Raw genomic sequence first — 57,671 nt, 5'->3', positions numbered from 1 at the left:
AAAGAAATAAATGAGCTTTTAAATGAAAGTATGAATATTTATACTAAAGAAGTAGAACAAATTTTAACTAGACAGAGCACTTCATTAAAGATGCAAATAGGAATGAATATAGACAAGCAGTTCAAGTCTATGAAGGGAGAAATTAAAAATAGTAGTAACATAAATCTAGATGGCTTTGAAAAAAGCTTAAAGAGTCATACTAATAATGTTATGGATGTTTGTATAAGACAAAGTGAGAGACAAATTAATCAAATGGTGGATAACATTACTGATGAATTTGAAGAACTAAAGAAAAAAGGAAATTATGAAAAAATAAGTGAAAATATTAAAAAGAATATAGAAGAATTAGAAGAGAGTTATATGACTTCAGTTCAGAAAAATGTAGATTGTACTATAGAAATAGTGAATAGCTTATCTCGACTAGGGGTAGCTGATTATAAAACTATAAAGGATGATGAAATCATTGATATTTTCAAAGAAGCTTTAATTGCAGCTAAAAGCGAAATAGACATAGTTACTCCTTGGATAAATAATCATGTAATGTATAAGGAAAAAGTATATAGTCTTTTGAAAGAGGCATTAAACAGAGAGGTTAAGGTTAGAATAGTTTATGGCTTAGGTTCCAATAAGGATTTGAATATGGAAGAAATGGAAAGAGGATCAGAAAGAATAGCAGATATCATTAAAGATGATTTTAATAACTATGGTAAACTTTTTGAAATAAAGAAGGGTGATACCTGTGAAAGGGTGTTGATTTGTGATGAAAATCTTGCTCTTATTGGAAATTTCAATTTCTTATCCTTCCATGGAAAATACTCAGAAAATAAGAATTTAAAAAGTCAAGTTGTAGCAGTAATTACAGAAAAAAGAGCCATACAAAGACTTAGAAAAGAAAAAATCGGATTTTAGTTTTGCACAAAGACTGTCTCAAAATTATTTTGGGTCAGTCTTTTATTTATGTGTAATGGATGAGAAGCAACTCAGATATGGGGAACTTACTGGTGTTATTTCTATATAATGATAAGAAGAGAGAGTTTACAGTTTAGATTCTAGATTTTATCAGTAATTTTAAGAGGAGAAGTTAATATGAACATAGATTTTCATGTCCATGGATTGTTGAGTAAAAGAAAAGATTTTAATGAGAGATTTTTTAATGAGGAAATTGAATATGCAAAGCAAAATAAATTAAATGGAATAATTATGTGTGAACATTTTAATGCTATAAATTTTAAAGAAATATATAAATATCTTAAAGAAAACTATGAATACAAAGATCATAGGTATTTAGTTAAAGGAGTTTCTGTTTTTCCTGCTATGGAAGTGAGCATAAAGGATAAGGGACATGTTGTTTTAGTAGGAAGGAGAGAGGCTATATTAGAGATTCATGAAAGGCTAGAACCTTATATGAATAGAGAAAACTTAGTGGAATTTAAAGAGTTATTAGATTTAGCTGATGAGTATGGATGTTTAAAAATAGGAGCACATCCTTTTAGAAGAGGACATAAGTTATGTAATCATCCTGAAGAACTACTAAAGAGATTAGATGCTATAGATTTAAATGCTAAAGATATATTCAAAAAAGGTGAAAAAGAGGTAAGAAGAGAGTTATATGAATTATCTAGTAAAATAGGAGTTAATGTAATTACAGGTAGTGATAGTCACACTCCATTACAATTGGGTGGGATATATACTAAACTAGATAATCCATGTTATACCATAGAAGAGCTTAGATTAGCTATAACTAGTGAAGGTTATTCTATAAAAATAGAACCCTCCTTAAATTTTAGAGTATACACTTCTAAAATATTAAAAAGATATTTGATTGCTAGAACAGAGTATAACAAAGATATGGAGTTTACTATATAAATAGAGTTCTTAGGGAAGATATTAACTAGAAAGGATTAGTAGGTGAAGTTTATAATGAAAGAGTTTTAAAGAGAGAGGATTAATATGAGGTGTTTTTTGTGTAAAATTAAGAAAAAGAGGAAAAAACAAAAGAAAAGAAATAATAAATATATATCAATAGAAGAAAGATTAAAAGCTGATGAGGAAAAAGAGAAAAGAGAGGAACTGGAAGAAGAAATAAGAGAGAGAGAGGAGTTAACAAGAGAAATTCTAGAAGAATATATTTTAGATATTATAGAAGATGAAGTAGATAAAAGAGGTGGAATTGAAGGGTTAGATGGAGAAACTATAAGTGATATTTTAAGTTACTACATTGCTAATGATCCTAGATTTCAGATTAAATTACAAAAGGAATTACGAAGAAAAGGAAAAAGATAATTAGAGGGCGATATAGAAATTAATAAGCTTCTAATAGGACCAAATAACTTGGAAATAATTTCCTTTGTCCTCTTGGCTGATATACTCATATTAAATAATATAAGATAATTTAATATGAGTATATATTATAAGTTTATATAGATTTATATTAAATAGTGTATAGATCTGAGATTAGATAAATATGGGATGAATAAAAATACATAGTATGACAAGAAAATGTAGATATTATAGGAAGAAAAGTGGTAGAATAAGGTGATGATGAATTATTGGGAATAAATATGGGGGATAAGTATGGGGTTAGCTGAATTGTATTTACAGAATATGCCATGGGCTGCATGGATTGCAGATATAGATAAAAAGATTATTTTTATTAATAAAGCCTGTGAAAAAAGTTATAATTTAAAGCTAGAAGAAGTAAAAGGTAAGACCTATGAAGAAATCTTTCCGAAGAAAGTAGCAAGTATATATAATAAAAGAGTAAGAGAATGTTTAGATAAATTACAATTGTATTCTTATGATGAAACTACTGTAGAAATAGCAGAAGAGTGTTATGTATTTCCAATCACTGATGATAGCGGTAATACTAATGCTATGGGTGGGATTATTGTAAATATTGAAGAAGAAAAAAGAAGAGAAATAGAGCTTCAAAATCAAAAAAGTATTCTTAGGACTATAATAGACTCAATACCAGAGGCTATTTTTTATAAAGATAAAGATTCAAGATATATTGGTTGCAATAAAAATTTTAATGACTATTATAAGCAATTTGGAGTAGATAATGTAATTGGGAAAAATGACTTAGAAGTTTATCCAGATAAGGAAATTGCAGAAAATTTTATTAAAGTAGATAAAGAAATAATGGAGAGTAAAGAAGCAAAATATATTCAAGGGGTTACCTTAGATGAAAATGGAAATAGAATTATAGAAGAAAGTTTTAAGGCTCCTGTCATAAATAAAAAAGGTGAGGTTTTGGGAATTGTTGGGCTGGCTAGAAATATTACTAGCCAAAAAAAATTAGAGGATAGGCTTAGATATTTGAGTTATAATGATGCTCTAACAGGAATATATAACAGAACTTATTTTGAAGAAAAGATATGTGAATTAAATAATGAGGAACACCTTCCTTTAGGAATAATTATGGGTGATGTAAATGGATTAAAGCTAGTTAATGATTCATTAGGACATCTAGAAGGCGATAGGCTACTAAAAAGTATATCTAGTGTTCTTAATAAAGCTTGTAGTGATAAAGGCTTTGTTTTTAGATGGGGTGGAGATGAATTTATGATACTTCTGCCAAACTGTGATGAAAGCGGCTGTGAGAGAAGTGTTGAAAAAATAAAAAGTGAATGTAGGAAGTATAAACATAATTACATTGAACTTAGTATTGCTCTTGGTGAAGTGGTTAAGCATTCTGTAGAAGAAGACATTGATAAGTGTATTAAAGAAGTAGAAGAGAGGGTATATAGGCAAAAACTCTTAGAACATAATAGTGTTAGAAGCTCCATGATGAACTCATTAAAAAAGAGTTTGGAAGCTAAGAATATGGAAACAGAAGAGCATACTGAAAGGGTAGAATCCTATGCGTTGGAAATAGGAAAGAGATATGGATTTAAGAGCTCACAAATGGATGAATTAATGATAATAGCTAGACTTCATGATATTGGAAAAATTGCCATTGAGGAAGATATACTTTTAAAACCAGGTCCACTTACAACAAATGAATTTGAAGTGATGAAAACTCATGCAGAAAAGGGATTTAGAATAATCAATGCTTCTAGTGAAATAATGAATGTGGCAAAATGTGTTTTAACTCATCATGAAAAATGGGATGGTAGTGGATATCCTTTAGGCATTGCAGGAGAAGAAATACCGCTTATGGCAAGAATTATTGCTATTGCTGATGCCTATGATGTTATGACTCATGATAGGGTATATAGAAAGGCTATGAATAAAGAAGAGGCTATTAAAGAATTAAAGAGATGTGCAGGTACCCAATTTGATCCAGAACTAGTAGAGCTATTTTTAAAATGTTTAGATAACAATGAAGAAAAAAACAATTAAGAAATAAAGGGTTGAGAAGTAGCAAAACACCTTAATAAAGGGTGATGTTGAATAAATACTTCTTGACCTTTTTATTTTTAATTTATGTTAGATATATATCTAATTGGCATTGACAATTATCTAATATAATCATAAACTAATAATAGGAAGAAAATTTAATAATATATAAATTATGTAAGGGTGGTATAGTTATGGATTTAGCTGTAGAAAAGAAAAAAATAGGATATAAAGACATACTTATGGATAAAAATTTTTGCTTATTTATCATTGGTAATCTTATTTCAAGATTTGGGGATTCTATTGACACCATTGCCTATGGATGGATGGTATATGAAATTACAGGCAGTACTGCGTTAATGGCTTTAATTTTTGGAGTTAATGCTATTCCAACAATATTATTTCAACCTATTGCTGGTGTGTTTGTAGACTATAAAAAGAAAAAAAATGTGGTTGTCCTTTGTAATTTAGGAAGAGCCACTGTAGTAACTATCACAGCATTAATGTTTATATTTGGCATACTTAAGCCATATCATTTATTTATATTTACTTTTATAAATTCTACCTTTGAGTCCTTTGAAGGACCAGCCGCAATAGCAGCTTATCCATTAATTATTGAAAAAGAAAAGTTTGCATATGCAAGAGCTGTACAATCTACTTTATCTAGAATTGTAGAGCTAGTAGGACTTGCTGTGGCAGCTGGAATCATTGCAGTTATTGGTATTGGTGGCGGAATGATTGTTAATGCAGTTAGTTTTTTTCTCTGCGGGATATTTATGGCTATGGTCAGATATAAAGAAGAGATTTTAAAGAAACAACAGCTAAATATGAAGGGGTACTTGGGAGATTTAAAGGATGGATTTATCTATTTAAAGACTAGTAAAATTTTGATGTCAATAACCATATTTGCCGCATTAATTAATTTATTTATGATACCTTTTAACACTTTAGGAGTTGCATATGTAAATGAAGAGTTGTTAAAGGGGCCTGAAGTAGTTGCTATGATTAGCTTTAGCTTAACTGCAGGGATGCTTATTGGTGGTGCTATATATCCTAAAATAGCAGAAAAATTTAAAGGAATTAATTTATTTATAATATCGGGGGTAATCCTAGGAACTGCATATTTATCTCTAGCATTTGTACCTATGATAGGTGTTGATTTAGTCCTTTATGGAACTATCATTTTAGTAGGCTTTTTATTTGGTGCATCTGCTAGTATATTTATGATGATAGTAAATATAACTTTTATGCAAAAAACAGAACAACAATATTTGGGAAGAGCAGCAGGAATACTTAATTCATTATGCATGGCAGCTACACCAGTAGGATCGTTAGTAGTAGGGAGTCTTTGTGTATTCTTAAGCACAGCTCAACTATTCTTAATATTCGGAATAGGTATGGTGGTATTATTCCTATGTCAACGTTATAATAAAAGCATGCAGGAAATTTAAGTGACAATCTAAATATTTGATTTAGTTATTGGAACTTACTCATCTGAAGGACGAGAGAAGGAGTTTCATATGAAATATATAGTAGAGAATAACATTAATTTAATTGAGGAAGTGAAAAATACTCTTTATTTTATAGTTAATGAAGAAAAAATAGTTAACAAGCTGAAGGACAGTTTTAAAAAGTATGGCGAAGATATAGATAAATATATGAATAAGGATTTAAAAAGCTTTTTTAAATTTATCGAAAAATTTAAGACTAGAAATAAGATACCTATGGATAGACTTAAGATATTCTTTAATGATATTAGTGAAGTTCATGAAAAAACACATTGTATAGCTAGTATTTTTGTTAACAACATAACCGAGAAGGAACTAATTGAGGGACGTAGTAGAATTCGCAATTTAGATTCCATGGAACTAAAGGAACTTGCTATGAAGGAAATTCTATGTCAAGATGATTATCTTAGAGATGATTTTCCTGATAAGGATGATTTATCTAGCTTAGATGCAGAAAAAGAATTTATGCCTTATCTTATAGAAAGATGTACTTTAGACAGTGAATCTAAGTGGTGGCTTACGGTTATTTCTCAAAATCCAAAGGAGTATTTAAGCGAACTTATTGATATGATTATAAATTCTATAGATGTATTTAAGGAAGCTTTTAAGGTTATGGAAAAAGAAGTAGAAAAATTTATATATGATCTTAGAGAGTTAATTAAAGAAAACCCTAAATTTATCTCTGATTCCACAGGTATTAAAATCTTTGATCAGTGGGAAGATGATATTTATATCTTTCCAAGTATAATTAGATTTAATTCAGTATCATTTTTATCAACCATAAGCCCTGTTTTTAATAATAAAAGAAGAGAATATATGTACTTTGGATGGAAGTTTTATGAACTTTTGAGTGCTTCTGTAGGAAATGATAATGAGGAAAAAATCCTAATTGATAGATTAAAGTGTCTAAGCGATAAAAGTAAATTTAATATTATAAAGATGCTTAAGAAAAAATCTATGTTTGGGCAAGAAATTGCAGCGGCTCTTTCTCTTACTACAGCTACTGTTTCTTATCACATGAATGCTTTAATTATAGCTAAATTAGTATATATGGAAAAGGTAGATAATAAAATTTTTTATAGTGTAGATAAAGATACTATTAAGGAATTCTTAAGGGTTTTAAATAAAGAGCTGAACTAATAGCTCTTTTTTCTTTAATAATTTTACAATTTGAGATATAATTGTATAAGAAGATATTTATCTGAGTATTGTCAATATAGGTGAGTGCTATGATATAAATTAAAATTTGACATAAATAAAGTGAGAATGGAGTGTATTACATGGCAGTTTTAGTAACTGGAGGAATGGGCTATATCGGTAGTCATACTACTGTTGAGCTATTAAAAGAGGGGTATGAAGTTGTTATTGTAGATAACTTAAGTAATAGTAAAGAGTTAGTAAAGGGTAGAATTAAGGCGATTACAGGAAAAGAGCCTAAATTCTATAAATATGATGTTTTAAACAAGGAAGATATGGACAAGGTTTTTAGTGAAAATACTATAGATTCAGTAATTCATTTTGCAGGCTTTAAGGCTGTGGGAGAATCTGTGGCTAAGCCCCTAGAGTACTACCACAATAACTTAACTAGCACTTTTGTACTTTTAGAATTAATGAGAAAATATGGAGTTAAAAATTTTGTATTTAGCTCATCAGCTACTGTTTATGGAGATGCAAAAATTATTCCAATTACAGAGGAAGCACCACTATCTGCTACAAATCCATATGGAAGAACAAAGCTAATGTTAGAAGAAATTTTAAGAGATTTATATAGCTCTGATAATTCATGGAATATAGCATTACTTCGTTACTTTAATCCAGTAGGGGCCCATGAAAGTGGAACTATTGGAGAAGATCCATGTGGTATTCCAAATAATTTAATGCCTTTTATTACAAAGGTTGCTATAGGTGAGCTTAAGGAGCTTAGTGTATTTGGGGATGATTATGACACACCAGATGGTACAGGAGTTAGAGATTACATTCACGTAGTAGATTTAGCTAAAGGTCACTTAAAAGCATTAGAAAAATTAAAAACTAATTCAGGTCTTGTAACTTATAATTTAGGAACAGGAAATGGATATAGTGTTCTTGATATAGTTAAGGCATTTTCAGAGGCTAGTGGAAGAGAAATTCCTTATAAAATTACTGCAAGAAGACCTGGTGATATTGCGACCTGTTATTCAGAACCAAGAAAGGCTAATGAAGAGTTAGGCTGGACAGCTGAAAAGGGCATAAAAGAAATGTGTGAAGACTCTTGGAGATGGCAAAGCCAAAATCCAAAAGGATATGAAGAGTAAAGTGAACTTTATATAAATAAATTGAAAGTGCTTGGCAAGACATCTTACATGAAATTAGTAAGATATTTTGAAAAGCACTTTTGTTTTCATTTTATCTTATAAAGTTGGTTCTTAATTTTTCTTCCTTTTTAGGTAAGGATATTCCGGCTTTTTTACCAGTCTCTATAGATTTTAATAGCCAAGCCATATTTTTACCAAGAGTTCTCATTGTTTGCATACCTTCAAGGTCTTGTTTTACCTCTTCTGGAGTATTGCCATGAACCATATTCCAATATTGTGAAGAAACTATTGGCATGTTTGATATAGTAAAGTATTTATTTAATTGGTCAAAGGTAGCAGAGGAACCACCTCTACGACAACTTACAATAGCAGCCCCAGGTTTATATTCAAATCCACTACCTGCATAGAAAAATCTATCCAAAAATGATGTAATCATACCAGAAGCACCAGCATAGTGAACTGGAGAACCAAAGATAAATCCATCAACATCCTTAGCTTTTTCTAAAGCAATATTAACAGTATCATCATTGAAAACGCATCTTTCACTACCACTTTTATAGCAGTGACCGCATCCCATACAGCCTCTAATAGGAGCCTTGCCCACATGGAATATTTCTGATTGTATATTTTCTTTTTCTAGTTCCATTGCTATTTCACATAAAGCAGTATAAGTACATCCTTTTTCATTAGGACTACCGTTTATTAATAAGACTTTCATTTTAAAATTCCCTCCAATACAATATTATCATTAATAAATAAATTATAGCATTATTCATTTTAAAGTGTATGATTTATAAAAAGTAAATTAGATTTATTATAATTAATCTTTTTAAGATTTAAAAGAGTAAAAATGTGTAAAAGTTATAGGGATATAGTTAATAATAAGGTATAATAATTATATATTGTAAAAATATACAAAAATAATTAGTCTAAGGAGTTTAGATTATGATTAAGTTAATGGATATCGAGGGAAGAAAGTTAGAATATTTAATTAAAGGAAATAGTAAGAAAACAGTAGTAATTATGCCAGGAATGGGTGGAAGTTTTTATGAATGGATAAATATTATAGATAATATATCTTTATATACAAAAGTCATTGCAATTCATAGAGCTGGTGTTGGAAATAGTGGGCTTAATAGTGAAGGTAGTAATACAGTGACAACTGCAAAGGATTTAAATATATTATTAGATAACTTAAATATTAAAGAAAAAGTTATATTGGTAGGACACTCTTATGGCGGACTGTGTGTTCAACACTTTGCAAGAATGTATCCTGAGAAAGTTGATAGTGTAGTACTTGTTGAATCTGCTTCAATGAATAGAGAGGATGGATATGATAAGTTAGAAACTCCAATATCGGATGAAAGTACCTCAGATGAAGTTTACATAAAGTTATGGACAACATATTCTAAGTATAGTAAAGAACAATTAATAGAAGAGGTGAAACCTAAATTATCAGAAGTAGATTTTAAATTACCAATTAATATGAAAAGGGAACTTATGGAGTTTCATGTAAGACCAGAAATATATATAAATCAACTCTCTGAAATAAAAGACTTGAGAAGTAATGTAAAGTATATGAGTAAATATGGTAATTTTCCAGATTGTCCATTAATAGTACTAATTGAAGACCCAGTTTATTCTATAAATGAAATGATTGAAGAAGGAATACCTAAAATAGAAGCAGAAAGAATTGAAAGATTATCACAAGAACTCTCTAGTGGGTTAAAAGAGTTATCAAGTAAGAGTGATGTAAGAGTAGTTAAAAATAGTAATCACTGTATAAATGAAACTCAACCAGATGCAATTATAGATGCAATAAAAGAATTGCTATTTACAAGTTAGATATTATGTAGGAGGCAAAGCATTGGAATACATTTTAATTATATTAATATTATGGGTAATTTATAATATTACAGTTTACATTCCCGAAAAGATAAAAAAGCATGAAGAAAGAATGTTACAACATTTTCAGGAGATTAATTTACGGATGAATAAGCTTGAAGAAATGATAAAAAAGCAAAATAATAATATTATTTAGTGAGGAGTCTTAAATGGAGTGCTTATTAAGGGAATTAAGAAACCAAAAAATTTCTAATAGAATTTATGTTATTGGAATTGATGGATTAAGAGGAGCGGGTAAAAGCACAATAGTTAATTCATTAAAAGTGCAATTACAAAAGGAAAAGTATCATACTTATGTGTTGCATATTGATGACTTTATACATCCAAAACATATTAGATATGATGAGTCTAAAGAAGAATGGGATTGTTATTACAATATACAGTGGAGATATGATTATTTAGTGAAAGAAATTTTATCACCTGTAAAAAGAGGAGATAAAATATATAAATTAATAGAGTTATATGATAAAGAAAATGATGGATATATTAAACAACAAGTTTTAATAGAACGTGGTACTGTTTTGCTTTTAGAAGGGATATTTCTACAAAGAAAAGAGATAAGAAGGTATTTAGATTTTATAATTTATCTTGATGTACCACAAGAAGTTAGATTAAGTAGAGTTATAAAAAGAGATGGGTATATAGGTGGATTAAAGGATATAAAATGCAAATATGAAAGGCGTTACTTCCCAGCGGAAGAAAAATATATCTTAGATTATTCACCAATTGAAAATGCTGATTTGGTAGTAAAATAGGGAGGAGAGATGTATGAAGAGATCATTTATATTTTGGATTGTATTTTTTTTAGTTATAACTAATATAGTATTCATTGGTACAACTATTTGGTACAAAACTAAGCTGGATAACCAAGAATTTAAAGTGTATTCATTTCAGGGAGAAAACACAGATATAAGATTAACAGAAGGGTTAATTATTCTATTTCCTAACAAGCATATAGTTAGTGGCGGCAATATACAGTATATAGGAAGCAAAGAAGAACAAATTGAATCATATTCTGAAAGTATCTATTTAGATAAAGAAGGAGATAAAGATATAGTTTTATCAAAAGCAGTTTCAAATGGATGGGATAATAAAGGAACGTCTTTATCTGGTGAACTTTTGTTGAATAAAAGTATAGGAGAAATTAGTTCACAACAATTATTCAATAAAGAACAGTTGGGTCTTATTAAGAATAATCTTTATTTTAACCTTCAATATTCAACAGTTGATGGAAAAATAGAAAATTCCATAATTATGCTAAATGTAGAAGAATTCAATATGAGGGAAAATAAATAAGTATACACAGAAACAATGAAAATGTTTACTGTGGGCTTGGAGGAAATTTATAATGAATATGAACAACATTAAAGCTATTTTATTTGATTCGGGAAGAACCTTAAATGTACCTAGAACAGGACATTGGTTTATTACACCTAACTTTTTTAATATTATTAATGACACAAGCTTTCAATATACAGAAGATCAATTAAGTGAAGCAATGAATAAAGCCTGTGATCATATTAATAAAATGTTATTAGTAAAAACAGAAGAAGATGAATTTGCGATGTTCAAGGAGTTTTATGAAATAGTACTAAAAGAAATAAAGTATGCGAGTGTAAATGAGGAAATAATTAATTCTTTGGCAAGTGATAATGTATATAATGATCATAAATTTTATTTTTTTGATGATGTGGAACCTGGGCTACAAAGATTAAAAGATAAATATATTTTAGGGGTTGTCTCAGATACATGGCCATCCTTAGAAAGAGTATTTATTAATAAGAGTCTAAGAAAATATTTTTCTACATTTGTTATGTCATCAATTTATGGATCCTATAAAGCTGAAAAGGTACTTTTTAAAATAGCTATTGAAGAAATCGGAGTAAAACCAGAGGAAGTAATTTTTATAGATGATAGTGAATCAAATCTTGTTGCGGCAGAAGATTTTGGTATGATTCCAATTCTAATTGATAGATATGATAGGAATGATATTGAAAGTAAGTACCCTATAATTAAATCTTTAAATGATTTAAATTAGTAGAGGGTTCTATGATTAAACTAATGGCAAGATAATATTTAACTATGGAATGGGGAGCGAAGATGGAGATATTAATAGGACAACCACTACATGAAAATGGGCTTAAGCAGATTAGTAATGAAATAATAAATAATAGGGAAGTTGATATTGTACTATATCCTGAAGGGTATTTGGCTAATGAAGAATTATTAAAGGATGTTTGTAACATTGCAAAAGAATATAGAGTGATGATTATTACGTCTTATAGAATGAATAACAAAGATAGAGCAGTAATAATCAATAATCTTGGAGAGAAAATATTAGAGAGAGCTAAAACACCACCATATGATAATGAGAAATTATATAATCCTTTAGTGGTTAATTATAATAAAATGAATATTGGTTATTTACTATGTATGGAAATTTTGAAAGGTGTTAGAGATTTACAAAGAGTTAATGAAACTATAAACTTTATTGCTCATCCAATTGGTGTAGGAATGTTTAGTGATGAACAATTTCAACAGTGGATAACAGAGGCGAAAAATATTGCTAGAATCTATAAAACCATTGTAATTGGAACAAGTCATGCAGATGGTTCATATAGAAATTGTGATATATCTATTCCTATTTCCTATTGCATAGATAGTAATGGAGAAGAAATATTTATATCTAAAGCTGATACTAGAACTCGAATTGTTGATATAGATAGAAAAAAAGTTAAGACTTTTTAATATGGACATTTTTAGTACCTTTTATAGACAGTGGTTTAACATTTAATTTTATAGGAAATGAAATTTTTAAGACTAGGATAATTGTTTTTGCAATTATTAGTCATTGTTTAACTTGTACAAGTTTCTGTACTACAGTTGAAAATATAACTGAATGCAAGGAAGAAATTGGAGGGAAGTATATGGACGTTTCACATATTGTTGAAAGAATTAATGAACTTTTTAATGTAACAAGTAAGGAAATCTTTTCTAATGAATCTGGGATTACATATCATGCAGGTAAAAAAGTTAAAAAATTAGGATACTGTGTTAACCTAACCCTTGAAACTATAGAGGAAGCAAGAATTCATGGGGTTGATATGATGGTGACACACCACGATGCATGGGATGAAATATATGGATTAAAAGAGGCATGCAGAGAAAAACTAGAAGAGTATGGTATAAGTCATTACTATAATCACTTGCCACTTGATGACTGTAACTTTGGAACAAATGATAGTCTGTTAAAAAAATTGAATTTAGAAAATGTTAAAAGAACCCACCAATGGGAAGGATTATATTTTGGTAGAGTGGCAGAATATGATGAAGAAATTGAGTTTAATGAATTAGTAAAAAAAATTGAAAATCTACTTGAAGAACCAGTTAAATCTTGGAAGTTTAATGACGAAAAAGTGAAGCGGGTAGGTTTAGTCTGTGGTAATGGAGGGCCAACAGATTGCCTTAAGGAAGCAGTCGAAAATAAGTGTGATGTATACATTACAGGTGAATGTAATTTGTATACCATTCAATATGCTCAGTTTAAAGGGATAAATCTTATTATCGGTAGTCATACTTTCACCGAGTTCTTTGGAATTCAAAGTTTAGCATTGAAATTGAATGAGAATATAAAAGAAATTGAAATAGTGAGACTTAATGAAGAGCATTATGAAACAAATATAAAATAAGTAGGGGTAGGGTGTACTACATTAGATGTGTAAAGGAGGTATAAATCTATGTCAATTAGAACAAAAGTTATTGTCATTGAGCCTTATAATGAAAAATGGAAGTTAGAATTTGAAAGAATTAGGGACATGCTAAATTCTTATATTGGAGATTTGGTTTTATCAATTGAACATGTTGGAAGTACTTCAGTGGAAGGGCTCTCTGCAAAACCTATCATCGATATAGATGTGGTTATGGATAGTTATGATAATTTCCCTGAAATAAAGAAGAGGTTAGAAGAATCTGGATATCATCATGAAGGGAATTTAGGCATTGAAGATAGAGAGGCTTTTAGTTATGTGAAAAATAGATTTATGCCATATCACTTATATGTATGTCCTAAAGATGGTAAAGGATATTTAGAGCATATTGCATTAAGAAATCATCTTAGAACAAATAGAGATGCACGAGAGGATTATGCAGCACTGAAAACAAAGCTAGCTAAAGAATATAGATACGATGCTGATACTTACTGCGAGAGAAAGACAAAATTTATTCAGAAAATCTTAAATAAGACACTATACTCTAATAAGTCTTAGAGTTACTAATTATAAGAAATAGAGGATATGAAATGATAAGATTAGAACTAATTAAAAAAGAAGATTTATATAAAATTGTGGAATGGAATAGGAATAAATCTGCTAATGATCTATTGCAATGGGCTGGACCTTTATATGAGTATCCATTAACCCTTTCTCAAGTAGAAAAGTATTTCTTAGATGAGAAAAATAAGGAAGTGGTAGATACCTATATATATAAGATAATTTCCATTAGTACAGAAGAAATTATAGGAACAGTGGAGCTGCGTGAAATAGATAGAGAAAATAAGATTGCTAGGGTATGTAGATTTTTAATTGGAAAAGAAAAGAAAAGAGGTAGAGGTATAGGTGCTTTGGCATTAAAGGAAATCTTAAGAAGTGGATTTGAAGATAGGGAATTTGAGAAAATAACTCTTGGAGTTTTTGATTTTAATAAGGGTGCAGTTAGATGCTATGAAAAGGTTGGTTTTGTAATAGAAAAATTATTAAAGGATGTAAGAAAGGCTAAGGACGGTTATTGGAGCCTATATGAAATGTCAATTTTAAAATCTAAATGGACAAAAGAAAATAATTAAATGTTGTACCACTCTGCTACCAATATATTGAGATTACACAAATGTTATAAAAAGTGCCCAATGCTAATTAGCATTGGGCACTTTTTATCCGATGACTACCAGCTCTAATACTCCCATCTCTTTAAAGTTGGAGTAAAGAGCTGCTACGTCCCTGGATAACGATTTCTAAGTATCAAAAATACTGATACTAAGAAATCTGTTTATATGTATTTCTTCAATTATTACATAGATTTAAATAGAAAGATCTAACTAATTTAAATCAGTGTTATCTTCATCCTTTTCTTCAGTATTTAATAAACCAGCATCTAAATATTCACTTCCAAAGGAATGCATCATTTCTAGAATAGGTATGATTTCTTTACCAACTTCAGTTAAACTATATTCAACTTTAGGTGGGACTACAGGGTATACTTTTCTAGATATAAGCTTATCTTCTTCTAAACTTCTCAATTGTGAAGTTAGCATTTTTTGAGTTACCTTAGGTAACCTCTTTTTAATATCACTAAATCTCAAGGTACCATAACTTAAATACCATAAAATTAATAATTTCCATTTACCAGATAGAAGATTTTGTACCACCACCATGGGGCACGTAGAGTACTTAGTTCATTGATTCCTCATATGACATTCTTCATGTCTAGGAAATATGCATAGCAAATTCTTATCCATTATATTCACCGTCCTAATAGTATATTTATAATATTATAGTATAAAAAAGTAACTACATATAAAAAAGTCTATAACATACTCTGCATTATACCATGAATTTTATATATGTTAAATTTTAAATCCACTATTTACATTATTATAAGATTTTCTAATATTATTTATTAATATAATAGTATCATTTATGATACTATATCACAAAAAGTATAGTTAATGAGAATAAAGTGCCTACTTCCTAGAAAGATATTTTGTGATTATAATAAAATTAAATTAAGAGATAGAAAAAATCTAAATCATTATAAGAATGAACAAGGAGGATTTAATATGAATATAAAATTACAAGAAAAATATCAACTATATATTGATGGTCAATGGAGAGAGGCTTCTGATGGAGGCGTATTGAAAACTTACAATCCTGCTACTGGAGAATTCTTAGCTGAAATAGCAGATGCTACAGAAAAAGATGTAGATGATGCAGTTAAAGCAGCTGAAAGAGCTTTCATAACTTGGGGAAAAACAACAGTTGCTGAAAGAGCAGATGTGTTAAACAAAATTGCAGATACCATTGATGACAATGCAGAGTATTTAGCTACTATTGAAACTATGGATAACGGAAAACCAATTAGAGAAACTACAGGAGCTGATATACCTCTTGCAGCAGATCACTTTAGATATTTTGCTGGAGTTATTCGTTCAGATGAGGGTAGTTCAACAATGCTTGATGAAAATACTTTAAACATAATATTAAGAGAACCAATTGGGATTGTAGGACAAATAGTACCTTGGAACTTCCCATTCTTAATGGCTGCATGGAAGCTTGCTCCAGTATTAGCAGCAGGGGATGTTTCAGTATTTAAACCATCAAGCACAACTTCATTAAGTGTACTTGAGCTTATGAGATTAATAGAGAATATAGTTCCAAAGGGTGTAATTAATATAGTTACAGGCAGAGGATCTAAAAGTGGAGAATACCTACAACATCATAAAGGCCTTAATAAATTAGCCTTCACTGGATCAACAGAAGTAGGTAGGAAAATTGGACTTTCAGCAGCTGAAAATATCATTCCTGCAACTCTAGAACTTGGAGGTAAATCTGCTAATATATTCTTTAAAGATGCAGATTTAGATATAGCTTTAGAAGGACTTCAACTAGGAATTCTGTTTAATCAAGGACAAGTTTGCTCAGCGGGATCTAGAATTTTTGTACAAGAAGATTTTTATGATGAATTTATAGAAAAAGCAGTTAAAGCTTTTGAAAAGGTTAAGATGGGTAACCCATTAGATAATAATACTCAAATGGGAGCACAAGTAAGTGAGGCTCAACTTAATAAAATTCTTAGCTATGTAGAAATCGGTAAGAAAGAGGGAGCTAAAGTAGCTACAGGTGGAGAAAGATACACTGGAGGCGATGCTGCTAAAGGTTACTTCATGAAACCAACTCTACTTGTTGATGTTACTAATGACATGAGAGTTGCTAGAGAAGAAATCTTTGGACCTGTAGGAGTTGTTATTAAATTCAAGACAATAGATGAAGTAATTGCCATGGCAAATGATAGCGAATACGGTTTAGGTGGAGGAGTATTTACTCGAGACATTAATAAAGCTATACAAGTTGCTAGAGGTATTAGAACAGGACGTGTTTGGGTAAATACTTATAATAGTTTCCCAGCTGGAGCACCATTTGGAGGATATAAGAACTCAGGAATAGGTAGAGAAACTCATAAATCTGTCCTAGATGCTTATACTCAAATGAAGAATATTATGGTTAATTTATCTGAAAAACCAAGTGGAATGTATGTAAAATAGGTTTAATAAATATATTAAGAAGGCTATGGACTTTGATTCATAGCCTTCTTTTACCATTTCTCTTTATCCGATGACTACCAGCTCTAATACTCCTATCTTCTTAAAAATGGGAGTAAAGAGCTGCTACGTCCCTGGATAAGGATTTCTAAGCTTCAGTGGGAGTAATAACTCACCCTGAAGCAAAGAACTCTCTTTAAACTAAGGTAAAGTATGATATAATACAAAAGATAAGATTTAGCTTAATAAGTTAATAATACTTTATATAGATACTGTAGATAAGAGAGGAAGTAAAAGATGGGAAAAATATTAGTACTAGCAGAGAAACCTTCAGTAGGTAGAGACTTAGCTAAGGTTTTAAAATGCAATCAGAGTAAGGGTGCATACATAGAGGGAAGTAAGTATGTGGTAACTTGGGCACTAGGTCACTTAGTGGGACTACAAGATCCTGAGGACTATGATGCCAAATATAAAAAATGGAGCATGGAAACTTTGCCCATGATTCCAAAGCATATGAAACTTACAGTTTTAAAAAAGACCCAAAAGCAGTTTTATGAAGTAAAAAAGCAAATGCTAAGAAATGATATAGATGAGATAGTTATTGCAACAGATGCAGGAAGAGAAGGAGAGTTAGTGGCACGTTGGACAATAGAAAAGGCTGGAGTAAAAAAACCACTAAAGAGATTATGGATTTCTTCTCAGACAGATAAGGCAATTTTAGATGGATTTAAAAATTTAAAACCAGGTAAAGATTATAATAATTTATATAAGGCAGCGGTGTGTAGAGCAGAGGCAGATTGGCTTGTAGGACTTAATGTAACTCGTGCCCTTACTTGTAAATACAATGCTCAGCTTTCAGCAGGAAGAGTTCAATCTCCAACCTTAGCCATGATAGTTCAAAGGGAAGAAGATATTAAAAACTTTATTCCTAAGGATTACTATACAATTACTGCCAAGGCTAAAGAATTTTCACTACAATGGGTTGATAAGAATAATTATCAAAGCACTTTTAATGAGGAAGTAGCTAATAAAACCCTAGTTAAGGTTAGAGGTCAAGAAGCAAGTATTATAGATATAACTGAAAGCCTAAAGAAAAAGCCATCACCTGCTCTTTATGACTTAACAGAACTCCAAAGAGATGCCAACAAAATTTGGGGATATTCTGCAAAGCAGACCCTTTCTATAATGCAAAGACTTTATGAAAATCATAAGATATTAACTTATCCAAGAACGGATTCAAGATATATAACTACAGATATAGTAGCTACACTTCCAGAGAGATTAAGAGCTATATCTATAGGAGTATATAGAGCAGCAGCTACAAATATACTAAAGGGTAAGATTACTCCAAGCAAGAGCTTTGTAGATAATAGTAAGGTATCAGATCACCATGCCATAATTCCTACAGAGCAAAGTCCTAATATGTCTAACTTAAGTTCAGAGGAAAGAAATATTTATGATTTAGTAGTTAAGAGATTTTTAAGTGTTATGATGCCACCTTTTGAATATTTACAAACTAATATAGCGACAGAAATAGCTGGAGAGAAGTTTGTAGCTAAAGGAAAAGTTATAAAATCTAAAGGATGGAAAGCACTATATGATAGAGAAGATATGGAGGATTCTAGCGAAGAAGATGGGTTAAAGGATCAAGTACTTCCAAAGCTGAATATTGGAGATAAATTAAAGATAAACTCTGTAGATATAAATAAAGGTAAAACTAAGCCACCGGCAAGATTTAACGAGGGAACATTACTTTCTGCTATGGAAAATCCACATAAATATATTAATGTTTCAAAGGATGCAGCAAAGACCTTAAATGCAACTGGTGGATTAGGCACTGTAGCTACAAGAGCAGATATTATAGAAAAATTATTTAACTCATTTTCTATAGAAAAAAGAGGTAAGGAAATAGTTCCAACATCTAAGGGGAAACAACTTATAGAATTAGTTCCAAGTGATCTTAAGTCACCACTTTTAACAGCTAAGTGGGAAAGTCAGCTAGAGGATATTAGTAAAGGCAAGGAAGATGCCATGGACTTCATTGTAGAGATGAGAAGATATTCAAGAGCTCTAGTTGAAGATGTTAAAGTCAATGGTAATAAGTTTGTTCATGAAAATGTCACAGGTGCAAAATGCCCTAAGTGCGGAAAATACATGTTAGAGGTTAAGACTAAAACTGGAGTTATGAATGTGTGCCAAGATAGAGAATGTGGTCACAGAGAAGGTGTTAGTAGAACTACCAATGCTCGTTGTCCAGAATGTAAGAAAAAACTTACCATTAAAGGACACGGAGAAGGTCAAATCTATGTATGCCCAGGGGCAAACTGTAACTTTAGAGAAAAGGCATCCCAATTTAATAAGAGATTCGAAAAAGGTGGAAAAGTTGATAAGAGGGATGTTAATAACTATATGAAGAAAATGAAAAAAGAAGCAGAACAAGAAGCAGCTAATGATAATCCATTTGCAGCTCTTGGAGATCTATTCAAGAAGTAAGGAGAAATAACTATGAATGGAACTAAAAGATCAGATATAAAAATAGGCTCAAAGGTCTTAGTAGTAAAGAAGGAAGATCAACGCACTGGAAAATTGACAGAGGGAATAGTTACAAGGTTATTAACTAATTCTTCAGTACATCCAAGAGGTATTAAGGTAATGCTTGAGGGGGGAGTAGTTGGTAGAGTTCAAAAAATTAGATAGAAATGCATTAGGATAGTCATCAAATTTTTAATTTTTGAATATAATTATATTTTTAAAAGAAATTAAAACAGGTTTTAGATTTGTATTTACGAATCTAAAACCTGTTTTTTATAGGAGAAAGTGAAATAAAATTTTATTTCATCATTATAATAAATGTTGCTTTAAGATATAATTTTAAAGTACGATAATTATAGTGGTATGTAAATATATTATTATTTGCAATAGGAAAAGAGGATATGATGAGAAAATTTAAATTACTGTGCGTAACACTAATATTTTTGATAATTACAAACATAGCTATGACGATGATAGCGTTTTCAGATACTGATAGCAAGATAATTAAAGTAGGTTATTATGATTATCCTTCTTTCATTGAAAAAGATAAAGATGGACTTTTTTCAGGGTACGGAGTAGAGTATCTTGAGGAAATATCAAAATATACTAATTGGAATTATGAATATGTATATTATACATGGCCAGAACTATTAGACAAGCTATCTAAAGGAGAGATAGATTTGTTATGTGGGGCTCAGTACACCGAGGATAGAAGCAAGATATATGACTATGTAGAATATTCAAATGGAATAGAACTTACAACTATGTATGTTTCAAGTAAAAATAACAGTGTATTTTATGAAGATTTTGAAGCATTCAATGGCTTGAAAATAGGATTTTTAAAGGAAAGTTTTCAAAATACAGTCTTTGAAGGTTATGCAAAACAAAATAATTTCTCTTATGAAAAAGTATATTATGATTTTGAAGAAGAAATGATAGCGGATATGGAATTAGGTAATGTGGATGCTATAGTTTTAGGAAGCATTTCAAATCAGAATAGTGGTAGATTAGTTGCCAAATGCGATATTCACCCTTTTTATTATATAACACAAAAGGGTAATAATGATATCACTAATGAACTTAATGAAGCATTAAGGAAGATAAAACTAGATGATTTAAATTTTGATATGAAATTACGAGAAAAATATTATGGTAATAGTATTTTAAATCAACAACCATTACTTACTCCAAGAGAGGTTGACTTTATAAAAAGAAAACCGGTGTTAAAAGTGGCTTATAAAGATTATTTAAGTCCTATAGAATATAGGAATAGTAAGGGTGACTTCTCTGGAATAGTAAGAGATATGTTAGAAGAAATCTCTAGAAAAATAGGTATAGAATTTGAATATGTACAGGTAAAAAATACGGAAGAAGCTATAAAATTAATGGCAAATGGAAAAGTAGATTTAATAGCTAGTGAATCTAGTATTAAAAAAAATACACATTCTAGAGACATTATATTAACTAACCCGTATATATCCTTACCTTTAGTTATAGTTGGAAAAGGAGAAGAATATATAAAAACAGAGATTGTGGATATAGCTATACCTAATGATATGAAAATCAACAAAGAAGCTTTTGAAAATAAATTTGGACAATACAACATTGAGTATTACAATGATTATATTAGTTGTATTAATGCAGTTAAATCGGGAAAAGTAGATATAACAGTATTAGACAGCTACACAGCCAATATTGCTATTAGCAGTATAAAAGATAATAATTTAAAATCAATGAATATTGGGAATTTAAGTTATAATATATCAATTGGAGTAAATCCTAATATAGATTCATTAGTAATACCTATACTTAATAAGGCTATTAATGTTATAGATGAAAAAACTAGAGTAGATATTATTATGAAAAATGTAGTACAAGAATCTATTCCAATAAATTTAAAGGTAGTACTAGTTAAATATAGATTAGAAATTATTATTTTTATATCTTTATTAGTAATAATATCTCTTTTGATATTTTTTTATGTAAAACAACGAAGAACAAAGTATTATGAAAAAATGGCATTTACAGATCCACTTACAGGTCTATGGAATGCTAATAAGTTTAAAGTTAGAGCTAAAAAGATACTTGAGACTAATAAAGGAAAATCCTATGCGCTTATATACAGTGACATAGATAAATTTAAGTTTATAAATGATAATTTAGGATATGAAGAAGGAGATAAAATTATTTGTGCAATATCCAATAAATTATACAACTCAATGAGGGAAAATGAAATTTTTGCAAGAGTATCTGCAGATAATTTTTTAATACTTGTAGAATGCACAAATAAAAAAGAATTAATTGATAGGTTAACAAAATTTGAAAATATTTTTAGACAATTAGAAAAGGTTTTTGCAAAAAATTATAGGTTAATAGTTGTAAGTGGGATCTATATATTTAATTCTAATGATATAGAGGTTGAAGATATTATCAATAAAGCTAATATAGCACGTAAATCAGTTAAAGGTTCTCATACAAATAAAATTGCCTTTTATGATAAGTGTTTTGAAAATAAAATTATTGAGGAATTAGAAATAGAAAATAAAATGTATAAGGCTCTTATAAATAGAGAATATAAGGTTTATTATCAACCTAAATATGATTTAAATACAGAGAAAATTGTAGGTGCTGAGGCCTTAGTTAGGTGGCAGGATCCTGAGAAAGGGTTAATTCCTCCAGTGAAATTTATACCTTTGTTTGAGAAAAATGGGTTTATAGTAAATTTAGATATGTATGTTTATAAAAGTGTATTGCAGTGTTTAAGAGAAAGATTAGATAATGGAGAAAGTGTAGTTCCAATATCATTAAATGTTTCTAGATTTCATGTTAATAATCCCAATATAGTCAAGGATATTAATGAGTTAGTTAAAAGCTATAACATAGATCCTAAATTGGTAGAGTTTGAATTAACGGAAAGTGCTTTTATGAAAAATGCTGATAGGCTTATAGAAAAAATGATAGGTTTAAAAAAGGTAGGATTTAAAATCTCTGTTGATGATTTTGGATCTGGATTCTCATCATTAAATCTTTTAAAGGAGTTTCCAGCTAATACCTTAAAGATAGATAAAGCATTTTTAGATGAAACAACTAATTCACAGAGGAGTAAAGATATTGTTAAAAGTATAGTTGATATGGCGAAAAATATTAATATGGAAGTAATTTGTGAAGGGGTAGAAACGCGAGAACAGGCTGAATTCTTAAAAGAGATAGGATGTGAAATGGCCCAAGGATATTTATTTGCAAAACCTATGCCTAGGGAAGATTTTGAAGAACTATTAAATGTAAATTATATATAGGATGAATATATAAATTATAAGCTGATATATCATAAAGAGTTTTGATATATTGGCTTTTAATTTGTTTTGGTAACCAATGTTACCGAAATTATAAAGATATTAATATAAACTCGTAGATGTAGAGATTAATAAAATATAATCTGCTTATAAAGATTAATATAAATTAAGCAGGTTAAAATATATTTAACTAAAGGATTATGATTTACAATTATATTGAAACTAGCGTTATAAAGTAATTTCAATATAGAAGATAAACATGATTTAAGTTTTAAAATTATTTAAATGTAGGAGGAGAAAATATGAGTTTATATCTTGGAAAAGTACATTATTGGTTATTTAACAAAATATTATGGTTTGAAGGATTAGAGGAAGAAATAATTAATCTAGCTAAGGAAGAGGGACTAGATGTATCTTCATTAGCTAAGGAGATTAATGAAAATCATGGAGAAAAACTGCCAAATCTTCCTTTAGAAGATATGATAGATACAAGTAATATCCATGGGTGGCTACAAGGGAAAATACATTCAGCAGAGGGAAGAATGGCAGCTTGGACAACTAAATTACTAAATAGTAATGAAAAAGTTAAGGCTAAATTAGAAAATATTTATATTCATCAAGGAATGAAAGCTGCTAAGGAAGTTAAAAAAAAATTAGACCCAGCAAGTAATGCTATGGATATATATGATAGAATAAATGACTATATATTAGATGGAATGCCATGTGATAGAGTGAATGAGGTTCTAGTGTCTACAGAAGATATGGTACAGTGGAGTAGAAGAATTTGTGTTCATAAGGACATATGGAATAGAGAATCTGGAGATGTTTCTTATTTCTATAGCTTAAGAGGACTATGGATTAAGGCCTTTGTTAATGAAGTTAATGGTAACTATGAATATGAGGAATTAGGAGATGGAACTCAAATCATTAAAAGAAAGTAGGAGGAGAAAAGATGAATGCTATAGATTTAATGATGGAGGAGCATAAGTATATTAAACGTATGCTTACTGTAGTTAGAAAAGCTACTTACAAATCTCTAGAAGAAAAGAATGTAAATTATGAAGATTTCTATAAGATGATAGATTTCATTAGAAATTATGCAGATGCACATCACCATAAAAAAGAAGAAGTAATTCTTTTTAATAAGATGGTGGAGGAGCTTGGACTTATTGCAGAGAAGACTGTGAAATATGGTATGCTTGTAGAACATGATTTAGGAAGACTTTATATTACAGGACTAAGTGAAGCACTTGAAAATTTAAAATCAGGTAATAAAGAAGCTATATTAGATATTATTGCTAATGCCATTTCTTATACTCATCTTTTAGAAAGGCATATAGACAAAGAAGATAATGTAATATATAAATTTGCTACTAGAGAATTAAAGCAAGAAATCATTGAAAAGGTAAATGCAGAGTGTGTTGAATTTGAAGATGCAAATACTGAAGTTATGAAAAAATATACTTCAATATTAGAGGAGTTAGAGAAAAAATATCTTTAATAATCGGAATAATGAACTTTGAGTACATGAGAGTTTGTGCTTAAAGTTCATTTTATTTATTTTTATTAATATCTAAATTTTATTTGCATATTAAAATATATATTCTTTTGAATTTTGGTAACGAATGTTACCGAATATTGTTTTGTACTTTAGTATACTTTAACTTGTGAAAAGCAATAATAACAATTTAATAGGAGATGAGAAATTTATGTCAATGTTTTGTTATCAATGTCAAGAAACAGCAGGATGTAAAGGCTGTACTATAAAGGGTGTTTGTGGTAAAGATGAGCAAGTTGCAAAGGCTCAAGATTTATTAGTATATGTAACTAAAGGATTAGCTATTGTAAGTAATGAAGGAAGAAAAGTAAATGTTACTGATAGTGTAGTAGATAAATATATTACAGAAAATTTATTTATTACTATTACTAATGCTAACTTCCATAGAGATGCTATTTTAAATAGAGTAAAAGAAACTTTAAAATTAAGAGAAACTTTAAAAAGAAAAGTTGTTAGTGCTGGTGGACAAGTTGGAGAAGTAAAAATAACTGGAGGCTTCTTTAAAAAGATATTTGGTCTACAAAAGAAAGAAATAGTAATGGCAGATGCAGTAGCTTGGACAGCAGATAATACTATAGAATTTGATGCTAAAGCTGAAAAAGTTGGAGTGCTTGCTACAGAAAATGAAGATATTAGAAGTCTAAGAGAACTTATAACTTATGGATTAAAAGGATTATCAGCATATATGAAGCATGCTATGAACCTAAAATATAATGAGAAAGAAATTCATGGATTTATGGCTAAGGCATTAGCTGCAACTTTAGATGATAGTTTAACTGTTGATGATTTAGTAGCACTTGCATTAGAAGCAGGAAAATATGGAGTAGATGGTATGGCATTATTAGATAAAGCCAATACTGAAACCTATGGGCATCCAGAAATAACAACTGTAGATATTGGAGTTAGAAGAAATCCAGGAATATTAATTTCAGGACATGACTTAAAGGATCTAGAGATGTTGTTAGAGCAGACAGAAGGAACAGGGGTAGATGTTTATACTCATGGTGAAATGCTTGCTGGACAATACTATCCTAAGTTTAAAAAATATAAACATTTTGCAGGAAACTATGGAAATGCATGGTGGAAGCAAAAGGAAGAGTTTGAAAAGTTCAATGGTCCAATTCTTATGACTACAAACTGTATAGTAATTCCAGATAAGTCTTATAAGAATAGATTATTTACAACTGGTGCAACTGGAATGCCAGGATGTGCACATATAGAAGCTAATAGAGATGGCATAAAAGATTTTTCTAAGATTATAGAAATGGCTAAAAAGTGTAAAGCACCTACAGAGATAGAAAAAGGACAAATAGTTGGAGGATTTGCTCACAATCAAGTATTAGCTTTGGCTGATAAGGTTGTGGAGGCTGTTAAAACTGGAGCTATAAAAAGATTCTTTGTTATGGCTGGTTGTGATGGAAGAGCCAAATCAAGAAATTACTATACTGAATTTGCTGAAAAACTACCAAAGGATACAGTTATCTTAACAGCAGGTTGTGCAAAGTATAAGTATAATAAATTAAACCTAGGAGATATTGGAGGAATCCCAAGAGTTCTAGATGCAGGACAATGTAATGATTCTTATTCATTAGTTGTTATAGCTCTAAAACTTAAAGAAGTCTTTGGGCTTGATGATGTAAACGCCCTACCAATATCATATAATATTGCATGGTATGAGCAAAAAGCAGTAATAGTATTATTATCACTATTATACTTAGGAGTTAAAAATATTCATCTAGGACCAACATTACCAGCATTCTTATCACCAAATGTTGCTAAAGTTCTTGTAGATAACTTTGGTATTGGTGGAATAACTAATGTAGAAGATGATATGAAAATGTTCATGGAAAGCTAGAATTACAAGTAATGAAGTATTCAAAGGTAAATGGAGTTTACCTTTAAATACTTTTTTTATAAAAATTTTCTATTATGTAACCTATGTTACTGAATATAGCAGAGTGTTTTAGTATACTTTAACTTGTAAGAGATACTAATAATTTTAAATTATTAGTTATATATAAAAATTCAAATTATAGGAGGAAAAGAATATGATAAATAAAGATATGACAATAGGTGAAGTTATAAGAATGAAAGAAGGAGCTCCTGAAATTTTAATGAGTTTTGGTATGGGTTGCGTAGGTTGCCCATCAGCTCAAGCAGAAACTCTTGCAGAAGCTGCTATAGTTCATGGATTAGACATAGAGAAATTATTAGCTGCATTAAATTAATATCTTTCACATAGATTTTACTTATGTATATATAATAGAACCTTAGTATACAAGTATTATAAGAAGCAAAATAAGTTTGAAAAGAGGAAATAAAAATGAGTTTAGATAAAAATATATTAGTACCTATAAGTATGAATGATATAGATATTAGGACTAAAGTTATAGCATCAAATGAAAAGTTTAAGACTATATTCTTCAACTTTGTAGCAGGGAGTGGTAAGCCTTATCATACTCATAATGGTTATGCATCAATTCAAATATATGAAGGTGATATAACTATGGAATTTAAAACAGGAGAAAAGTTTAGATTAAAAAAAGGTGATTTCCTTCCTTTCGATGCAAGAATAGACCATAGTATAATTGCTGAAGTAGATAGTAAGGTACTAGTAACTATTTCTGAAGTTCTAGATTAAAAAATAAAAGTATAATATTAATAGATGAATTTAGTAAGTGAATTAATATTAAAGAGTTATTTAAAAGTAGATATTATATAAAATGCATATAAAAAAGAAGTATTAAAGGGAAATTTCCTTAATACTTCTTTTTTTATTAATGGCAAGAAAAACCACCATTAAAAAATTGGTTATTAGAATCATTAGAAGGATAATAAAATTCACTATCTATATCATTTTGTATAGTAGAATCATTTATAGAATTTAAATCATCTACTACCTTTATTGTTCCTCTAAGCATGCCCATCCAACAGCTGTAGTTTATGTCTCCAGCGTCTGGAGTAAATTCTATTACATTTTCTCCAGAGGATAGAGTCTTTTCAATATTCATAGATGGAATAACAATTTTATTATTACAGAAGTTAATACTTTCACCATCAATTATAAACTCTGTAGGAATTCCCTTTTGAATATAAACTACATTTGGAGTATATCCTTGATTATTAGCTGCAATCTTTATAACTTGCTTTCCGTTAGAAATTGTTGCTTTACTAGCTGAAGATTTATCGGATATAGTTGTATTATTATTTCCACCTAAAGATAAGGAATTAGGCATTAAATTAACTCCTATTAAAGACAAGCCACGATTAGCCATAATAATACCTAAAATTATGATAATACCACCACTGTATTTAATTAATCTTTTGGAATTTTTCTGACTAAGTACATTAGCAATAGCTCCAAAGCCTAACATTAAAGGAATTGTACCTAGGGCAAAGAAAAACATTGAAGTTGCACCAGCTATGACACTTCCAGAAGCTAGAGCATAAAGCTGCATTGTCTGTAGGGGACCACAAGGCATAAACCCATTTAAAAATCCTACTATAAGAGGGTTTCTAAATTTTTTCTGGGAGTTACAGTTACTCCAAGGAAGCTTTATAGAAAATTTTCTAAGGGCTTTAAAACCATATAAGTTTAAACCCATAATTACCATAAATACACCTGCAACTATTGCTATGAAGCCTTGAACTCCAAAGGAAAGAGAAAAAGCTTTACCAATACCACCTACGATACCACCTAAAACCGTATAAGAAATTAAACGGCCTAAATTATACATAAGTCCAGGTTTAAATTTGTTTTTTTCAGGTACAATAGAAGATGTAATACTTTGGGACATCATTATTCCACCACACATACCCACACAGTGTAGAGATGTGAAAACACCAATAGTAAATAGAGCAATGTAACTAACTTTACTACTTAAAGCAGAAGACATATCAAATACGCCAGTACCTTTGCCAAGGCGTATCATAAGTAAGGCTATAAGGACTATTCCCATAATGGGTAAAAGTTCTGAGTTACTCTTTTTTTTATCACTAGTAACTTTGTAGCCGGATTTTTCAATAGTAGCAACTATGGTAGAATAGGATACTTTCTCAGCATCATATTCAACATGGACGGTTCCCTTAGTATAGTTTGCTTTTACAATTGTAACTCCTGAAATCTTTTTTAAATGTCTTATTATAGTATTCTCGCAAGACGTACATACCATATTATCAATATTTAGGGTTATAGATTTATTAGACAAAATTATCACCTCATACTTAATTTTAAGATAGTAGCTAAAGTATATATTTAAGTTGTGTAGATTTTATGGAGGAATTCTACATAGAATCTTCATAATGATTTATTATAATTAGAAAGTATATTATAATAAGTTTTAAATTAATGGAGGAGTATAGATGCAAGTGGATATACTTATTGTAGAAGATGAAGTTAAAATTTTAGAAGTTTTGGAAGCATATCTAAAGAAAGCTGGTTATGGTGTTATAACAGCAATAAATGGAAGTGAAGCTATATATAAATATAAACAATACAATCCTAGATTAATAATACTAGATCTAATGTTACCAGATATATCAGGAGAAAAAATTTGTGAAATCATAAGAAAGGAATCAGAGGTTCCTATAATAATGTTAACAGCCAAGGTAGAGGAAGAAAGTATCTTGAAGTGTTTTTCTCTAGGGACTGATGATTATATAACAAAGCCATTTAGCCCTAAGCAGGTAGTGGCTAGAGTAAATGCAGTGTTAAAAAGAGCATTGAATTATAAACAGGATAATGTTTTATCCTTTAATAAGGGAGACCTAGTTATAAATTTAGATACTTATGAGGTAAGACAAGGTAATAATTTAGTAGAATTAACTCCTTCGGAGTTCAAGATACTTTTAGCTTTATGTGAAAGTCCAAAGAAAGTATTCTCTAGAGGAGAACTTCTTGATCGAGCTCTAGGGGATGATAGTGATGTTTATGATAGAATAATAGATTCCCATATTAAGAATTTAAGAAGTAAGATAGAGGAAAATAGTAAAAATCCTAAATATATATTAACAGTTCACGGCATTGGATATAAGTTTGGTGGTGAATAATTTGATGAAATTGAAACATAGGCTTACTTTGACTTTTTTATTATTTTCTATGACAATTATTCTTTTAATTAGTTTTTCATCTCATATATTTATGAAAAAAAACTTTAATAGATATCTAGAGGATATTATAGAAGGAAGAAAAAAATCACTGATTAAAGATATAAGTAATACTTATAAAAATGGACAATGGGATAATAAAAATATAGAAGACATAGGGATTGAAGCTATAAATAATGGATTTATTATAAGCATAAAAGATATTTCAGATAATGTAATATGGAGTGCTAAAACTCATAATAGTAGTATGTGTGAGGCAATGATGAGTAGAATGGGTTACAATATGAGCATTGTAAATCCAGGATATAAAGGTGATTATACTGAGGAAGTATATAATTTGAAAATAGATGAAAAATATGCGGGGATTCTTGAAATAGGCTATTATGGTCCCCTTTATTATAATGATTCTGATGTGATTTTTTTTAAAACCTTAGATAATATATTAATTTTTGTGGGGATTTTTTCTTTAGGTATCTCCATATTTATAGGAATTTTAATTTCTACTTCAATAAGTAAACCTATAGGAAGCGTAGTTAAAGCCACAAATCCCATAGCTACAGGCAAATATAAAAATAAAATAAAAGAGGAAAGCAATATAAAAGAAATTAATGAAATGATTAGTTCAGTAAATACTTTGGCTTTTAGTTTAGATGAAGAAGAAAAGATAAGAAAAATCATGACTAAGGATATCTCTCATGAACTTAGGACTCCATTAACTACCATGCAAGGACAACTGGAGGCATTAATAGATGGAATTTGGGAGCCTACAGAAGAAAGGCTGCAAAGTATTCATGAGGAAGTACGGAGATTAAGTAGGTTAGTTGGTTCCTTAGAGCATCTTTCTAGATATGAAAGTGAAGATTTGATTTTAAATAAAAATGAAGTTGATATAAAGGAATTAGTAGAAATGATTCTAATTAATTTTGAAAAGGAACTTCATGATAAAAATATCAGTGTGAACAATAAATTAGAAACTTTTATTATAAATGTAGATAGAGATAAAATTACTCAAGGGTTAATAAACATCATTTCAAATGGAATAAAATATACTGAGCAAGGGGGAATAATTGAAATTACCTGTAATGAAGGAAAAAATATAGCAATAATACACATAAGGGATAGTGGCATAGGAATTTCTAAAGAGCACTTACCTTATATTTTTCAGCGATTTTACAGGGCTGATGAATCAAGAACTAGAGCTACAGGAGGAGCTGGTATAGGTCTTACCATATCAAAGGCAATAATAGAAGCTCATGGAGGAAATATAAAAGTTAAAAGTGAAGTTAATGAAGGAACGGAATTTATAATAGAAATACCTAAGGTATAATAAATTTTAAAAATGACTATATTAAATATTAACATTTAGTTAATTTTGATACAGTCATTTTTAATAATATTTGTTGTGAGAATTTAATTCTTGATACCATAGGAATTGGATACGGGACAATAAAATATAGGTAACTTCGGTGGACAATAAGTAAATAGGTAAAATATGAATGTAGCTCCAACTAACATAATAATGGCTATCTTATTCATTATTGGTGGAAATTCAGGTAGTAACATTAAGTTATAACTTACTAATAGTCCTATTAGAATACTAACTTCAAAGATAATTAAATCTTTAAGCAGTGAGTGATGGCCATTCTTTTTAAGCATTTCATAATAAAGAACTAACATTGAAATTGTTGTAATATAAGCGCTTAGAGTCTTTGCAAAGAGAAAATTATTTACATATTTACCCACGAAAAAATATTCTATAATAGCAAAGATTAGAGGAGACCAAAAGGTAAGCTTACAGTGTTCCCATATACTTTCATTAACGGCAAAGATACCAGAAGTAAAAGATAATTTGTTTGTTGCTTCATAGCCAAAATGTATTAATGCACCTATTAGGAAAATCATGATTGCACCAATGCATTCCCACATTAATAGTGTGGATTTCATAAAATATCGCTCCTTAATTATTGATTTTTAAAATAAATTTGAACATATTAATGTATATGAAATATTAATGAATAATATATTAAATAATTTATAATAATAAATTGTAAGTAAAAATTTTTATTAGTGCTTATATGGATGAAAAGTGGTAAAATATAAGCATATGTTATAAATGGAAAGGGTAGGTGGATTAAAATGACATATGATAAAATTAAATTACCTTATGAATACAATGGATTAGAGCCACACATTGATGCTTTAACAGTAGAAACTCACTACGGCAAACATTTACAAACATACGTAAATAATCTTAACAAATTACTTGAAGGACATGAAGCTCTTACTGAAGGTAAAACTTTAGAACAATTGTTAGAGAATTTAGATAGTATTCCAAATGAAATTCGTCAAGGAGTTATTAATCAAGGTGGAGGCGTGGCAAACCACAATTTTTACTTTAGTATTTTAACACCAGGAGGAAAAGGTGAACCAAAGGGAGAATTACTTGAAAAAATCAATAAAGCTTTTGGAAGTGTTGCAAATATGAAAGAAGCTGTTTCTAAAGCTGCTATTGGACAATTTGGTTCAGGCTATGGATGGCTAGTTTTAAATAGTGATGGTGAGCTAGAAGTTATGGCTACTTTAAATCAAGAATCTCCTTTAAGTAAAGGTAAAAAACCACTTGTAACAATCGACGTTTGGGAACATGCTTATTATTTAAAATATAAGAATGTAAGACCAGATTATGTTAATAGTATTTGGAACTTATTTAACTGGGATAAGATTCAAGAAGTATATGAAAGCTATAAATAATTTAGTTTAACATTGGATAACCAAGGCTTAAAGCCTTGGTTATTTTAATATAAAGAACTTGTACACTAATTAGAATATAGGAGTTAAATATATTTATAAAATTTTCAATATGTATCTATTGTGTATAACACGATACTATGATAACATAAGTATGTAAGGGTACTATGTAAAACGTAGTACCAAATTTAAAAGGGACTACTATGTTTTACATAGTGAAGTTGCTAAAGGTTTAGAAGGATTGTGTAATACACAGTAACTTCTATATTTTTTAAGACACTATTGTGTTTTACATAGTATAAGGATAGTTAAAATATATATAAAGAAAAGTATGTTGTTAAAACTTAATAAAGGAGGTTTAGATATGAGTACACAACTCAGAAAGGGTGTAATTGAAATCTGTGTTCTCACACTTATAAATGACAGAGATATGTATGGGTATGAAATTGTAGAAAATATTTCAAGAGTTATGTCAGTAAAGGAAAGCACTATATATCCATTATTGCGAAGACTTACTACAGAAGGAAATTTTGAAACCTATATGGTGAAGTCAGAAGGTGGCCCAGATAGAAAATACTATAGGATTACAGACTATGGAAAAGGTAATTTAAGTACTTTAGTTAAAGAATGGGATGAGTTTGTAAGGGATGTAAATTTAATATTAGGATGTTATAGGAAGGAGAATAAGAATAATGACTAAAAATGATTTTTTAGATATACTTAGGGATTACTTAAAGGGAGCTTTTAGTGAACTTGAGATAAATGATATATTAAGAGACTATGAAGAATTTTTCTTAAATGGAGAATTACAGGGAAAGAGTGATGAGGAGATTATAAAAACATTAGGTTCTCCTAAGAGCATTGCAAAAGAATTAACTGAGGAGATGAAGGGACAAGGCAAATCTACAAGTAGTAGCAATAGTGAACTTAAAGATAAAGTTTCTAAGGACGCTAAAAATCTTTGGAAAAATGTAAAGAGACAAGGAAAAAAGGCAGGTAATAAGACTAAGGAATTTTTAGATTCCAATTCAGTAATTAACGGAAAGATATCTTCTGCTGGAGTAAAATTAATAATAGTTGTTATAAGTATTTTATTATTTTTCCCAGCTTTAACAATAGTTATGTCTATGATAGCCAGTGGTTTAGGACTTGTTGGAATGTCAATTGCAAACTTTATAGGTTATCTAGGAGCTGCCTTCCTGTGTGGAATTGATATATCTATGGGAGTGTTTGGATTCTTTGCTTGTATAGCATGGACTGGATTTATTATTTTGTGTTGGATCTTATACTGTTTAGTATATAAAGGATTAAAATACTTAGTAGTGAGCTATATATCTTGGGTTAAAACTAGAAATATGTATGTAAGAGTTAAAAATCAACAAGAAAACACTGAAGGTAATGAGAAGAATACTGAAAGTGCTACTGAGAAAAATGAAGAGATAGAAGAAATTTCTGTAGAAGATAAGGCTTACGAAGAAAAGCCTATTTTTACAGAAGATATAGATGTAGATTATAAAGCAGAAAATATAGATGATAAGGAGGAAAAATTTAATGAATAGATGGAAAAAATCTCTTATTGTGGCTGGAGTGTTTCTTGCAGTAGGAATTACAGGGTCCATTATAAGTGGAGCATATATGATGCCTAAAATTGCAAATGAAGTTTATAGAGTTCAAAGAGAAATAATAAATGCAACTCCTTCGGAAAGAGAAGTATTCGTAACAGATAAACAAGTTGATGTTGTTGATATTTCATCCTTAGAAAATAAAGGGTATAATGTAGAAATTAAATCTTCATCAGATAAAAATACAAGGGTTAAGGTACTAGAATATATAGAAAATGATATGAAGGTACAAACTTCCTATGATGCTAATACAAAGGGTCTTAAAGTTGTAGGAGACAGAACTATGTATAATTTTTTTGAAGCAAAAAATATAAGGGGATTTTTTGAAAAATCTTATGATGCAATTATTTACACACTTATGGAAGAAAAAAATAATAATGCTCAAATTGTTATAGAAGTTCCAGTGGGAGTAGACATTAATTTTAATAGTAATTATTATACAAACCTAACAATAAAGGATAGTAAAGTTTTGAAAGATACATTGATTTTTACAAGTCCTAGAGGGGGATATGTAAATTTACCACATAATAATACTCTTAAAAATATTAATATTAAAACTAGCAATTATTTAGAAATAGACTTAAGGGAATTTATAAATGCTGAAAATGTTAAAATAGATTGTAATAATGCTAGGGTATATTCAGGAGGTACTTATAAGGATTATGGAGAAGGAAAAGTGCTACCTAATAATGTTACCATCAATGCTAATTATATAAATATAGAATCCTACATGCCAATAGGAAAAAATGTTATATTAGTTGGAAGGGATGTAGAGTATACCACTGATTTTGACAATTATGCTATGAAGGTTAATTTAAAAGATAATCTTGGAGGTAGAGTATACTTTGATGGAGCTGATTTAGGTAATGAAGAAAACTTTAATTCAGTAACTTCTAATAGTAGTTATGAAGGGTATATAGGGAGAGGAAAAAAGAAGGATTTTCAATTAAGTGTATCTGGATATGATATATGTGAATTTGAACATTCATCTACTACTGATTTAGAAATGGAGTTATATAATTAACTTTTAGAATTGGAAGAGTGTAGTTAAATTTGTTTAATGACAATTTGCTACACTCTTTCTTATATGACTAAAATGTAAGAAAACTATTAATTATGTAAGGTAAGGTTTATGGTGAAAAAATAGTTAAATATATATAATGATATTTGTAAAGAGAAGTGTAGTGATTAATACAACCTTAATCTAAATACTATTGAGGCTAAGAGTTAAATTATTGTAACTACAAAATTTTAATATAGATTGAAGGAGAATTATGTATGGAGATTTTAAGAGTTGAAAACTTAAAGAAGTATTATGGAGAAGGAAATAGTCAGGTTCGTGCTTTAGATGATATTAGCTTTAGCATTGATAAAGGACAATTTGTAGCTATAGTAGGAGCTTCAGGTTCTGGAAAGTCTACATTACTTCATTTAATTGGAGGATTAGATATACCTACTAGTGGAAAAGTATTTATAAATGATATAGACATATACAAGCAAAATGAAACTGGTCTTAGTATCTTTAGAAGAAGAAATATAGGATTTATATTTCAATTCTTTAATTTAATGCCTATTCTCGATGTAGAAGAAAATATATCTTTACCTGCCCTTCTTGATAGTGAGAAGGTAGATAAAAAATATTTAGATGAAATTATATCTATGATCGGTCTTGAAGATAGAAGAAAACATATTCCATCAGAGCTTTCAGGAGGGCAGCAACAAAGAGTATCAATAGCAAGAGCACTTATAAATAAGCCATCTATAATTCTTGCAGATGAGCCAACGGGTAATTTAGATAGTAAGAATTCTAAGGAAGTTATAGAGCTTTTAAAGGTTACCGCTAGAAAGTATAATCAAACTCTAATACTTATAACTCACGATAGGAATGTGGCTGAACAAGCAGATAGAGTTATAACTTTAAGTGATGGAAAAATTGAAAGTGATAAAACTATGGCATAGGGGGAAGAAACATTGATTAATAGTTATAAAGCTTTAAGTGGAAAATACTTAAAGGATAATAAAAAAAGGACAATATTAACTATAATAGGAATAATATTGTCAGTAGCACTTATAACATCAATATGTACTTTTATATTAACAGTGCAGAATTCTATGATTGAAAATTCAAAGAAAAGTATGGGGGCATTTCATCTTGCTATAACTAATGTATCTGAAGATGAAATAAATAAGATTCAAACTAATATAAATGTTAATAGTTTAGGGGTTATGATTAGTAAAAATGCTGTTCCCTTTATAAAGGATAAAAACATTGAACTTAACTATTTAAATGAAGCTGCATTTAAACTTATGAATATAAATTTAGAAGAAGGCCAATTACCTAGGAGTAATAATGAAGTTGTTATTGAAAGGTGGATTCTTAGATATTTTGATGAAGAAGTTAAAGTAGGCGATATAATTAAAATACAAGATGAAGATGGAGATGAAAAAGATTATACCTTATCTGGAATAGCTAAAGATGATTGGCAAAATCAAAGTGAAGGAATATCAAAGGCTTATTTAATAAAGAATGATAGTAATGTGAAAGAAGATTCCACAGTATTAGTTGAAATTAAGGATGAAGCTGATAAACAAGAAGTGATTAAGGAAGTATCTAATCTTGTTAGTAGTAAAAGTAAAGTAGTACAAAATAAAGATTTACTAAGACTTATAGGGGAGTCTAGTAATGCGGATATGAATAAATCTCTATTTATGATAGTTTTCATTGTTATAGGAATTGTTGTTTTGGCTACAGTAGTGGTTATTTATAATGCTTTCCATATTAGCATAGCAGAAAGAATGAAGCAGTTTGGATTGTTAAGAGCTATTGGAACTACTAAAAAACAAATTATGAATTTAGTAATTAGAGAAGCATCTATTATGATATTTATAGGTATTCCTCTTGGAGTATTCTTTGGAATAGTGGCTGTATATTGTATTGCATTTACCTTTAATAAGATGTCAGGATTGGGTGAATTTTCAAACCTTAAAGTAGTAACATCACCATTTGTACTATTATTAAGTAGTGGTATAGGAGCAGCAACTATATATGTTTCAGCTTATCTACCAGCTAGAAGTGCAGGTAAGATTTCACCATTAATAGCTATAAGTAGTCAATCTTTAATTAAGAAAGAAAAGAGAAATAGGAGTGGTAAATTTTTAGGGAAATTCTTTAAAATAGATACAGCCATGGCTCTAAAAAATGTTAAGAGAAATAAAAGAAGATTTTATATCACTGTATTATCTATGGCTATAAGTGTAACTCTATTTGTAACGTTTATGAGCTTTGCTAAGTTCTCAGATAATTTTTCTGAGAAGGTTACTGAAGATAATGACATTGCATTTACCATTCATGATAATGGTAATACTGAAAAACTAGATGCTATAAATAATAAATTAATTGAAGAAGTAAGAAATATTTCAGGGGTAAGTGAAATCTATAAACATTATAATTTCATATTAACTCAAGGATTTGTTGAGAATTCTGCTATACCTAAGGAAGTAAGACAGTGGGCAGCAGAAAATAGGGATGAAGATTTATTCAAGAGTAAAGTTGATGGAAAAGACAAATCGAAAATTAGTGTTGTATTTCAAGCATATGAAGAAAATAAGTTAAATGTGGCTAAGAAATATATTAAGGAAGGTAGCATTGATAATCTTAAAGATGGAGAAGTAATTATAGTTAGAGAAACAACATTCTTTGGAGATAAGAGAAGTCTTATTGCACCCATGGCTAAACTTAAAGTAGGAGATGAGATACTAATTAGTGATGTGGAATATTCAGATGGACAAGAGAACTTTAATAGTAAGGAGCTTAAGAAGGTTAAGGTAGCAGCAATTATGGATGTTCAGCCTTTTAGTGATTTAGATTATCAAGGAGTATTAAATGTTATAGGAAGTAAGAATACTGTTAAGAATATAATAGAAGGCAATCAGCAGCAGATGAAAAATTTTAGAGTTACAGATATGGGAATAAAAATTAATGATGAGAGCTATTTAGATAAAATAGATAAGTCGCTAAAAAAGATAGAAAATACTAATGCAGGAATTGGCTATTATAATAAAATAGAATCTGCTAAAAGTGAAAAGGCGTATAAATTGCAAATGAGTATATTGCTTATGGGATTTATAATAGTAATAACCTTAATAAGTGCAGTAAACATTGTAAATACGGTAACTACAAATATTCTTCTTAGAAATAAGGAAATAGCAGCTTTAAAAGCTATAGGGATGACAAGGAAACAAGTGAGAAAAATGATAACTTTTGAAGGTGTATTATTTGGACTATATGGAGGAATTATTGGTTCAGTAGCAGGTACTATACTAGCATATATACTATATAATCCTATGTCAAATATTAGGGATTTCAAATTTACATTACCATGGAATAGTATTGCTATTTCTATTGTAGCTGTAATTATTATGGGATATGTTTCGGCATTAATACCTCTTAGAAGATTAAGTAAACAAAATATTATTGATAGTATAAGAGGTGAGTAAATAATATAGACATATTATTAAATAAAACAGTTATTCCAAAATAAGAATAAGAAATAGATAAAACAAAAATCCAAGGAAATATTCTTTGGATTTTTGTTTTAATATAATTATAACCTAAGCTTTTTAAAATCCCTATAATGTTATATGATTTTAATGATAAAATTAAGTTATAAATGCAAGTTTTAAAGTAGTGTTAATAAATAATTTGAAAATTTTTTTATGGAGGAGGTTATGTAATGAATAGAATTTTATTAGTTGAAGATGATGAGGCATTGGCTTTAGGAGTAGAATATACCCTTCAAGAAGAAGGGTATCAGGTTTTTAGAGTGGGTTCTATAGAGAATGGAAAAGAAAAATTTAATAATGAGGAGTTTGATTTAATACTTCTAGATATAAATTTACCTGATGGAAGTGGATATGACTTTTGTAAATACGTGAAGGAAAAGAAGGACACACCTATAATATTTTTAACTGCTTTAGATGAAGAGGTAAATATAATTTTGGGATTAGATATAGGTGGTGATGACTATATAACAAAACCTTTTAGAGTAAAGGAGTTATTATCAAGAATTCGTGTAGTTTTAAGAAGAGTTGGCAAAGGTGATAATAATATAACAACTTTAAGATCCGGAGATATAATTATTAACACATCTAGTGCAGAAGTATCCAAGGGTAATGAAAAGATATCATTAACGGCAAAGGAATATAGGCTTCTTTTAGCATTTCTACAGAGTCCAGAAATATTACTTAGCAAGGATCATATATTAAAGGAATTATTTGGTGAAGAAGGCGCATATGTAGAGGAAAATACTCTTTCAGTTTATATAAAAAGACTTAGAGAAAAAATAGAAGATAATCCTAGTAAGCCAGAATATGTTATAACGAAAAGAGGACTAGGCTATATGTGGATAAAAGAAGTTGTTAATGGAAAGTAGGAGAAATTAATGAAAGAGCTTATAAATCCAGAATTAAAAAAGAGTTCCGTAGTGTTATTATTTATAGTTATAATATTTATATTTATCGTTAATATGTGGATTACTTTTTATTTTAATAACATAAAGAGTCAATATATAGATGGCAAGGCCGCAATGTTATCTACAATGGTAGAAAAATTTCCTAATCTTGAAGCGGATTTAGTAGAGGCAACCTTTAAAGTGCCAACAAAGGAAGGGATAAAATTAGGAGAAAAAATTATAGATAATTATGGTTATAAAGACAATATAAATATAATGTATATAGATGGAATAAATGAAGCTTTTAAAAATAGTAAATTTATATTTATAATTATAGGTAGTACATTTGGAGGTTTATTAATATTATTAAATTATATTCAGTATAGAGGTATATATAGTCGAGTAAGAAATTTGACAAGAGCCTCAAAGGAAATATTAGAGGAAAACTATGATGTAAATCTTTATGAAGAGAAGGAAGGAGATTTTGCAAAACTTTCCTATGGATTTAAAAATATGAGACAAGTTTTACAAAGTCAGATGGTAGATTTAAAAAAAGAAAAGGAGTTTCTAGTAAATATATTATCAGACATATCTCATCAATTAAAAACACCACTATCTGCCCTTATTATTTATAATGATATTTTAAGTAATAAGAAAATTAGTGAAGATAATAGGGAAAAATTCTTACATAATAGCAAGACACAATTAAATCGTATGGATTGGCTTATAAAAAGTATATTGAAGCTAGCCAAGGTAGATGCAAGAGCAATTGAATTTAACATGAAGGAAAATAGCTTAGTTAATACTATTTATGAAGTTATAGACAATGTTGCAATGATGGCAGCAGAAAATAAAGTTAATATAGTATTTGAAAGTAATATGTATGAAGAAACGGTAATAAGTAATATAGAAGAGATTAATAAAAAAAATAAAAATAAGTTTATGTTTAATTATGATGACAAATGGTTAGGAGAAGCGTTGATTAATATAGTTAAGAATGGTGTAGAACATAGTTATAATGGTGAAATCCATATAGAACTTGAGGAAAATCCCATAAATACAAAAATTGTAATAAGGGATAATGGAGTGGGAATTAGTGAAAAGGATCTTCCTAATATTTTTAAGAGATTTTATAAAGGGGGAAAATCTGAGTCTGTTGGAATTGGATTATCTCTTAGTAAATCAATTATTGAAGCCCAAGGAGGATATATAGAAGTTAAAAGTAAAGTGGACATAGGTACTGAGTTTAAAATTGTACTTATGAAAAGTATCTAATATAAATTAAATAGATAGTAAAAACATTGAAGAGTTTAATAATTTAATCTATTTGTAATTTTATACTGAAAAATGATATAATGACCAAGGGAACATATTTTCATGTTTCTTATTTTACCTTAAATATAAGGCTAAATAGATAAAATTTTCTATTTAGCCTTTAAACGGTATTTGAGAGTAATATTCTTATATAAATTTTAAGATTGGGGATGAGATAATGGAAGTTTTATTGGTTATTGTAATTATATTGTTAATTATAAATATATATTTTACTCTAAAATTAAAGGATTCTAGAAGCAGAATGCAAAAGGGCAGTGCAGCCGATATTGAGAATTCAATCTTACATATAGAACAAAGGGTAGGAGATATAGATAAAAGTGTTGATAAATTAGAAAAAGCCTTTAGAGATGAAATCTCTAGAAATAGGGAAGAATCTCGTAAAGGTGAAAAAGAAGCTAGAATTGAGTTGAACCTTCAAATACAAAGGTTAAGTGATGCTATTTTAGGTAGAATGAGTGAAATAGCAAATTTTCAAAAGAATCAACTAGATACATATTCTAATACTATAGAAAAATCACTTAAATCTTTTGAAAATCAATTTTCTAAAAGTGTTAATGAGTTTAATAATCTTCAAAAAGAAAAATTTAATGATTTATCCCAAAAACAAGGTGAGTTGCTTAAGTCTACTGAGGATAAGTTAGAAAAAATGAGGGAAACTGTGGATGAAAAGTTACAAAGTACATTGGAGAAGAGATTAGGAGAATCCTTTAAGTTGGTAAGTGAAAGATTGGAAGTTGTGCATAAAGGACTAGGTGAGATGCAAACCTTAGCTATGGGAGTAGGAGATTTAAAAAAAGTTCTTTCCAATGTTAAGACTAGAGGAACCTTAGGAGAAATTCAATTGGGAAGAATTTTAGATCAAATTCTTACTAAAGAACAGTACGATATAAATGTAGTAACTAAGAAGGGATCTAGAGATAATGTGGAATTTGCAATAAGACTTCCAGGTAAGGATAAAACCTCTGATGTAGTATACCTTCCTGTAGATTCAAAGTTTCCTTTGGATGTATACCACAATTTGGTGGATTCCTATGATACTGGAGACCAAAGTTTAATAGAAGAAGGTTATAAAAAGTTAGAAACAGCTATAAAGAAATCAGCTAAGGATATTAGAGATAAATATATAGACCCACCTTACACCACTGATTTCGCAATTATGTTTTTACCAATAGAAGGTCTTTATGCAGAGGTAGTTAAAAGAACTAATTTAGTTGAAATTCTTCAAAGAGAATATAAGATAAATATAACAGGCCCAACAACTTTAGCAGCACTTTTAAATAGTTTACAGATGGGATTTAGAACTCTTGCAATTGAAAAAAGATCTAGTGAAGTTTGGAATGTACTTGGAGCAGTTAAAACAGAGTTTGGAAAATTTGAAGAGGTGCTTAAAGCTACACAGAAAAAGTTAAATCAAGCAAGTACAGATTTAGATAAGCTTGTAGGTACAAGGACTAAGCAGATTAATAAAAAACTTATGAGTGTAGAAAGTTTGACAAATGATGTATCAGAGAAATATATAGATGTACTTTCTATAGATGAATAGTTAAATAGAAGTATATTCTAGATCATTTTTTCAAAATATATATAAAAGATATTTTAGAATTACATGTAGAGATGTACTTTATTACAGCTGAAAAATAAAAAATACATAACAAATGAAGCCATATTTTAAACAAGGAGGTTTTTGAAGTATGGATATAATGGATGATGTGAAAGAGCGACTTTCAATCTTTAAAAATATATATGATATGATAAGAATAATTAATCCCAATAATAATAAAATTTTATCAACAGATAACAATACTATAAATACTGATACACATTGCTATGAGTTATGGAATAGGAATGGTATATGTGAAAATTGTATTTCTAAACAAGCATATGAAAGCAATGAAACAGTAGTAAAAATAGAGTATAACAAAAACAGGATTTTTCTAGTTATGGCTTCTCCTATAAATATTGGCAAGGAAACCTATATAGTTGAGTTAGTGAAGGATATATCAAAAGGAGGAGCTATTATAGATAGAGAGAGGGAATATGCAGAATCTATTGAGAAGTTTTTGAAAAATATACAAGAAACTACCCTAATAGATGATCTTACAGGTGTATATAATAGAAGGTACATAAGAGAGCGATTAGAAGTTGATGTTGAGAAATCTATAAGGGAACAAAAATCTATGTCTGTTATAATGGCAGATATAGATTATTTTAAGGAAATTAATGATACCTATGGTCATATAGTTGGAGATAATGTATTAAAAGATTTTACGAGAATTGCTTCAAAATATATTAGAAGCAATGGAAGTGATTGGATTGGACGTTATGGTGGAGAAGAATTTTTAATTGTTTTAAATGATACAGATGAAGATAAAGCAGAAATTATTGCAGAAAGAATTAGGAAGAATTTAGAGGAAACGACCCTTGAACATAAAGGAAATAAGTTTAGTATAACCTGTAGTTTCGGAGTATATGGCTTTAGAGATTTAGATATGAATACCGAAGATATAATATATAGAGCAGATATAAACCTTTATGAGGCTAAGGAAAAGGGGAGGAATACTACCGTTGTTAATAAAAATAGGTTAAGAGATTAATAAAATTATAAAAAGTTTATGATTATTATTTTAAAGTACATAACAAAGAAAATATATGGATTTATTAAATGAAATTTTAATAAATCCATATATTTTTAATTTAAAGCTAAACTACTCAACTAACATATTATAAATAACTAGTTTCTAATCACATTGCGATTAATCCAATCTAGTCTGTCTACTATATTTAACTTTTGTGTACACAGAGTTTCACATTTTTTACACCCAATGCAATCGCTGGGAGCCATATCTTTATCAAAGTCAATATCGCCATATTTAGAGAGTAATTCATACATTTCTTTTATACCATTAATACCTTTTAATACGTAATAATTATATAAATCCATATATTTAGGAATATTAATACCTTTAGGACAATGTTTGCAATATTGACAAGTTGTACATAGTTGATTCATATCTTGCCTAAGAGAAGATTTTAAAGTTTCTATTTGAGAGTTTTTGAGAATAGTAAGGTTTTTAACAGCATCTACATTATGCTTAACTTCTTCCTTACTACCCATACCAGATAGAGTTACTGAAATACATTCATGAGAAGCATTAAAACGCAGCGCTGCTTGTACAACACTTTCATTTTGATTTTGTTTTACAAATGAAAAATATTCTTGATTTTCAGGAATTAATCCACCACCTAAAGGGTTCATGGTTGCTACTCCTAGACCATGCTGATGAGCAGCTAAAATACCTTCTTGTCGATACGGAAAGTTTAAAATGTTGTATCCTAAGGTTACTCCTTCAAAATAACCTTCTTCTACCATAATTCTAATTTCTTCACCAGAAGCATGGGTAGAAAATACTAGGTGGTCTATTAAGCCTTCCTCCTTAGCTTTAAGAGCTCCCCAATAAGGACCACCTTTGGCCATAACTTTTTTATAGTGATTAAGGTCCATAATACACCACATGTGATGAAAGTTAATTTTGTCTATACCAAGTCTTTTGAGTGAGTTTTCTATTCTACGTCTTACTGAATCTGCATCTGGTTCACTACCAAGACTGCTTTTAGTAGATACATAGAATTCACCAGACATATTTTTAAAAGCTTCTCCAAAGATATCTTCACTTCTATCATTGCAATAGTTAGGTGCAGTATCAAAGTAATTTATACCAAGGCTATTTGCATACCTAACTATTTCAGCTCCTTCTTCAATGGAACAATCATCTTTAAATCTCATTCCACCAAAGCCGAGGGCAGAAACCATTTTACCAGTTTTACCATAGGGTTTATAAATCATTTTGGACACTCCTTTAATTCTCTATTTTTAATAAATGTATCAATTATATTAAATCCTTCTTCAGGATTTATTGTGCCAGACAAAGATGCTTCCATAGGACATTGCCCATCTTTTTTACGATTATTTATATAAGGAACTATTTCTTCGTAGTCAAATTTAATATTATGGGAATTTAAAATATCTATAGCGCCTTGACTAATTATTTGTGTGTAGATATATTCCACACCACCATAAATAGCCATCAGAGCAACTGCCTTTCCAACAATTTTATCACCCATTATTAATGGTATAGGAGACACTCCATTTTCTTTGATATATTTATATATAGGGCTTACACCTTTATCAAAGGAAGTCATCACAGTTTTTTCTTTGCTCATAAGGATACAGCTATATTTATATTCTTCAAGTAAAGCTTTTATACGGGTTTTCATTTTAATACGCCTCCAAATTTATTGAGTCATTAAGTTTTTAGTATATGGTAGCTTACATAACCAATAGAGAATTGGTGGGATAATTAGCATTTGAAGTATTATTCCGGGAATACCTTGAGTTATTGCTATAGATATACCCATAGCAGGAGGAAGAAAAATTCCCAAAAATTTTGTAGCAACGACAAAAACTAAACCTCTAGTTATTCTACCTGCAATCATAGATACAATAAGTGATACATATATGTTGAATTTAAATTTCTTAAATATAAGACCTGTAAATAATCCATAAGTACCTAGTTCAACTATCATAAGATATAACATAGGTATTGCAGGCATTATTCCTCCAGTATATAAAAAGCTACAAATAGGACTTAAAATTCCAATTATTAATCCGGTAATAGGACCAAGGATAAATCCAGCAATTAAAACTGGAATATGCATAGGAAGAAGTGTTGTTCCAATACCGGGACCTCCCACTAAATGAAACAATTGGGGAAGTAAAATGCTGCAAGCAATTAAAAGTCCACTGTAAACTATTTGTTTTGTTTTCAATTTTATCACACCTTTTCAATAATTATTTTTGGACTCTAAGTAATTATACCATTATAAGTAAATGTACTTCTATAATTATTTTTAAAATTATGAATATTAAATTAGTAATTTGATATAAAGTATAATAAAAGGTGTTAAAGCAAGTAACTTAACTCCTTTTATCTACTGAACTTAAAATCATACTTAAATAAATTTCTCTATGTTATCGGTAAAGATACCATCACATCCAATTTTATCAAGGTGATTGGCTATAAATGGTTTATTTACGGTGTAGGTGAATACTTTTAAGTTATTATTATGAGCCAATTTGATTAAAGGCTCATTTACTAAATAAACATTAGGATTTAAAGAATAAGCACCTAGATTTTTAGCATAGGCAATTATATTATCAATTTTTCTATCAATTAGCACACCTAATTTTATATTTTTATCTATAGACTTACATATTTCAAGGGAAGTGTGATTAAAACTAGAAAGTAATACATGGTTTTCAATACCATAGTTTTTTATTAAATCAATCACATCTTTTTCTATATTATTATAGTGAATAACATCAGTTTTAAGTTCTATATTTATAAGGACTTTACTAGGTTTAAGTAACTCTAAGACTTGGTATAAAGTTGGAATCTTACATAACTTGCTATTTTCATAATCAATATTTTTAGATTTTAAGGAACTAATTTCTTCGAGGGTTAAGTCTTTTATAAGTCCTTTACCCTGAAAGGTTCTTGCAACATCTTCATCATGAATAACTACTAGCTTATTATTCTTTGTTTTATGAACATCTAGTTCAATTGCTTTTGCACCTGCAATAATAGCCTTATGAAAGGCAAGCAAAGTATTCTCAGGATAATTTTTGCTAGCACCTCTATGAGCAAAATAAATCATAATTTATACACCTCCGTATATAAATATATTACTACAGTTGAACAAAGGTGTTAATATGTGATAAAAGAATAATATATTAAAATATATTAAAAAAGTAATGGGGAATTTCCCCATTACTTAAGGATCGGTTATAATTTTAATTTATATGAGGGCTTTGAAATCCTTCTCTCTTAATAGAATGCTTTTTAGCAGTTCTATTATGATTTTTTCCTGTCTCACTAGTAATTGGTGTTTGATAATTACATTTTTCCATTCTAGCTTGTTTGTTATCTGGTTGACTATCCTTTGTCATAAGAATTCCTCCTAAAAAAATAAATTTGAATATAATTTTAGTGTGGTTTATTTTGTGTATTTTATTATAGGAAATTAAAGGAGTGTAAAATAAATGAAAAGTAGTAGAAATATTTTCAAGACAATTAGTAAATTAACAAAGGTTATAATGATCGTCGTAGTTATTTGCACATCAAATATTTTATTCTATGGATGTAGCTTTATAAGTAAAGAATCAAAGTATAATAATAAAATAGATATAGAAGATAAGTCTAATAAGGATTTGAAAAATAATAATATGGTGGAAGAATTCGGTGAAGAGGAGCCTCAAGTTGACCCAATACAAGATGAAATAGATGCTATGTCATTAGAGGAAAAAGTAGGTCAGCTGTTTATTGTTGGATTTGATGGTTATGAAGTGGATGATAATATTATTAGTTTAATAAAAAATAAAAAAGTAGGAGGTATAATATTATTTAGTAAAAATATTAACACTGTAAGTGGAACAAAAAAGTTAATAGAAAGTTTGAATGGGTTAAATAATGAAAACAAGGTTAAACTTTTTATGTCAGTGGATGAAGAAGGTGGAGTTGTAAGTAGAATTCCTAAGGAAATGGGACGTTTTGAATCTGCATGGGATGTAGGAGCTACTGGAGATTTAAATTATGCTTTTGAACATGGAAAAGCTATAGGTGAAACTATAAAGTCTTTAGGTTTTAATCTTGACTTCGCACCTGTGCTAGATGTGAATTCTAATCCTAATAATCCAGTTATAGGTAATAGAGCATTTTCAGATGATCCTGAAATTGTTAAGAAAATGGGAACGGAAGTATATAAAGGTTTGAAGAGTGCAGGTGTTTTAGGAGTAGGAAAGCATTTCCCAGGACATGGGGATACAGATGTTGACTCTCATGTGGGGGTGCCAGTTATAAATAAATCCCTTGATGAATTAAAAAAATTAGAGTTAATTCCATTTAAATATGCAATAGATAATGGTGTTGAAATGATAATGGTAGGTCATTTATACTTACCTCAATTAGATAAGGATTACGTAGCAAGTATATCTGAAAATATTGTCACAAAGCTTTTAAGGGAAGAGTTAGGATTTAATGGAGTAGTTGTTACAGATGATATGATTATGGAGGGAGTTAAAGGCAAGTATCCAACTAATGAATCAGCGGTTAAAGCTATAGAAGCAGGGAATGACATAATAATAGTATCATCAGGTATACATGATCAAAATAGTGCCATAGATGGAGTAGTAGAAGCTGTTAGAAATGGTATCATTACTGAAAAAAGAATTAATGAGAGTGTTTATAGAATTTTAAAACTAAAAAATACAATTTCTAGACATTGAATTACTTATATAATTGTGATATAAGTAATTATGGGCAGTATAGGAATAACTGCACCTATAATTTGATTATATCTTCAAATTAGAATATATAGATTGAAAAATAATATTCTAATTTGTATATAGCTATTATTCTCTAGGGAAAGCAGCTATAAAGGAAAAGTTTTACGGACAGCTCATATCTTTTAGAATGAGACTTAGATAACAAATTACTTCACATGATTTTTAGTTTTAAATTTCAGTTAATATTTATGTATTGTTTTAATATTAACTTAGAAAACAGATAAAGTGAGGAGTGATTGTTATAAAATTTGGATTCATTGGAGCCGGGAAGGTTGGTTTTTCGCTAGGGAAATACTTTAAAGAGAATGGTATCTTACTTATTGGATATTATAGTAGGAATCATAACTCAGCTAAGGAAGCCGCAGAATTTACTGGCACAAAATCTTTCATAAACTTAAAGGAGTTAATGAAAGAAAGTGATGTGATTTTTATTACTACCCCAGATGGAGAAATTCATGGGGTTTGGAATGAGCTTAAAGAGTTGTCTATAAAAAATAAATTAATATGCCACTGTAGTGGTTTGTTATCTTCGGAAATCTTTTCAGATATAAGCAGGTTTGGTGCTTACCCATATTCTATACATCCTATGTTTGCCATATCAGACAAATATAATTCCTATAAAAATTTTAAAAAAGCCTTTATAACTATTGAAGGACATGAAAAATATATTGATAAATTAGCTGAAATTTTTCGTTCTCTGGGTAATTCGGTAAAAATTATTGAAAAAGAAAGTAAGAGTTTATATCACTTAGCATCGGTTATTAGCAGTAACTTGGTTCTAGGGCTTATTAATAATGGTGTAAATTATCTTAAACAGTGTGGTTTTAGTGAAGATTTAGCCATTGAAGCCTTATATCCTCTTATAAACAATAATATAGAGAATATAAAATCTTCAGGAATGGTAAAAAGCCTTACAGGACCATTGGAAAGAGGTGATTTATCTACTATGAAGGCTCATATAGCTTGTTTAAGTGAGGAAGATAAAGTTTTATATAGGATGTTAAATAATAATTTGTTAAAGGTGGCAAAGAAAAAAAATAAAAATAGAGATTATAGTGAGATTGAACAATTTCTAGGAGAGGAAAAATAAAATGAAAAATACGACTATAACATTTAGAGAAGCAAAGGCAAAGGGTGAAAAAATAACTATGCTTACTGCCTATGACTATTCCATGGCTAAGATTATTGATAGTTCAGGGATTAATGGTATTTTAGTTGGAGATTCAGTAGGGATGGTGTGTCTTGGTTATGAGGATACAATTTCAGTAACTATGGAGGATATGATTCATCATACAAGGGCCGTAGCAAGAGGAACAGAAAATGCTTTAGTAGTTGCAGATATGCCATTTATGTCTTATCAAACTTCTGTTTATGACGCTGTTTTTAATGCGGGACGCCTTATGAAAGAGGGACGTGCTCAATGCGTAAAAATAGAAGGTGGAGTAGATATGTGCAATAGAATTGAAGCTATAACTAAAGCGTCTATTCCTGTAATGGCACATATAGGATTAACCCCTCAATCAGTAAATTCCTTAGGGGGATTTAAGGTGCAGGGAAAAAGTGAAGAAGCGGCTAAAGAACTTATTGAAGCAGCAAAAGCGGTAGAAAAAGCTGGCGCATTTTCAGTGGTCTTAGAGTGTGTTCCAGCTAAGTTATCAGAGATAATTAGCAAAGAAATATCAATTCCAACAATAGGTATTGGAGCAGGAGCTAGTTGCGATGGGCAAATTCTTGTATATCAAGATATGTTAGGAATGTTTAATGATTTTACACCTAAGTTTGTTAAGAAATATGCGGATTTAGGAGCTACAATGACAGAAGCTTTTAAAGCCTATATTGAAGATGTAAGTAAGGGAATTTTTCCAGCACTAGAGCATGGATTTAAAATAAGTGAAGAAGTTATATCTAAACTATATTAAAAGTAAACTCAGTGCTGAGTGAATTAATAAAATTAAACTAAAAAGAAGGTAAAATTATGGAAATATTAAATGATGTAATAAAAGTAAGAGAAGTAGTTAAAGGGTGGAAGGCTCAAGGTTTAAAAGTAGGATTAGTTCCAACTATGGGTTATTTACATGAAGGTCATGAAAGTTTGATTAAAAAGGCTGTATCAGAAAATGATAGAGTAGTAGTTAGTGTTTTTGTAAACCCAACTCAATTTGGGCCTAATGAAGATTTAGATAAATATCCTAGAGATTTAGAAAGGGATTCAAAACTTTGTGAAAATGCTGGAGCAAGTTTAATATTTCATCCAGAAAGTGAAGATATGTATTATAAAGATGCTTCAACTTTTGTAGAGGTAGGTGGTTTGACCACTGGACTTTGTGGAAGTAGCAGACCAACGCACTTTAGAGGAGTTTGCACTGTAGTTTCTAAGTTATTTAATATTATACCTGCCCATAGAGCATATTTTGGAGAAAAGGATGCTCAGCAATTAGCGGTTATAAAAAGAATGGTAAGAGATCTGAATTTTGATATTGAAGTAGTAGGATGTCCAATTATTAGAGAAACTGATGGACTTGCGAAGAGTTCAAGAAATATATATTTATCTCCAGAAGAAAGAAAGGCTGCATTAGTGCTTAATAAATCTCTTTCTATGGCTAAAAAACTATTAGAGGATGGAGAAAGAAATCCAGATAATATTAAAAAGCTAATTAGGGAAAATATAGAGAAAGAAGATTTAGCCAAAATAGATTATATAGAAGTGGTAAGCAGTGAAAGTTTAGAGATGGTAAAAGAGATTAAGGAGGATGTCCTAGTAGCATTGGCAGTGTACTTTAAAAAAGCAAGATTAATTGATAACTTTACTTATCACATATAATTAGGAGGAAAAACAATGACAATAACGATGTTAAAGGGAAAAATACACAGAGCTACTGTAGTCCAAGCTGAGCTTGATTATGTAGGGAGTATTACAGTAGATGAAGATTTACTTGATGCAGCAGGAATTCTAGAATATGAAAAGGTTCAAATTGTAGATATTAACAATGGAAGTAGATTTGAAACTTATACTATAGCAGGAAAAAGAGGTAGTGGTCTTATATGCCTTAATGGAGCAGCAGCTAGATGTGTTCAAGTAGGAGATAAGGTTATAATTATGAGTTATTGTGAAATGAATGGAGAAGAAGCCAAAGAACATAAACCAACAGTGGTTTTTGTAGATCATAGCAATAAAATAAAAGAAATTGCACATTATGAAAAACATGGTGAGCTTAAGTAAGTATAAACATATATAATTTCATATTTATTAGGAATGTAGAAAGTTCATAAATCGAAATTAACTATTTATGAGCTTTTTCCATTCCTTTTTTTATAAATTTTAAAAATTAAAAATAAGGAATTAAATATATTGTAATTATAACTATATTAAGGAATAATATAATTATATGGATATAAAAGGAGATGGTATTATATGAATATTTATGAACCACATAAGTCTTCTATAGGAAATATAGATGCTAATGTTATGGCTCTGATTGCTTACGGTGCAGCAATAGTAGTAATTTTTATTCCAGGAATAAAGATTATAGCATGGCTTGCTCCTATTGTAATTTATATTTTAGAAAAGGATAGCAGTTTTGTGAAGTTTCATGCTATGCAAGCTTTTTTAATAAATATTGTAGGTATTATATTTAGTTCTATTATATTTATGATTATAGGTGGTAGTATAGGATTAATGTTTTTTAGACCTCTAGCATATGGGGCCCTAGGTACTATATTACTATCAGCAATAATAACAGGTATAGTTGCTATAGTTATAACTATATTTGAAATTATTTCAATGGTGAAGTGTTATGAATATAAAGAATATGAAATTCCTATTATAGGGTTAATGGCTAGAAAAATAGCATATAAAAAATATTGATATGGTATAATCTTTGAAATTCGTAGATTGATGATGATATTAAAAGGATTTTTAAGGATTATACTTAGATGTACGAAATAAAATGGGATAATGATGAAAAGAAGGCTTTTTTAATTTATGTATTTATAGTAAAATAAAGGTATTAACCTTTAAAAGAATAGGAGGATGATTATTATGAAAGTTATAGATGAAAATAATTTTGAAAATGAAGCAGGCAAAGGTTTAGTTTTAGTGGATTTCTTTGCTACTTGGTGTGGACCATGCCAAAGATTAACTCCAGTGTTAGAAGATATTCAAGGAGATTTTGATGGTAAAGTTAAATTTTTAAAGTCAGATATTGATGAAAGTAGATCTCTTGCTAAAAAATTCTCTGTTATGAGTGTACCCACTATGGTAGTACTTAAAGATGGAATTCCTGTAGATAGAATGGTAGGCTATATGTCTCCAGAAGACATTAAAGCTAAACTTCAAACTCATCTTTAAAAATAACAAATAAAAATCTCACCAACTTGGTGGGATTTTTATTTATATTATAAAAGTAAAAGTGTAGCATATATATCAGATTTAAATGATTAGTTTTTAATGAAATTTAATAATCAACCTAGTAAATTAAATATTTTTTACATAAATATAAATATGAAAATGGTAGTAAATAAAAGAAAATGAAAGTAAATACTATATTTCAACGGGAAATTAAGAAAAAATATGATATACTATATTTGACACATATTCTAATGTGATATACTATATTGATATAAAGAGTATAACAATGAATTGCGGGGGTTCAATTATGATAAACGTTGGAATAAATGGATTCGGAAGAATCGGAAGAACTTTTTTAAGGATAGCATGTGAAAGTCCTGAGACGGATTTTAATATTGTAGCTATAAATGCTAGAGCAGATATAAAAACACTTGCACATTTATTTGTTTATGATTCATGCTTTGGTACCTTCAAAGGAGACGTTAAGACAACAGAGGATTCAATAATAATTAATAATAAAGAAATAAAGATAACAAGATGTGGATCACCAAAAGAAATTCCTTGGAAGGACTTAGAGGTTGATTTAGTTATAGAGTCTACTGGAAAATTTAAAACAAAAGAAGAACTTATGGATCATGTAAAAGCAGGAGCTAAAAAAGTTATATTAACAGCACCAGGTAAAGATGAAGATATAACAGTAGTAATGGGTGTAAATGATTCTGATTTAGATTTATCACAACATACAATCATATCAAATGCATCATGTACTACTAATTGTCTAGCACCTGTAGCTAAAGTAATAGATGATAAATTTGGGATTAAAAAAGGATTTATAACTACAGTTCACTCTTATACAAATGACCAACAAATCCTTGATAAGAGTCATAAAGATTTAAGAAGAGCAAGAGCGGCAGGGGAATCTATAGTGCCAACTACAACTGGAGCTGCAAAAGCGGTTGCAAAGGTATTACCTCAATTAAAGGGTAGATTAGATGGATTTGCATTAAGAGTTCCAACAGCTGCTGTATCTATAACAGATTTAGTATGCGAAGTTGAAAAAGAAACTACCGTAGAAGAAATAAATAGAGTAATTAAAGAAGCATCTGAAAATGAACTTAAGGGAATATTAGGTTTATGTGAATTACCATTAGTATCTGTAGACTTTAAAGGAGATAGTAGATCTTCTATAGTAGATGGATTATCAACTATGGTAAATGGAAACATGATTAAAGTAGCATCTTGGTATGATAATGAGTGGGGATATTCAGCAAGAGTTGTTGATTTAGCTAACTACGTTGCACAGATGTTAAAGGAAGAAAAAGTTACTAAAATAGCTTAAGGTGTTAAGGGTTTTAAGTAACAATATAAATTAATTTAGCCAACTATTATAAAATACCAATATATTTAATTTAGAGTCAAGAGATTATTTTGTAAAAGAAATAGTCTCTTGATTCTTTTTATAGTATAATTAGACCTTGAGTTGAATTATAAATTTGAACTATATTTGAGTAGGTGATTAAATGTTAGAAAATAGATTTTTACCAATTTGTAAAGATGATATGTTAGAAAGACAATGGGAACAGTTAGATTTTATAATAGTAACAGGAGATGCATACATAGACCATCATAGCTTTGGTACTGCTATAATTTCTAGAGTTCTTGAAGATGCAGGATTTAAAGTAGGAATAATTCCTCAACCTGATTGGCATAACACTGAAGATTTTATGAAATTAGGAAGACCTAGATTAGGATTTTTAGTTAATGGTGGTAACATGGATTCCATGGTAAATCATTACACTGTAGCTAAAAGAGTTAGAGAAAAGGATCTTTATTCTCCAGGTGGGAAAATGGGTTTAAGACCAGATCGAGCTACTATTGTATACTGTAATAAAATTAGAGAAGCATATAAGAATATTCCGGTTATAATTGGTGGAGTAGAGGCTAGTCTTAGGAGATTTGCCCATTATGATTACTGGAGTGATAAGGTAAGAAAATCAATGTTAGTAGATAGTGGAGCTGATTTACTTATATATGGAATGAGTGAAAAGCAAATAGTAGAAGTGGCAAATTGTTTAAATGATGGATTAGAAGTTCAGTATATAAGACATGTGCCTGGAACATGCTATATGATAGATGAATTAGAATATGTAAGCGGGTATATTGAGATACCGTCCTATAAAGCTGTATCTATAGATAAGATGGAGTATGCCAAAGCATTTAAGGTTCAATATGAAGAACAAGATCCAGTAAGAGGAAAGGCTCTAGTACAAAAGCATGCCAATAGATATGTAGTACAAAATAGACCAGAGATGCCACTAACTAGGGAAGAGTTAGACCATGTTTATGGATTATCTTACACAAAAAATTATCATCCTTGTTATGAAGAAGCAGGTGGAATAGCTGCTATAGAAGAGGTTAAATTTAGTATAGTTAGTTCTAGAGGTTGCTTTGGAAATTGTTCTTTTTGTGCTATAACTTTCCATCAAGGAAGAATAGTTCAGAGTAGAAGCGAAGATTCTATTTTACAAGAAGTTGTAGAAATAACAAATTTACCTGATTTTAAAGGATATATTCATGATGTGGGAGGTCCTACTGCAAACTTTAGACGCCCTGCATGCAAAACTCAGCTTAAGCATGGTGCATGTAAGCATAAGCAATGTTTATATCCAAAACCATGTAAAAATATAGATGCAGATCATACTGAGTATTTAGAACTACTAAGAAAGGTAAGAGCTACTCCTAAGGTGAAGAAGGCATTTGTACGCTCAGGGTTACGTTATGATTATATAATGGCAGATAAAAATGATACCTTCTTTAAAGAACTTGTAGAACATCATGTAAGTGGACAATTAAAGGTAGCTCCAGAGCATGTTTGTGCTGATGTTTTAAAGTATATGGGAAAACCATCTGGGAAGACCTATGATAGATTTGTAGATAAGTTTTATAATCTTACTGAGCAAGTTGGAAAGAAACAATATATTATACCTTACTTAATGTCTAGTCATCCAGGGAGTACATTAGCATCAGCTATAGAGTTAGCAGAATATCTAAGAGATATTAATTATCAGCCAGAGCAAGTTCAGGATTTTTATCCAACACCTGGAACTTTATCTACAGCTATGTTTTATACAGGGGTAGATCCATTAACTATGAAAGAGATATATGTACCTAAGAGCAAGAGGGAAAAAGCAATGCAAAGAGCTCTTCTTCAATATAGAAACCCTAAAAAGTATGATATAGTATATGAAGCTTTAGTGGAAGCTGGAAGAGAAGATTTAATAGGAAATGGACCGAAGTGTTTAATAAGGCCTAAAACACAAGGAAAAAATCTTAACCATGGTGGAAATTACAGTAGGCATAAAAAGGTTGGTAAAGAACATAGTAATAGTAAAACAGTTTTACCTAGAGGTAGTCATGGAAGAACTTCTTTAGAAAGAAAAAAGGGTAAAAACACTTCTACTAATAAGAGAAAATCTATGAAGAAAACTCGTCAGTAGTTAGGGAAAAGAAATAAGAAATAAGAAATAAGAAATAATTAAATCAAAATTTATTGTAAATATAAAATAAAAGTAATAATGATAGTAGATTTTCATTATTACTTTTATTTTTGATTAAAAAAATTTCATTATTGACAAAATAGTACGATGGTAGTACTATTTATTTAAAGATATAGTACGAAATTCGTACTAATTAAATTTTACGTTTAGCAAACAATAATATAGGTTGTAATCTATTGATTTAATAATTGAATTATGATGATTGTAGGATATAAGAAGATTTTAAAGGAGTAGGTGTAATGGAGGATAATGACAAGTTAATTGAAGAATTTTCGAATTTATGGAAAATGTTTTTGTCTTTTTCAAATCAACATAGGACTATGGAGGAATTTCCTAGGATAGAAAGACTTAATACTATGGAAATTAGTATTATAAGAATTGTCTATGATAGGGATGATATAATTTTAAAGGAAATTTGTAATATGTTAGACATACCTAAAAGTACTTTAAGCAGCGCTATAGATAGGCTAGAAAGACTTAATTATGTGAATAGAACTATTAGTAAGAGAGACAGAAGATCCTATGGATTACAACTTACAGATGAAGGCAAGGAAGTGAAGAATGAACATATAGCTTTTGAAAGAAAATTGTATGGATATGTTTTAAATGCCTTAGACACAAATGGTGAAAGAGAAGAATTTTTAAAGCTATTTAGAAAGATAGTTAATAATATTTAAGTTTTATGAAGGGAGAAATGCTACTTAATTAGATATAAAATTGGAGTAGCAGGTGATGTTATGGAGACAGAAAAATTAACAATAAGAGTTCAACAAAGTTTAAATGATGCCTATGAGGAAGCAGTAAGAAATAATCATCAACAAGTAGATATTATTCATTTATTCTCTGCACTTCTAAATCAAAGAGATGGATTAATACCTAATGTCCTTGAAAAAATGGGTGTGGATGTTGAAGGAATTAAAAGAAAAGTAAATTTAGAGCTAGAGAAAATGCCTAAAGTATTAGGAGAAGGAGCTCGTTCATCTGGAGTTACTGCCACTAGAAGAATCAATGAAGTTTTAGTTAAGGCTCAAGATATATCAGAGAAATTTCATGATTCCTATATAAGTGTAGAACACATAATGATGGCTATCATGGAGGTTGATGCAAAAGGTATATCAGGGAAAATACTTAAGGAATATGGCATAGATAAAGAAAAATTTATGGAAGTGTTATCTCAGGTTAGGGGAAATCAAAGGGTAGATACTAATGATCCAGAGGGAACTTATGATGCTCTTGCTAAGTATGGAACGAATTTAATTGACCTTGCTAAGGAACATAAATTAGATCCTGTAATAGGAAGAGATGAAGAGATAAGACGTGTAATTAGAATTTTATCAAGAAGAACTAAAAACAATCCAGTGCT

At 29.5% G+C, this 57,671-nt stretch carries 57 protein-coding genes (2 of these 57 only partly in view); 48 read left to right on the top strand and 9 right to left on the bottom strand.

Going from position 1 to position 57,671, the window contains the following annotated elements; genetic code table 11:
- The 7 genes from B3B03_RS17065 to galE form a co-directional block, all read left to right on the top strand.
- Positions 1 to 909 carry the 3' portion of a hypothetical protein gene (locus tag B3B03_RS17065; protein WP_346849299.1) on the top strand. 501 nt of this gene lie to the left of the window's left edge, so 909 of the gene's 1,410 nt are visible here — the last part of the coding sequence; its start codon lies beyond the left edge, outside the window; it ends in the stop codon at positions 907 to 909.
- Positions 910 to 1,086: 177 nt separating this feature from the next.
- Positions 1,087 to 1,866: a PHP-associated domain-containing protein gene (locus B3B03_RS17060; RefSeq protein WP_346848876.1), complete on the top strand. Its 780-nt coding sequence runs from the start codon at positions 1,087 to 1,089 to the stop codon at positions 1,864 to 1,866.
- Positions 1,867 to 1,950: 84 nt separating this feature from the next.
- Positions 1,951 to 2,283, top strand: coding sequence for a hypothetical protein (locus tag B3B03_RS17055; protein ID WP_346848877.1), 333 nt, complete (start codon positions 1,951 to 1,953; stop codon positions 2,281 to 2,283).
- A 291-nt stretch (positions 2,284 to 2,574) separates the two neighbouring features.
- Entirely contained in the window at positions 2,575 to 4,344 is a 1,770-nt protein-coding gene (locus B3B03_RS17050) for a sensor domain-containing diguanylate cyclase/phosphohydrolase (protein ID WP_346848878.1), read from the top strand.
- A gap of 191 nt (positions 4,345 to 4,535) precedes the next feature.
- On the top strand, positions 4,536 to 5,792 hold the full coding sequence (locus B3B03_RS17045) for an MFS transporter (protein WP_346848879.1): 1,257 nt from the start codon (positions 4,536 to 4,538) through the stop codon (positions 5,790 to 5,792).
- Positions 5,793 to 5,861: 69 nt separating this feature from the next.
- On the top strand, positions 5,862 to 6,989 hold the full coding sequence (locus B3B03_RS17040) for an ArsR/SmtB family transcription factor (RefSeq protein ID WP_346877886.1): 1,128 nt from the start codon (positions 5,862 to 5,864) through the stop codon (positions 6,987 to 6,989).
- Between the two features lie 140 nt (positions 6,990 to 7,129).
- Positions 7,130 to 8,143, top strand: coding sequence for a UDP-glucose 4-epimerase GalE (galE, locus tag B3B03_RS17035; protein WP_346848881.1), 1,014 nt, complete (start codon positions 7,130 to 7,132; stop codon positions 8,141 to 8,143).
- 91 nt (positions 8,144 to 8,234) lie between these two features.
- Here the strand turns inward: galE and B3B03_RS17030 are convergent, their stop codons facing one another.
- On the bottom strand, positions 8,235 to 8,861 hold the full coding sequence (locus B3B03_RS17030; protein WP_346877885.1) for a flavodoxin family protein: 627 nt from the start codon (positions 8,859 to 8,861) through the stop codon (positions 8,235 to 8,237).
- 227 nt (positions 8,862 to 9,088) lie between these two features.
- On the opposite strand from B3B03_RS17030, the gene B3B03_RS17025 reads away from it, so the two are divergent.
- The 9 genes from B3B03_RS17025 to B3B03_RS16985 all read left to right on the top strand — a co-directional run bounded on the left by B3B03_RS17025 (position 9,089) and on the right by B3B03_RS16985 (position 14,888).
- On the top strand, positions 9,089 to 9,988 hold the full coding sequence (locus B3B03_RS17025) for an alpha/beta hydrolase (protein WP_346877884.1): 900 nt from the start codon (positions 9,089 to 9,091) through the stop codon (positions 9,986 to 9,988).
- Positions 9,989 to 10,010: 22 nt separating this feature from the next.
- Entirely contained in the window at positions 10,011 to 10,184 is a 174-nt protein-coding gene (locus B3B03_RS17020) for a hypothetical protein (RefSeq protein ID WP_346877883.1), read from the top strand.
- Positions 10,185 to 10,197: 13 nt separating this feature from the next.
- Complete coding sequence (locus B3B03_RS17015; RefSeq protein WP_346877882.1) at positions 10,198 to 10,803, top strand: adenylyl-sulfate kinase; 606 nt, start codon at positions 10,198 to 10,200, stop codon at positions 10,801 to 10,803.
- Positions 10,804 to 10,816: 13 nt separating this feature from the next.
- The gene (locus B3B03_RS17010; protein WP_346877881.1) at positions 10,817 to 11,344 is read left to right on the top strand and encodes a hypothetical protein; all 528 of its coding nucleotides are present in this window, start codon (positions 10,817 to 10,819) and stop codon (positions 11,342 to 11,344) included.
- A 52-nt stretch (positions 11,345 to 11,396) separates the two neighbouring features.
- Positions 11,397 to 12,086 carry an HAD-IA family hydrolase gene (locus tag B3B03_RS17005; RefSeq protein ID WP_346877880.1) on the top strand — a complete coding sequence of 230 codons (690 nt, stop codon included), beginning with the start codon at positions 11,397 to 11,399 and terminating at the stop codon, positions 12,084 to 12,086.
- Positions 12,087 to 12,148: 62 nt separating this feature from the next.
- Entirely contained in the window at positions 12,149 to 12,796 is a 648-nt protein-coding gene (locus B3B03_RS17000; RefSeq protein WP_346877879.1) for a hypothetical protein, read from the top strand.
- A gap of 179 nt (positions 12,797 to 12,975) precedes the next feature.
- On the top strand, positions 12,976 to 13,737 hold the full coding sequence (locus B3B03_RS16995) for a Nif3-like dinuclear metal center hexameric protein (RefSeq protein WP_346877878.1): 762 nt from the start codon (positions 12,976 to 12,978) through the stop codon (positions 13,735 to 13,737).
- A gap of 48 nt (positions 13,738 to 13,785) precedes the next feature.
- On the top strand, positions 13,786 to 14,313 hold the full coding sequence (locus B3B03_RS16990) for a GrpB family protein (RefSeq protein ID WP_346877877.1): 528 nt from the start codon (positions 13,786 to 13,788) through the stop codon (positions 14,311 to 14,313).
- Between the two features lie 32 nt (positions 14,314 to 14,345).
- Complete coding sequence (locus B3B03_RS16985) at positions 14,346 to 14,888, top strand: GNAT family protein (RefSeq protein ID WP_346877876.1); 543 nt, start codon at positions 14,346 to 14,348, stop codon at positions 14,886 to 14,888.
- Between the two features lie 249 nt (positions 14,889 to 15,137).
- Here B3B03_RS16985 and B3B03_RS16980 read toward each other — a convergent pair whose 3' ends face one another.
- The gene (locus B3B03_RS16980; protein ID WP_150842901.1) at positions 15,138 to 15,473 is read right to left on the bottom strand and encodes a winged helix-turn-helix transcriptional regulator; all 336 of its coding nucleotides are present in this window, start codon (positions 15,471 to 15,473) and stop codon (positions 15,138 to 15,140) included.
- A gap of 405 nt (positions 15,474 to 15,878) precedes the next feature.
- Between B3B03_RS16980 and B3B03_RS16975 the strand changes: the two genes are divergently transcribed.
- From B3B03_RS16975 to B3B03_RS16935, 9 genes are all read left to right on the top strand, one after another.
- On the top strand, positions 15,879 to 17,360 hold the full coding sequence (locus B3B03_RS16975; protein ID WP_346877875.1) for an aldehyde dehydrogenase family protein: 1,482 nt from the start codon (positions 15,879 to 15,881) through the stop codon (positions 17,358 to 17,360).
- A 294-nt stretch (positions 17,361 to 17,654) separates the two neighbouring features.
- Complete coding sequence (locus B3B03_RS16970; protein ID WP_346848892.1) at positions 17,655 to 19,850, top strand: DNA topoisomerase III; 2,196 nt, start codon at positions 17,655 to 17,657, stop codon at positions 19,848 to 19,850.
- Between the two features lie 12 nt (positions 19,851 to 19,862).
- Positions 19,863 to 20,054 carry a YwbE family protein gene (locus tag B3B03_RS16965; RefSeq protein ID WP_346848893.1) on the top strand — a complete coding sequence of 64 codons (192 nt, stop codon included), beginning with the start codon at positions 19,863 to 19,865 and terminating at the stop codon, positions 20,052 to 20,054.
- Between the two features lie 236 nt (positions 20,055 to 20,290).
- Complete coding sequence (locus B3B03_RS16960) at positions 20,291 to 23,185, top strand: EAL domain-containing protein (protein WP_346877874.1); 2,895 nt, start codon at positions 20,291 to 20,293, stop codon at positions 23,183 to 23,185.
- Positions 23,186 to 23,484: 299 nt separating this feature from the next.
- Positions 23,485 to 24,123: a hypothetical protein gene (locus tag B3B03_RS16955; RefSeq protein WP_346877873.1), complete on the top strand. Its 639-nt coding sequence runs from the start codon at positions 23,485 to 23,487 to the stop codon at positions 24,121 to 24,123.
- Between the two features lie 11 nt (positions 24,124 to 24,134).
- Entirely contained in the window at positions 24,135 to 24,683 is a 549-nt protein-coding gene (locus tag B3B03_RS16950; RefSeq protein ID WP_346848896.1) for a hemerythrin domain-containing protein, read from the top strand.
- 208 nt (positions 24,684 to 24,891) lie between these two features.
- Positions 24,892 to 26,595, top strand: a complete 1,704-nt coding sequence (hcp, locus tag B3B03_RS16945; RefSeq protein WP_346877872.1) for a hydroxylamine reductase — start codon at positions 24,892 to 24,894, stop codon at positions 26,593 to 26,595.
- Between the two features lie 193 nt (positions 26,596 to 26,788).
- Positions 26,789 to 26,968 (top strand): DUF1858 domain-containing protein, encoded by a 180-nt coding sequence (locus tag B3B03_RS16940; RefSeq protein WP_035131910.1) that lies wholly within the window; start codon positions 26,789 to 26,791, stop codon positions 26,966 to 26,968.
- 95 nt (positions 26,969 to 27,063) lie between these two features.
- A complete protein-coding gene (locus tag B3B03_RS16935; protein WP_051823985.1) occupies positions 27,064 to 27,381 on the top strand; it encodes a cupin domain-containing protein in 318 nt (105 codons plus the stop codon).
- A 136-nt stretch (positions 27,382 to 27,517) separates the two neighbouring features.
- Here B3B03_RS16935 and B3B03_RS16930 read toward each other — a convergent pair whose 3' ends face one another.
- A complete protein-coding gene (locus B3B03_RS16930) occupies positions 27,518 to 28,948 on the bottom strand; it encodes a sulfite exporter TauE/SafE family protein (RefSeq protein WP_346848898.1) in 1,431 nt (476 codons plus the stop codon).
- Positions 28,949 to 29,102: 154 nt separating this feature from the next.
- Here B3B03_RS16930 and B3B03_RS16925 point away from each other — a divergent pair, with 154 nt between their 5' ends.
- Both B3B03_RS16925 and B3B03_RS16920 read left to right on the top strand, forming a co-directional pair.
- Complete coding sequence (locus B3B03_RS16925; protein ID WP_035131911.1) at positions 29,103 to 29,789, top strand: response regulator; 687 nt, start codon at positions 29,103 to 29,105, stop codon at positions 29,787 to 29,789.
- 4 nt (positions 29,790 to 29,793) lie between these two features.
- A complete protein-coding gene (locus B3B03_RS16920) occupies positions 29,794 to 31,173 on the top strand; it encodes a sensor histidine kinase (RefSeq protein WP_346878007.1) in 1,380 nt (459 codons plus the stop codon).
- Positions 31,174 to 31,256: 83 nt separating this feature from the next.
- On the opposite strand, the gene B3B03_RS16915 is transcribed toward B3B03_RS16920, so the two are convergent.
- Positions 31,257 to 31,790: a DUF6512 family protein gene (locus tag B3B03_RS16915; RefSeq protein ID WP_346877871.1), complete on the bottom strand. Its 534-nt coding sequence runs from the start codon at positions 31,788 to 31,790 to the stop codon at positions 31,257 to 31,259.
- A gap of 192 nt (positions 31,791 to 31,982) precedes the next feature.
- Between B3B03_RS16915 and B3B03_RS16910 the strand changes: the two genes are divergently transcribed.
- The 10 genes from B3B03_RS16910 to B3B03_RS16865 all read left to right on the top strand — a co-directional run bounded on the left by B3B03_RS16910 (position 31,983) and on the right by B3B03_RS16865 (position 43,595).
- Positions 31,983 to 32,597, top strand: coding sequence for a superoxide dismutase (locus B3B03_RS16910; protein ID WP_035132638.1), 615 nt, complete (start codon positions 31,983 to 31,985; stop codon positions 32,595 to 32,597).
- A 361-nt stretch (positions 32,598 to 32,958) separates the two neighbouring features.
- Positions 32,959 to 33,294: a PadR family transcriptional regulator gene (locus tag B3B03_RS16905; protein ID WP_035132636.1), complete on the top strand. Its 336-nt coding sequence runs from the start codon at positions 32,959 to 32,961 to the stop codon at positions 33,292 to 33,294.
- Entirely contained in the window at positions 33,287 to 34,153 is an 867-nt protein-coding gene (locus B3B03_RS16900) for a DUF1700 domain-containing protein (protein ID WP_346848900.1), read from the top strand. The genes B3B03_RS16905 and B3B03_RS16900 overlap by 8 nt, the downstream gene beginning before the upstream one ends.
- The gene (locus tag B3B03_RS16895) at positions 34,146 to 35,240 is read left to right on the top strand and encodes a hypothetical protein (protein WP_346848901.1); all 1,095 of its coding nucleotides are present in this window, start codon (positions 34,146 to 34,148) and stop codon (positions 35,238 to 35,240) included. Before B3B03_RS16900 ends, B3B03_RS16895 begins: the two co-directional genes overlap by 8 nt.
- A gap of 254 nt (positions 35,241 to 35,494) precedes the next feature.
- On the top strand, positions 35,495 to 36,175 hold the full coding sequence (locus tag B3B03_RS16890) for an ABC transporter ATP-binding protein (RefSeq protein WP_346877870.1): 681 nt from the start codon (positions 35,495 to 35,497) through the stop codon (positions 36,173 to 36,175).
- Between the two features lie 12 nt (positions 36,176 to 36,187).
- Entirely contained in the window at positions 36,188 to 38,713 is a 2,526-nt protein-coding gene (locus B3B03_RS16885; RefSeq protein WP_346877869.1) for an ABC transporter permease, read from the top strand.
- 236 nt (positions 38,714 to 38,949) lie between these two features.
- The gene (locus B3B03_RS16880) at positions 38,950 to 39,648 is read left to right on the top strand and encodes a response regulator (RefSeq protein ID WP_150842884.1); all 699 of its coding nucleotides are present in this window, start codon (positions 38,950 to 38,952) and stop codon (positions 39,646 to 39,648) included.
- Positions 39,649 to 39,657: 9 nt separating this feature from the next.
- On the top strand, positions 39,658 to 40,941 hold the full coding sequence (locus B3B03_RS16875) for a HAMP domain-containing sensor histidine kinase (RefSeq protein WP_346877868.1): 1,284 nt from the start codon (positions 39,658 to 39,660) through the stop codon (positions 40,939 to 40,941).
- Between the two features lie 217 nt (positions 40,942 to 41,158).
- Complete coding sequence (locus B3B03_RS16870) at positions 41,159 to 42,544, top strand: DNA recombination protein RmuC (RefSeq protein ID WP_051824026.1); 1,386 nt, start codon at positions 41,159 to 41,161, stop codon at positions 42,542 to 42,544.
- A gap of 148 nt (positions 42,545 to 42,692) precedes the next feature.
- A complete protein-coding gene (locus B3B03_RS16865) occupies positions 42,693 to 43,595 on the top strand; it encodes a GGDEF domain-containing protein (RefSeq protein ID WP_346848905.1) in 903 nt (300 codons plus the stop codon).
- Positions 43,596 to 43,732: 137 nt separating this feature from the next.
- On the opposite strand, the gene B3B03_RS16860 is transcribed toward B3B03_RS16865, so the two are convergent.
- From B3B03_RS16860 to B3B03_RS16840, 5 genes are all read right to left on the bottom strand, one after another.
- Positions 43,733 to 44,845 (bottom strand): aldo/keto reductase, encoded by a 1,113-nt coding sequence (locus B3B03_RS16860; RefSeq protein WP_346848906.1) that lies wholly within the window; start codon positions 44,843 to 44,845, stop codon positions 43,733 to 43,735.
- Positions 44,842 to 45,276, bottom strand: coding sequence for a DUF1893 domain-containing protein (locus B3B03_RS16855; protein WP_051824025.1), 435 nt, complete (start codon positions 45,274 to 45,276; stop codon positions 44,842 to 44,844). Before B3B03_RS16855 ends, B3B03_RS16860 begins: the two co-directional genes overlap by 4 nt.
- A gap of 18 nt (positions 45,277 to 45,294) precedes the next feature.
- Complete coding sequence (locus B3B03_RS16850; protein WP_346877867.1) at positions 45,295 to 45,828, bottom strand: ECF transporter S component; 534 nt, start codon at positions 45,826 to 45,828, stop codon at positions 45,295 to 45,297.
- 183 nt (positions 45,829 to 46,011) lie between these two features.
- On the bottom strand, positions 46,012 to 46,716 hold the full coding sequence (locus B3B03_RS16845) for a glycerophosphodiester phosphodiesterase family protein (RefSeq protein WP_346877866.1): 705 nt from the start codon (positions 46,714 to 46,716) through the stop codon (positions 46,012 to 46,014).
- A gap of 136 nt (positions 46,717 to 46,852) precedes the next feature.
- On the bottom strand, positions 46,853 to 47,008 hold the full coding sequence (locus B3B03_RS16840) for a hypothetical protein (RefSeq protein ID WP_167402876.1): 156 nt from the start codon (positions 47,006 to 47,008) through the stop codon (positions 46,853 to 46,855).
- A gap of 93 nt (positions 47,009 to 47,101) precedes the next feature.
- Here B3B03_RS16840 and B3B03_RS16835 point away from each other — a divergent pair, with 93 nt between their 5' ends.
- From B3B03_RS16835 to clpB, 11 genes are all read left to right on the top strand, one after another.
- Positions 47,102 to 48,343: a glycoside hydrolase family 3 protein gene (locus B3B03_RS16835; RefSeq protein WP_346877865.1), complete on the top strand. Its 1,242-nt coding sequence runs from the start codon at positions 47,102 to 47,104 to the stop codon at positions 48,341 to 48,343.
- A 301-nt stretch (positions 48,344 to 48,644) separates the two neighbouring features.
- Positions 48,645 to 49,493, top strand: coding sequence for a Rossmann-like and DUF2520 domain-containing protein (locus B3B03_RS16830; protein WP_346878006.1), 849 nt, complete (start codon positions 48,645 to 48,647; stop codon positions 49,491 to 49,493).
- 1 nt (position 49,494) lies between these two features.
- On the top strand, positions 49,495 to 50,322 hold the full coding sequence (gene panB, locus B3B03_RS16825; RefSeq protein ID WP_346877864.1) for a 3-methyl-2-oxobutanoate hydroxymethyltransferase: 828 nt from the start codon (positions 49,495 to 49,497) through the stop codon (positions 50,320 to 50,322).
- Between the two features lie 56 nt (positions 50,323 to 50,378).
- Entirely contained in the window at positions 50,379 to 51,224 is an 846-nt protein-coding gene (gene panC / locus B3B03_RS16820) for a pantoate--beta-alanine ligase (RefSeq protein ID WP_346877863.1), read from the top strand.
- Positions 51,225 to 51,239: 15 nt separating this feature from the next.
- On the top strand, positions 51,240 to 51,623 hold the full coding sequence (panD, locus tag B3B03_RS16815; RefSeq protein ID WP_346848912.1) for an aspartate 1-decarboxylase: 384 nt from the start codon (positions 51,240 to 51,242) through the stop codon (positions 51,621 to 51,623).
- 192 nt (positions 51,624 to 51,815) lie between these two features.
- Positions 51,816 to 52,268 (top strand): DUF4870 domain-containing protein, encoded by a 453-nt coding sequence (locus B3B03_RS16810; RefSeq protein WP_346848913.1) that lies wholly within the window; start codon positions 51,816 to 51,818, stop codon positions 52,266 to 52,268.
- Between the two features lie 174 nt (positions 52,269 to 52,442).
- Complete coding sequence (gene trxA / locus B3B03_RS16805; protein WP_346848914.1) at positions 52,443 to 52,751, top strand: thioredoxin; 309 nt, start codon at positions 52,443 to 52,445, stop codon at positions 52,749 to 52,751.
- A 304-nt stretch (positions 52,752 to 53,055) separates the two neighbouring features.
- Positions 53,056 to 54,090, top strand: coding sequence for a type I glyceraldehyde-3-phosphate dehydrogenase (gene gap, locus B3B03_RS16800; protein ID WP_150843439.1), 1,035 nt, complete (start codon positions 53,056 to 53,058; stop codon positions 54,088 to 54,090).
- A gap of 181 nt (positions 54,091 to 54,271) precedes the next feature.
- Positions 54,272 to 56,248 (top strand): YgiQ family radical SAM protein, encoded by a 1,977-nt coding sequence (locus tag B3B03_RS16795; RefSeq protein WP_346877862.1) that lies wholly within the window; start codon positions 54,272 to 54,274, stop codon positions 56,246 to 56,248.
- A gap of 299 nt (positions 56,249 to 56,547) precedes the next feature.
- Positions 56,548 to 56,985: a MarR family winged helix-turn-helix transcriptional regulator gene (locus B3B03_RS16790; RefSeq protein WP_346877861.1), complete on the top strand. Its 438-nt coding sequence runs from the start codon at positions 56,548 to 56,550 to the stop codon at positions 56,983 to 56,985.
- Between the two features lie 60 nt (positions 56,986 to 57,045).
- Positions 57,046 to 57,671: the start of an ATP-dependent chaperone ClpB gene (gene clpB / locus B3B03_RS16785; RefSeq protein WP_346848917.1), read on the top strand. 1,990 nt of this gene lie beyond the right edge of the window; 626 of the gene's 2,616 nt are visible here — the first part of the coding sequence; its start codon is at positions 57,046 to 57,048; its stop codon lies off the right edge, out of view.

The organism is Clostridium sp. UBA5712, from assembly GCF_002419845.1.
Taxonomy (GTDB): domain Bacteria; phylum Bacillota; class Clostridia; order Clostridiales; family Clostridiaceae; genus Clostridium_J; species Clostridium_J sulfidigenes.
This window is presented reverse-complemented; position numbering and strand designations above follow the sequence as displayed.

Bases quoted from the DNA above. Each gene is read 5' to 3' on its own strand.
- B3B03_RS17060 (WP_346848876.1), top strand. From the start codon at position 1,087: ATGAACATAGATTTTCATGTCCATGGATTGTTGAGTAAAAGAAAAGAT.
- B3B03_RS17055 (WP_346848877.1), top strand. From the start codon at position 1,951: ATGAGGTGTTTTTTGTGTAAAATTAAGAAAAAGAGGAAAAAACAAAAG.
- B3B03_RS17050 (WP_346848878.1), top strand. From the start codon at position 2,575: ATGGGGTTAGCTGAATTGTATTTACAGAATATGCCATGGGCTGCATGG.
- B3B03_RS17045 (WP_346848879.1), top strand. From the start codon at position 4,536: ATGGATTTAGCTGTAGAAAAGAAAAAAATAGGATATAAAGACATACTT.
- B3B03_RS17040 (WP_346877886.1), top strand. From the start codon at position 5,862: ATGAAATATATAGTAGAGAATAACATTAATTTAATTGAGGAAGTGAAA.
- galE (WP_346848881.1), top strand. From the start codon at position 7,130: ATGGCAGTTTTAGTAACTGGAGGAATGGGCTATATCGGTAGTCATACT.
- B3B03_RS17030 (WP_346877885.1), bottom strand. From the start codon at position 8,861: ATGAAAGTCTTATTAATAAACGGTAGTCCTAATGAAAAAGGATGTACT.
- B3B03_RS17025 (WP_346877884.1), top strand. From the start codon at position 9,089: ATGATTAAGTTAATGGATATCGAGGGAAGAAAGTTAGAATATTTAATT.
- B3B03_RS17015 (WP_346877882.1), top strand. From the start codon at position 10,198: ATGGAGTGCTTATTAAGGGAATTAAGAAACCAAAAAATTTCTAATAGA.
- B3B03_RS17010 (WP_346877881.1), top strand. From the start codon at position 10,817: ATGAAGAGATCATTTATATTTTGGATTGTATTTTTTTTAGTTATAACT.
- B3B03_RS17005 (WP_346877880.1), top strand. From the start codon at position 11,397: ATGAATATGAACAACATTAAAGCTATTTTATTTGATTCGGGAAGAACC.
- B3B03_RS17000 (WP_346877879.1), top strand. From the start codon at position 12,149: ATGGAGATATTAATAGGACAACCACTACATGAAAATGGGCTTAAGCAG.
- B3B03_RS16995 (WP_346877878.1), top strand. From the start codon at position 12,976: ATGGACGTTTCACATATTGTTGAAAGAATTAATGAACTTTTTAATGTA.
- B3B03_RS16990 (WP_346877877.1), top strand. From the start codon at position 13,786: ATGTCAATTAGAACAAAAGTTATTGTCATTGAGCCTTATAATGAAAAA.
- B3B03_RS16985 (WP_346877876.1), top strand. From the start codon at position 14,346: ATGATAAGATTAGAACTAATTAAAAAAGAAGATTTATATAAAATTGTG.
- B3B03_RS16980 (WP_150842901.1), bottom strand. From the start codon at position 15,473: ATGGTGGTGGTACAAAATCTTCTATCTGGTAAATGGAAATTATTAATT.
- B3B03_RS16975 (WP_346877875.1), top strand. From the start codon at position 15,879: ATGAATATAAAATTACAAGAAAAATATCAACTATATATTGATGGTCAA.
- B3B03_RS16970 (WP_346848892.1), top strand. From the start codon at position 17,655: ATGGGAAAAATATTAGTACTAGCAGAGAAACCTTCAGTAGGTAGAGAC.
- B3B03_RS16965 (WP_346848893.1), top strand. From the start codon at position 19,863: ATGAATGGAACTAAAAGATCAGATATAAAAATAGGCTCAAAGGTCTTA.
- B3B03_RS16960 (WP_346877874.1), top strand. From the start codon at position 20,291: ATGATGAGAAAATTTAAATTACTGTGCGTAACACTAATATTTTTGATA.
- B3B03_RS16955 (WP_346877873.1), top strand. From the start codon at position 23,485: ATGAGTTTATATCTTGGAAAAGTACATTATTGGTTATTTAACAAAATA.
- B3B03_RS16950 (WP_346848896.1), top strand. From the start codon at position 24,135: ATGAATGCTATAGATTTAATGATGGAGGAGCATAAGTATATTAAACGT.
- hcp (WP_346877872.1), top strand. From the start codon at position 24,892: ATGTCAATGTTTTGTTATCAATGTCAAGAAACAGCAGGATGTAAAGGC.
- B3B03_RS16940 (WP_035131910.1), top strand. From the start codon at position 26,789: ATGATAAATAAAGATATGACAATAGGTGAAGTTATAAGAATGAAAGAA.
- B3B03_RS16935 (WP_051823985.1), top strand. From the start codon at position 27,064: ATGAGTTTAGATAAAAATATATTAGTACCTATAAGTATGAATGATATA.
- B3B03_RS16925 (WP_035131911.1), top strand. From the start codon at position 29,103: ATGCAAGTGGATATACTTATTGTAGAAGATGAAGTTAAAATTTTAGAA.
- B3B03_RS16920 (WP_346878007.1), top strand. From the start codon at position 29,794: ATGAAATTGAAACATAGGCTTACTTTGACTTTTTTATTATTTTCTATG.
- B3B03_RS16915 (WP_346877871.1), bottom strand. From the start codon at position 31,790: ATGAAATCCACACTATTAATGTGGGAATGCATTGGTGCAATCATGATT.
- B3B03_RS16910 (WP_035132638.1), top strand. From the start codon at position 31,983: ATGACATATGATAAAATTAAATTACCTTATGAATACAATGGATTAGAG.
- B3B03_RS16905 (WP_035132636.1), top strand. From the start codon at position 32,959: ATGAGTACACAACTCAGAAAGGGTGTAATTGAAATCTGTGTTCTCACA.
- B3B03_RS16900 (WP_346848900.1), top strand. From the start codon at position 33,287: ATGACTAAAAATGATTTTTTAGATATACTTAGGGATTACTTAAAGGGA.
- B3B03_RS16895 (WP_346848901.1), top strand. From the start codon at position 34,146: ATGAATAGATGGAAAAAATCTCTTATTGTGGCTGGAGTGTTTCTTGCA.
- B3B03_RS16890 (WP_346877870.1), top strand. From the start codon at position 35,495: ATGGAGATTTTAAGAGTTGAAAACTTAAAGAAGTATTATGGAGAAGGA.
- B3B03_RS16880 (WP_150842884.1), top strand. From the start codon at position 38,950: ATGAATAGAATTTTATTAGTTGAAGATGATGAGGCATTGGCTTTAGGA.
- B3B03_RS16875 (WP_346877868.1), top strand. From the start codon at position 39,658: ATGAAAGAGCTTATAAATCCAGAATTAAAAAAGAGTTCCGTAGTGTTA.
- B3B03_RS16870 (WP_051824026.1), top strand. From the start codon at position 41,159: ATGGAAGTTTTATTGGTTATTGTAATTATATTGTTAATTATAAATATA.
- B3B03_RS16865 (WP_346848905.1), top strand. From the start codon at position 42,693: ATGGATATAATGGATGATGTGAAAGAGCGACTTTCAATCTTTAAAAAT.
- B3B03_RS16860 (WP_346848906.1), bottom strand. From the start codon at position 44,845: ATGATTTATAAACCCTATGGTAAAACTGGTAAAATGGTTTCTGCCCTC.
- B3B03_RS16855 (WP_051824025.1), bottom strand. From the start codon at position 45,276: ATGAAAACCCGTATAAAAGCTTTACTTGAAGAATATAAATATAGCTGT.
- B3B03_RS16845 (WP_346877866.1), bottom strand. From the start codon at position 46,716: ATGATTTATTTTGCTCATAGAGGTGCTAGCAAAAATTATCCTGAGAAT.
- B3B03_RS16840 (WP_167402876.1), bottom strand. From the start codon at position 47,008: ATGACAAAGGATAGTCAACCAGATAACAAACAAGCTAGAATGGAAAAA.
- B3B03_RS16835 (WP_346877865.1), top strand. From the start codon at position 47,102: ATGAAAAGTAGTAGAAATATTTTCAAGACAATTAGTAAATTAACAAAG.
- panB (WP_346877864.1), top strand. From the start codon at position 49,495: ATGAAAAATACGACTATAACATTTAGAGAAGCAAAGGCAAAGGGTGAA.
- panC (WP_346877863.1), top strand. From the start codon at position 50,379: ATGGAAATATTAAATGATGTAATAAAAGTAAGAGAAGTAGTTAAAGGG.
- panD (WP_346848912.1), top strand. From the start codon at position 51,240: ATGACAATAACGATGTTAAAGGGAAAAATACACAGAGCTACTGTAGTC.
- B3B03_RS16810 (WP_346848913.1), top strand. From the start codon at position 51,816: ATGAATATTTATGAACCACATAAGTCTTCTATAGGAAATATAGATGCT.
- trxA (WP_346848914.1), top strand. From the start codon at position 52,443: ATGAAAGTTATAGATGAAAATAATTTTGAAAATGAAGCAGGCAAAGGT.
- B3B03_RS16795 (WP_346877862.1), top strand. From the start codon at position 54,272: ATGTTAGAAAATAGATTTTTACCAATTTGTAAAGATGATATGTTAGAA.
- B3B03_RS16790 (WP_346877861.1), top strand. From the start codon at position 56,548: ATGGAGGATAATGACAAGTTAATTGAAGAATTTTCGAATTTATGGAAA.